The sequence below is a fragment of the Streptomyces sp. NPDC054842 genome (assembly GCF_053611025.1).
The window spans coordinates 57,672-113,844 of sequence record NZ_JBSGZN010000026.1 but is presented as its reverse complement, the minus strand read 5'-3'; the positions used below and the strand labels follow the sequence as shown (position 1 = coordinate 113,844).

Here is a 56,173-nt window from a genome sequence, read left to right as displayed (position 1 = left end):
GGAGCCGTGGTGGTGCAGGTGCTCCAGTTTGGTCACCCCGTCCTGCCAGGTGGGGGTCACCCCGTCGGAGACCCACCAGAACACGTAGCCCGGGTGTCCCGTCCTCTCGAACCAGTCGTATCGCCTGTTCAGCGCCTCACGGTGCAGACCGGTGTAGATGGCGTCGAAGGCGGGGCGCACGTCGGTCCAGAGCGAGAGGGTGGCGGCCAGAGCGGTGGTGTCGACCGTACGGCCCTTGTCGTACCACGTCGGTACGGTGAACTCCCCCCACGCACCCCAGTCCGCGTCGAAGTGCGAGCCCCGGTCACCGCCCGCCGCCTCGGCGTGCGCGAGGAATCCGGGGTGCTGACGGATCGTCTGGTAGACGGCCTCACCGACGTCGTAGAACTCGCGCGTCAGAGGCGCGGGATCGGCGAGCGGTGCTTTCAGCACGCCGAAGGTGTACAGCACGAGCTGGGGCATGCGTCTCTCCCTGGTCGGGGGTGCCTGGTGCGGGCCCGGTACGGCGGCTCACTTACGGGGGCGAGGGTTCGCGGCGCGTGACCGGCTCATCCCGTCGAGCGTGGCTGTGCCTGAGGAACTCCTGCGCGACCGAGGGCGATCGCCGAAGGCCAGGTGAAGGTAACCGCCTCCGCGAGCCCTGTCGAAGTTGCCATTTTCCAGTCCAAGTGCCCTCCTGCACCGGTCATTTCGAGGGGTGGGGAGGTGAACGGCGGGCACGCTGAGGCATACCGATGACCACCTCGGCCGATCCGTTCGCCCGCCGAGCCGGTCCGGTCCACCCCTCCCGTTCGACAGCCCCGAGTGTCGCCGAACACCTGGGGTCGAAGAAGAGGGTCTACGGCCACATGACGGGGCAGCGGCCGGGCGTGCGTGCTTGCGTACGTGCACAGGTGGTGCCCCACTCCTCCCATGGACGCTCCCGACGAAGACCGCCGGGCACGGCGCGCACTTCACACCGGAGGTGAGCCGTTCACCCACCGGGTGCTTCGACCAGTCGGTCCCACCGGGTCTCACTCCCTGCCGTGCGGCGCCCGTCGCGCCGAGAATGGCAGGTGAACGGGTCCCGCCCACCATCCGCTTGGGGCGGGGCCCGCTCGCTCTCCGTAACCGAGGCGCACCCACGCCCGGGGCCTGCGTCTCCCGGCGCGAACCCGTCGTCGGTGTCGGTCCCTGCAGGCGTGCCGTTGGGGCGCTCGTCAAAGCGGCGGACAGAAGAGGGGCATGGGATCGGTGAGCCGGGGCAGACGCACCTCAGATGCTCAGGCAGATCACCGAAGGGGTGTCACTGTGTCGATGCCGGATCCGCGCCATGTGAGGACACTGCTCGCCCGTTACGCGAGCGCGCGCATCGCCCTCGCGGAGAAGAGCACGCCGACGTGGCAGCGGGAACTGGAAGACGTGACACGTGCCCTGTGCGCGCTGACCGGCGCGCGTTCCGTCGCCGACGCGATCTCCACCGCCGACGACATCCTCGACCGGCACGCGCGAAAGCAGCGGGCCTCCCGGCTCTCGACGGCCGGGGACGACGCCGCGCTGGCCGCCTGACACCTTCACTTGGCAAGACGCGCTGCTGGCCGCCTGGCCTGCCCCTCCGGGGCGCCGGCCGCCGGGCAGTCTCCCCTCGGCGAGCCGGCACTGATCCGCCGCCAGAGTCGACGTCCCGTTCCGTGTCAGGTTCCCGAGGCTCCGGCAACTGCCCACCTGACAGCGGGACTCGGCCCGGCCGTCGCCGGACCTGACGACGCCCCGTGACGGGGGCCGGCGCCTCATCGGGGCAGACACTGGTTCGGTTGGTGGGCCGGCGGTGGCCGAGGAAGGTCGCGGCTACGCCGACGAAGGCGGAGGAAGTGTCGGCGGACCGGCCACTGAGGCGTGGGCGAAGCCGGGCAGCGCGTCGTCACCGGCTTTCTTCGCCGCGGCCCGGGTCGTTCGGGTGGGACACGAGCGGGGTGACCGTGAGGCTCATCCAAGGGCGCAGCGGCAGGGTGCCCAGAACCTTCTCGTGCAGCTCCTCCTCGTCGTCGGCCCGCCAGATCCCGATGCTGCGCAGTTCACCGACCGGGCGCCATAGCCTTCCGAGGTGGCCGGTCGAGGCGAGCTCGCGGGCGCGGACGGCCTCGGCGGCGCGCCGCCGGTCGACCTCCTCCTGGGTCGTGCCGTCGGGCACGGTGGTGGTGATCTCGACCAGGAACTCCTGCATGATGCTGCTCCGCTCCGTGAGACGTCCGGGCAGGCCCCGGGCGCCGTGAGTGACGGCCTTCGGTCATGCCACCGGCTGGTCGGCCGACGTGTAGACCGGGCCCGGGAAGGTGCCGCGCCCCTCAGCTGCCGACGCGTCCCGCCTGTCGGGTGTCGTCAGACCGCTTCCACTCCCTCATGGTGCGCCCGCCGCCCGCCGCCCGCCGTCCAGCGGACGCCGCGGTCGGCTTCCTCGCTGCCTCCAGACCTGGTACGTCGCCGAGGCGTCGCACCTGAGGTCTACTGGACTTGGTCGCTGGTGGCGTCGCAGCGATGTGGCGCCGAGGTGCAGGCCGTGGTCGACGCGCTGCACGACGGCGTGAAGGACTCGCCCCTCCGCGGCGCCGAATGCCTGGCGGCCTGTCGCACCCGTACCGGTGCGAGGGGGCGTGTCGGTGCCCCGTACCCGCGTCAGTGACGTGTGGGTGCCCCGTACCGGCGTCATGTGTGCGTCGCTGCGAGGCGGTGCCTCGCACCCGGGAGGAGTTCGGTTGCGTGCAGCAGTTCGTGGGTCTTTGACTCTTCTTCCACCGCGCCGTACAGTCACTTAGTAGACCGGTCGCCTACGAGCGCTTCGGGGACGGCGAGGGTGAGGCCGGGCGACGGTTCCGAGACGACAGGAGAGCCCTGATGCACAGCACGACGGACACGGAAGAGATCCTGCGCGGCGTCATCGACCAGTGGAAGGCCGGCGTCGACCAGCACGAACCGCGGCAGGTCGCGTCCCTGTTCACCGAGGACGCGATCTTCCAGGGGCTGCACCCCTACGGTGTCGGACGCCAGGCGATCGCGGACTACTACGGGTCCCAGCCCCTGGGCCTCAAGGCCGACTACCGCGTCCTCGAAACCAGGCGCCTCGCCGACGGCCTCGTCCTCGGCTATCTCGGCGTCGACTTCTCGTTCACCGACCGGCCCACGATCGACGTCAGTCTGAGCATCCTGCTGCGGCGCACGGACGACGGCTGGTCCATCGCCCACTACCAGGTCTCGCGCCTCGGATAGTTCCCTTCGGCCCGGGGTCGGCAGCGACTCGCGGGTCCGGTCGAGTGCGCCGCCGGTGTCAGTGAGCGGCGGCGTCGGCGTTCTTCTTGCGGGCGCGGTAAGCGGCGGCCTTGTATTTGTTGCCGCAGGACTCCATGCCGCACCACTGGCGTCGCATGCCCCGCGAACGGTCGATGTAGACCCGGGTGCACTCGGGGTTGCCGCACTCCTTGAGCAGGGGCACGTCGGGCCCGTTCAGGAGCTCGATGGCGAGCCGGGCGATCGTGGACAGCGCCTCGTCGGGCGTGGCCGCCGTCCAGCGCCCGGAGGGGGTGAGCTGGGGCACCGCGGGAGGCTTGCGCGCGGCGCCGTTGACGACGGCCAGCGCCCCGTTGGCGTACTCCTCGCCGAGGCGGCGGTCGGTGACCAGTCGGTAGACGGCCTCGCGTACCGCCTTCGCCTGCTCGACGTCGGCCTCCTGGCTGGGGGAGACCGCGTCGACGATCCCGGACTCCAGGTACCAGGCGTCCAGTCTGTCCGGCGCCGCGAACATCTCGAAGCGCGTCGAACGCCGCGCCCGGAGGGTCGCGGCGAAGTCGAGGGCCGGGTTGCCGCACACGAAGACGTGGTCCAGATTCACATCACTATTTTGGCAGGTGACTGCTGGAACCGCCAAGTGCCTCGGGCGGTCCGAAGGGAATCGCGCGGCCACGAGTCGGCGTTCGTGGCGGTGAACCGGTCCGGGCGCGGCACATCTGTGCCGTGCCCTTCGGTGTGCTCGCGTCCCCCCTGTCCGTGACGGGGCTCCGCGTGCCGGCGCGAGTGACCCTGCGTCCGCGCGTCGAGCGTTCCGCCTGCGGGAGGGGCGACGGGTGATCGGTGAAGCTCGTTGTCACAGGCCCAGGTCGGCTGCCAGGCAGGAGAAGGAGTTCCAGGATCCTTCCGGGTTGTAGGTGTTCCTCGCCGCGTCGTGGGGCGTGGCCGCTTTCTCCTCGACCGTGTCCTCGTACCGGACACGCTCGGGCAACTGGCCGAACCGTGCGTGTCGCGCGGCCGCGGCGCTGTCCGTGGTGGTCTGACTCTCCATGATCACCCTCCGCTGGATCGGTGGCGGGCCGCACCCTCCGGCTCTGTGGACGTCAGACTGACACCCAGAGACGTCACCCGTCAAGGGGGTGACATAATTGACAGTCGTGGGACCTTCGGGCAGCTCGCCGCAGTGACTGACGAACCGCACGGCGACTCAGTTACCGCCATGGAAGGTGATCGCGGGTGACTGAGTGTCGAAGCGGCGCGGACGGCGCAGTGAGCGCGCGCCGGCGTGGTGGTCGACTGCTCGGGCGCGTGTCCAGCCGTCGGCGCTCGCAATGCGCTGAAGACACCGGCCATGACTTACGACTCCCGGTCAGCTGGCCGGTGGAGTCGGTGTGGAAGGGTGCTGGCGCCGCAGCGCGCCCGAGGGCTGAATCAGCTCAACTCGTCTCGCCCGTACGCCGTTTCGCGCGCAGGGCTTCCAGGAGCCGGAGCCAGATCTCGCTGGCCGTCGGGTAACTCGGGACGACGTGCCAGAGAGTGGAGACCGGGATCCGCCCCACGATCGCCGTCGTCGCCGAGTGCACGAGTTCCGCGATCCCGGCGCCCACGAAGGTGGCTCCGACCACCACGTCGTCGGCGCGGTCGACGACCAGTTTGGCGCGCCCGCGGTAGTCCGGGCGCATCACGTACGTGCCGGCGAGCGCGGCGAGGTCGTACTCGACGACTTCCACGTCGACACCGGCGTCCCGCGCCTGCTGCTCGGTCATCCCGGCACTGCCCACCTCGGGCTGGGTGAACACCACTTGGGGCAGCCCGACATGGCCGGCCGCGGCGGACGGCAGTTCGGCGGAGCCCTGTGCGCGCGCCGCGATCACCTCTCCCGCGATACGCGCCTGGTACTTGCCCATGTGCGTGAGCAGTGCCCGGCCGCACACGTCTCCGATGGCGTAGAGCCACTGCCCTTCGGCCTGCCGCACGCACTGGTGGTCGTCGACGTCGAGGAATCCGCCGGGACTCGGTCCGACGGTGTCGAGACCGATGTCCTCGGTGTTGGGGACGCGGCCCGCGGCCACGACGATCTCGTCGGCGACGAGGGCGGTGCCGTCGTCCAGCGTCACGCGGATCTGCCCGCCGTGCACGCGTCCGTGCCCGGTGTCGTCGGGAGCGGTCCGCTCCACGCGGGCGAGGGTGCGCCCCGCGTACAGCCGTACGCCGCTGTCACGCAGGTCCTCACCGACCAGCTCACCCGCGAAGGGCTCCAGCCGAGCCAGGAGGCGATCACCTCGGTGGACCACCGACACCTCGTCGGCGCCGAGACCGCGCAACCACGTGGCCGCCTCGCAGGCCACCACGCCGCCGCCCATGACGACCACCCGGCGCGGCACCTCACGCATCGTCGTCACATCGCGTGACGTCCAGGGCAGAGCCGCGCGCAGCCCGGGGATGTCCGGTACGGCGGGACGGGAACCGGTGTCGAGGACCACGGCGTGGCGGGCCGTCAGCGTCCTGGTCGAGCCGTCCGGGCGGCTGACGACGACCGTGCGCTCACCCGCCAGCCGTCCGTAGCCGCGAACGACGTCGATGCCCGTGGAGAGGGCCCAGGAGACCTGCGAGCCGTCGTCCAGGCCGTTGATCACGGTGTCACGCCGGGCGAGCACCTCGGCGGCGTCCAACTGGGCCGAAACGCCCGGCAGATGGGCCGCGGAGTCCACGACCTCGACCGGCCGCAGCAGTGCCTTGCTGGGCATGCAGGCCCAGTAGGAACACTCGCCGCCGAGCAGTTCGTCCTCCACGAGCACCGAGGACAGGCCCGAGAACTGGCCGGCGTACTGAGCGGCGTTCTCGCCGGCGGCGGCACCGCCCAGGACGATCACGTCCCATTCCGAACGGTCCGGATCCACGGTCGCGGCCATGCCTGCTTCTCCCTCGTCGCCGGGGCCCCGGCCCGCCCGTCACTGCGGCGCGACACCGAAGTGGCGGACCGGAGTCACACCGCCGGAGCCATCTTGCGTACCGTCCTCGTGCCACGTCGGGCGGACGAAGGCCCGAGCGGCGCCGTCCGGGCGAGCGCTGCCTTCCGGGACGGCACTACCGTCCGGGAAGGCGCTCCGTGATCTCCTGCACCGTCCAGCCGTTGCCGTCCGGGTCGGTGAACGAGACGAAGGACGCGTAGCTGCGCCGTTCCGGATCGGGTCCCGGCACCTGGTTCTCGCCGTTCGCCCGGTGGAAGACTCCCGCGGCGTCGTGGAAGACCTCGCTCACCTCGACTCCGCTGCGGGCCAGTTCCTGGCGCGCGGCCTCGATGTCCGAGACGACGAGGTGCAGGCCCTGCGCGGATCCGGGTGCGGCCGAACTGACCTTGTCGCCGAAGATCACCGAGCACAACGAGCCCGGGGGAGTCAGCTGTACCACGCGAAAGCCGTCCCCGGCGTCGAAGTCGGCGTCGAGCCGCCAGCCCAGTGCCTTGTAGAAGTCCTTCGAGCGGTCGACGTCGGCGACCGGGATGACCACGACTTCGAGTCTCATGTCCACGGTGAAGTCCTCCTGCCGTGTCGGCAGTTGTGGGCGCACCCCGTGCCGGTCGCCGCAACTCCCTTACCGACGTGCGGAAAGGAGTGTGCCGGCGGGACGGTAGGTGGTGGTCGTCCCGGCGTTGCGGCGGCGGTGTGGAGTGCGCTGCGGTGGGGCGCACGGAAAGCCGTACGGTCCTGCCCGGCGCCTGTCCGGGAGAGCTGCCGTACGGCAGCCGCCCGTGGCGCCGATGCCGCGCCGAGTGGTTGAAGGCGACGCGGCCTGAAGACCACTCCACGATACTGCGCACCCCCGGCGGCGCCACTTTTACGGACAAGCCGGACGGATCCGGGGATCCCGCACCTCGGTACGGCCGTCAAAGGCACTTACCGGACGCTCAGTTGCCGACGGTCAGAACGGCAGGTCGATCCAGGTGCCGTTGTCCGCCGTGCGCAGACACCCGGCGAGTCCCGCGTCCTCGAACGCGCGCCGGATGTCGCCGCGGTCCTCGCTGAAGTGCGCCCAGCTGTCGCAGTGGGCGGGAATCACGACGGGCGCCCCGAGCACGGACGCGGCGGCGCTCGCCCTCTCCGCGGTCAGGGTCAGCGGACGCCCGCGCATCTTGCCCGGCACCCGGGCCGCGCCCATGAACAGCACGGCGACGTCGATCGGCGCCATACGCCTGGCGATCCTGGAGACGAGTCCCACGGAGGCGTTGTCACCGCTCACATACACGGTCGGCAGACCGGCGCCGCGCAGGACGAATCCGGTCACCTCGCAGTTCACGTGCCCGTCCTGGTCGCGCTCTCCGTCGTCCGGTCCGTGCTGGGCGGGGACGGCGCAGACTTCGAGCGTTCCACCGTCGGGCCGGCTGATCGCGGCCATGTCCCAGGTCGCCAGCCCTTGCGCGGGGGAGCCCAGACGTGCGGCGGCGCTGGGGCCGGTGAGCACGAGTGGGGAGCCCAGCGCGAAGGCCCGGCCACGGGTGTCCAGGTTGTCGGGATGCAGGTCGTGGCTGATCAGGACGGCGTCGAGGGCACCCACGTCCGTCTCGGTCGCGGCGGGCCCCGCGGTCTTCGTCAGATACCCGTGGTCGCCGGCGTCGTCGAACGTGGGATCGCAGACCAGCCGAAGACCGCCGATGTCGATGACGGTGGTCGGTCCGCCGAGGACCGCGACGGCGCAGGGACGGCGTTCGGAACCGACTGCGTGAGCCATGACCGCACCTCACTGGTGAGTTGCCTCTCTCAGGACTCACTGTAACTGGCATGCCTGGGGGGCGTAGTTCGAGTGCGCGGGTGGGGCGGTCGCCCGGGATGCCAGCGAGGCTCGGGACGCCGGGCTGGAGGCGGGGAGGCCGGGTCAAACGCGGAGCGCTCTGGACCGCCGGCCGGACCGGCCGGGAACGCGAGGACGTGCCCGTGCCGAGCCTTCGCCCCGACTTCAGACTTCCTGGGAGGAGCGCGCCGCCTGTCGGCCGGCGCCCGTGACCCGCTGCTGCCTGGAGGACCAGTTGGCGGGCTTCGCCGGGGTGAGGGCGATCTCCGCGGTGATCACTTTTCCGGTGCCGTCCTGACCCGGTTCGACGGTCAGGCCGCGGCTGACGGCCTCGACGATCTCCAGGCCGTGGCCGCCGAGGCGCTGGGGGTTCCGCTCCAGTACCTGTGGTGTGCAGGGAGAGGTGTCCCGGACGCTGATCCGCGCCAGGGTGCCGTCCGGCGCGAGGTCGATGCGCAGGCTGCCGTCACCGGCGGTGTGACGCAAGACGTTGGTCACCAGTTCGCTGACCACTAGCTGGACGTTCTGCATGTCGAGGGGGGTGGGGGAACTCAGGCCGGATCGCCGGGTCCGCTCGAGGAACGCGCTCGCCGCGTGGCGCGCTCGCGCGCTCGTCATGGCGCCGCCGGCCCAGGAGATCTCCCAGTTCGGCGTCACGTTCGAGTCGGGCCCGGGCTCATCCGACGCCTGCTTCCTAAGCGGGATGGCCATGGGTAACACGCCCTGTCGATCTGTACTGCTTTGTCACTGTCGTGCCGTCGGCACGACAGCCCACATACCCCAGGTCTCCCACTTTAAAGGCCGGGACGGCCGCGCGACCGGCCCTCGACGTCACCGCGGACGACCGGCCGCCCGCCGCGCGAGGCCCGCCGTCAGCCCGCGTTTCCAGTGCCTGTGCAGGTGGGGGCGGCCGGCCGTGCCGGCGGCGCGTTCCGGGTCCCTCGCCTGCCCGACCGCCATTGTGTGCGCGGTCACGCCGGACGGCCACGCTCCGCCCGGACCGCGCCCGGGCCGGCGGCAGACGTACGCGGCTTGCGACCCCGTCGCGTCCCGAGGGCGAGCAGCCCCAGCGTCAGGCCGAGCCGGCTCGCGGAAGCCGTCACGTGGACGGCGAGGACCGTACGACGTGCGGAGCGGGTGAGTGTCACCCCGACACCGTGCAGGTCGGAGCGGGGGAGCGCGTCCGACCGGGGGAGCAACCGGCCGTACCGGCGTGGGCGTGCGTGGTACCGGTACGCGGCGGCCGACTCGGACGGGGCCCGCGCGCGAGCGGGTCGGCTCCCTGAAGTTTCCCGTGGTCCTCGGAACACGCGTCGGACCAGGCGGCACAAGGCGTGTACGGACGGTGACGCACTCGTTCGGCGTAGCCGCGCGGGCCGTGCGGGGCGGCCGCTCCTAGCGTCGGGGCGTCGGCCGCCGAAGGCCAGAAGGAGGCGTTACATGAGTCGCCGTGGAGTTGTGGGTGGCATAGTCGCCGCGATCGCATCGATCGCTCCCTTGTCCGGCGTCGCGCACGCTCAGGACCTCGACTGCCGCAATTTCGTCTACCAGGAGGACGCGCAGGCCGTCTTCGACGCGAATCCCGCGGACCCGAACCGTCTGGACGAGGACCAGGGTCCGGACGACGGCATCGCCTGCGAGGTCCTGCCGCACCGCCCTGTCGCCTCGTCGACGAGAAGCCCCCGCCCGACGCCCGTCACCCCGACGCCCGTCACCCCGACCCGCGGTGTCACCCCGACCCGTGGCGTTCAGGGTGGTACCGGTGGTGCTGTCGATACGGGGCCCTCCGTGTGGGACGTGAGCGTCGGTGCCGGATTCACCGCGGCCGGCGTGCTGGCGGCGGTCGTGGTGCTGCGGCGGATGCGCCGCGGCTGACGGTCCTGTGACGGACGCCGGGGTCGAGCTCCGGGACGGGCGAGGTCCGGCCTCTTCACCTGGGCGAACGGGTGAGAGTGACGGCCGCCCGGGGTGGCCGGGGCTCGCGGGCAGCGCGCCGACGCGGAGTCCCGGACGGCAGCGGATCGGCTTATGGAATGTTTATGTTCGCTGTTTGGGTGCAGTCGGAGGATGAATGCACTTCCGATTGTCTGAGGAGGAGTCGTGGGCATCATCGCCTGGATTCTGATCGGCCTTCTGGCCGGTGCCATAGCCAAGCTGCTGCTGCCCGGCAAAGACCCGGGCGGAATCATCGTCACCATGCTGATCGGTATCGCGGGCGGCCTCCTGGGAGGCTGGCTGGGCAAGGTCCTGTTCGACGTCGACTCCGTTGACGGCTTCTTCGAGCTGTCGACCTGGGTGGCGGCGATCGTCGGTTCCCTGATCCTGCTCGTGCTGTACCGACTCGTCACGGGCAATCGGCGTTCGCACCGCCACGCCTGACGTACCCGCGTAGGCCGGCCCCACCCTCCAAAGGGTGGGGCCGGCCTACGTCTGCCCCGCGCCCTCGGGCGAAGTCGGTCGGGTACCCGGACTCACCACGCATGACCGCGGGGAGGTGTGCAGACCGGCCTCCGGTCGGCCGGCTTGTGTCCGGCCGGGGTCAGGCCCTCTGGATGATCGGGGCGCCAAACTGCCCAAGTCACTTCCGCGTGATGTCAGTTAAGACAACCGGCGCAGTTGGGGCGTAGGTGTGGTCAAGCCGACGCGGTGGCGCAGTCACCGCGGCCACCGGAACGACTGCCGGCGCGGCTCCAGCGTGCCGGCCTTCGGACAGTCGCGTTCGGGGCGGCACACCCGCGGTCGCTCACCTCGCCGTGGGCACCGGCCGCCGCAGCAGATAGACGGCGGCGGTCGTCACGAGGACGGCCATACAGGCGATGAACACCAGCCCCGCCCCCTCCAGCCCGATCGGTTCCGTCAGCAGCCCCACACCGATGACGGGTACCGAGATGCCCGCGTAGGCCACCACGAACAACGTCGAGATCACGGCGGCACGGTGTTCGGGAGGGGACGCGCCCGCCACCGCGGACAGCGCCCCGCGGAAGGCGAGTCCCTGGCCGACACCGCCCACGAGCGCGCTCAGGACCACCAGGACGAGCAGGTCCCATCGCAGCGCGCCCGCGAGGAGGGCCAGCCCGGCGAAGAGCACCGCACAGCCCAGTGGCAGGGACCGGCTCACCCCGACCCGGCCGACGGCCAACTGCCCGACGGTCGAGGCGAAGAAGGCCAGTGCGACGACCAGCCCGCTCACGGCGTGGTTGCGCACGTCCAGCGACTGGGCGAGGAACGCGGGACTGACCGACGTGAACACCCCGAAGAGCGCGAAACCCACGAACGAGGCGATGGCGGCGGGTCCGAACACCGACCTGACCTCGGGCGGGAGGCCGGGCCGTTGCGGCCGTACGCTCTTCAGCGGTCGCCGCTCGCGGACGGTCTCCGGGAGCCACAGCAGGACGGCGGCCGAGCAGGCCACCAGGGCGAGGTGCACGGCGAACGGCAGGTACAGCGGCCAGTCGGCGTACTCGGCGAGCACTCCGGCGAGCAGCGGACCGCAGCCGAGTCCGCCCATGTTGGCGGCCGTCGCGACCAGTGTGGCCCGTGCCGTGGCACCCGGCGGCGCCAGGTCCATCACGTACGCCGTCGCCGCCCCGGTGAACAGACCGGCGGACAGGCCCGACAGCAGCCGTCCCGCGTACAGCCAGCCCAGCCCTTCGGCGGACAGGAAGCAGACGGCGCTCGCGGCCGCGAATCCCAGGCCCCACAGCAGGACGGGCCGTCTGCCGACGGTGTCCGAGGCGTTGCCCGCCGCCAGCAGCACGGCGATGACTCCGAACGCGTACACGGCGTACACGACGGTGACCGTCAGCTCGGAGAAGTCGAACTTCTCCTGATAGAGGCCGTACAGGGGAGTCGGCAGCGTGGTGCCGGCCATGCACACGGCGAACACCGCCCCGCCGAGCAGACACGGGAGCCAGCCCCGGCGATCACTGTCCATGCCGCCGACGGTAACCCCGCCCGCGCCCGGGGAGGGGACCGGCATGCCGTCTGCGGGGCACCGCGCTGGTAGCCGCGCGCGTGATCGTGTCTCGCCAGGCGCGAGCTCGTCCGCCTCGCCCCGCGTCTCACTCCCCCTGGGTCTGCCTTCCCCTCGACGGTGTGCTCCGGATGATCCGCTTCCGCGCTGTTGCGCCTCAACTGGCGCTGTCCGGCGGCGCCTGCGGCCAGTCCCGGGGTTCGCGGCAACTTGTGCGTCTCCTCTATCTGCCTCACCGCAACGGGTGTATGACAGGACAACACAATGACAGCAACACGCAGACATCTGCATGATCTATTGTCATGCCCTCAACATTGAGGAGTTTTGATGCGCCCCCATCACCTGGCGCTACCTGCGGCCTTCGTCCTCTGCGGCGCGCTGGCCACCCTCGGGGCCGCTCCGCCGGCCGACGCCGATTCGCTTCCCGCGGTCACGCCCTCGGCGGAGACGCCGACGCTGTTCGACGACGAACAGGGCGGCAACGCCAACGCCGACGATCCGGCGATCTGGCGGAACGCGGCCCATCCGGAGCGGAGCCTCGTCGTGGCCACCGCCAAGGAAGGAGGCTTACGCGTGTACGGGCTCGACGCACACCAGGTGCAGTCGATCCCCGCGCCCCCGCCCGCCTCGCCCGACGACGCCCCCGGCCGCTTCAACAACGTCGACCTCGTCTCCCGGTTTCCGCTCCCCGTCGGCCGGTCGGACCTGGCGGTCGTCAGCGACCGCGGCAACGACAGGCTCCGGATCTACCGCATCGCCCCCTCCGGTACCGGCGCTCCCCTCACCGACGTGACCGACCCGTCAGCTCCGCCCGTCTTCTCCTCGAACCAGGACGAGATCAACGACCAGCGCACCGCTTACGGCCTCGCCACCTGGACGGACCAGGCAACGGGACGCTCGTACGCCCTGGTCAGCCGCCGCAACGAAACCCGCCTCGCGCTCCTGGAGCTGCGTCCCACCTCCGCCGGAACGGTCGGCTACCGCAAGGTCCGCACCCTCGACCTGCCGTCCGCCTTCCCCCTCCCCGACGGCACCCTCTGGTCCCCGTGCGGTGAACCGGGCGAGGCCCCGCAGGTCGAGGGGATGGTCGTGGACCCGGCGAACGGACTGCTCTACGCCGGACAGGAGGACGTCGGCATCTGGAGGCTGCGCGCCGACCTCACCGGACCGCCCGTCCTGGTCGACAAGGTCCGGGAGTTCGGTGTCCCGGGCACCTACGACGACGGCACCGAGGAATGCACTCCTGGTGCCGACCCGGGCTACGGCGGCACCCGGCTCTCCGCCGACGTCGAGGGCCTCACCCTGCTCCAGGAAGCGGACGGCGACGGCTACCTCATGGCGTCGAGCCAGGGCGACAACACCTTCGTGCTCTACGACCGGGAGACCGACGAGGACAACGAGTACGAAGGCGGCTTCCGGATCGTGCCCGCGAGCGGCGCACTCGACGGATCCGAGCAGTGCGACGGCGCCGCCGTCCTCAACGCCCCGCTGGGCACCCGCTATCCGCACGGCCTGCTGGTCGTCCAGGACGGCCAGGACACTCCCGCCGTCACCGACGGCGAGGGCGGGGAGCGAGAAGCCACCGGGTTCAAGTTCGTGGACCTCGGTTCAGTCCTGGACCGCGTCGATCCGTGAGATGTCGTCAGCTCCGCCAGGTCCGAGACCGCGCATGGACCGACCTGACGCAGTTGTAGCCGACTGATGCAACGTCAGCCGGACCGGCACGACCTGAGCCGGTCCGGAACAGCCTGAGTCGGCTCCCGCCGCGCTGAGTCGGCGCCCACCCTGCCGAGTTGCACTCGTTGAGCTTCGTCTGCGTCGACCGGTCTGAAAGCGCCGGGCGTCGACTCGTATGCGAACGCGTCCGTACCGTCGATCACTTGGGGCCTGCGAGCCCGCCTCGACGTCTGCCGGGCGAGCGTACGTCCCGGGTGAACCGGCCGCAGGTCCCGACCGCCGGCCTTCCTTACCTCGTCCCAAATACCCTACGTCAGAATGGAGTTCCGCATGTCCAGCAACCCACCGCCTTCATCCTCGCCGAAGACACGACGGCATGTTCTGGCGCTCGCGGGCCGGTCCGCAGCCGGCATCGCCTTCGTCGGCAGCATCCCGGAGATCTTCGCGGGCACCGCAGCCGCCGCCACGCGGAGCTCGTCGGGCTACGGCCCCTTGGTCCCCGACCCCGACGGCCTGTTGGACCTCCCCCGGGGTTTCCGCTATCGCGTCCTGTCCCGTGAGGGCGACCCCCTGCTCTCGGGCGAGGGAACCGTACCCGGCAACCACGACGGCATGACCGCCCTGCCCGCCGGCAAAGGCGGCGTCCACCTCGTACGCAACCACGAGAACCGCCCGACCAACACCCGCGTCCCGGTGCCGGCGGTCGCGGGCCTGACCTACGATCCCGCCGCCACGGGCGGCTGCACCGGGCTGAGACTCGACCGGCACAACCGGGTGCTGGACGAGCGGGTCGCCATAGCCGGGACGGCCGTCAACTGCGCGGGCGGGCCGACGCCTTGGGGCACCTGGCTGACCTGTGAGGAGACCGAGGACAAGGCGGGCGCCAACGGCTACACGAAGGACCACGGTTTCATCTTCGAGGTCGATCCGGCCGACCCGCACCGCTCCGGCGCCGTTCCGCTGACCGCGATGGGGCGTTTCGCGCACGAGGCGATCGCGGTCGACCCGCAGAGCGGTGTCGTCTACGAGACGGAGGACTCCTCCGCACCGTTCGGCCTGTTCTACCGCTTCCTGCCGGACAAGCCGCTCGGCGGTGTCGGCTCGCTGCGCGCGGGCGGCCGACTGGAGGCGATGCGGGTCCCCAACCTGCCCGACCTGTCGGCGATCCAGACCCCCGGGACCTCCTTCGACCGTGTCGAGTGGCTACCGGTCCCCGACCCCCTCGCCCGGCAGACGGCGATCCGGCGCCAGGACTTCGGACCGAAGGCGGTCACCCACGCGCAGAAGCTGGAAGGCTGCTACTGGGGCCGCCGAGCGGTGTACTTCGTGTCGAGCTTCGCCACCAGCGCGGCAGGCTCCGCCTCCGACCACTACGGGCAGGTGTGGAAGTACGAGCCGCACCGCCGCCGTCTCACCCTGGTCGTCGTCTTCGGCCCGGACACCGACCTGCGGCTGCCGGGGGAGTCGCCCGACAACATCTGCCTGACGCCGAGCGGCGGACTGATGGTCTGCGAGGACGGGAACGGCGCCCAGCACGTCTTCGGACTCACCCGGCACGGCGAGGTGTACCCGATGGCGCGCAACCGCATCGACATCGGCACGCAGCAGGAACCGGAGTACGGCGAACTCGCGGGCGTCACCTTCTCGCCGGACCACCGCACGATGTACGTCAACGTCTACACCCCGGGAACGACGTTCGCGGTCACCGGACCCTGGTGCTGAACCGAGGGCCCGGGCGGCTCATCTCCAACCGCGCCCCCGGGCCCTCCTGGCCACCGTCGGACGGTCCGCAGCCCAAGGGGGACGAGTGATCGCGCACCCGCGATCCAAACGCGGACGAAGGCGGCTGGTGCGCGAATTCCGGGCATGTCGCTCACTGCCGTAATCGGAGGGCATCACCTCGTTTCCTACGACGACGGGATGGATACCCGGGGCGCCGACAACACGTTTCCACCCCGGTTCTCACCTTTGCCGGTGACGTGGCGCCCACCGCGCCACGGCGTTGACGGCGGACTGGGCCTGGACCGAGGAGGAGGGCTCATGACCGATACGGGACGTGTGCAACAGGCGGCGCAGACGTCGAAGGAGGAGGTGTCCCAGACCGCCGGGCAGGTGACGCAGGCCGCCGGCGAGGTCACGTCGACGGCCGTGGACCAGGCCAGGAACGTGGCGGACGAGGCGCGCCGGCAGGTCGGCTCGGCGCTGGGGGACCTCCAGCACCGGGTCCGCACGGAGGCCGACGGCCAGGTGCAGCGGCTGTCCGGAACGCTGCGGCAGTGGGCGCAGGACCTGACCGGGCTGGCCGACAACGCGCCGGGTGACTCTCCGGCCCGTGCCCTGGTCGACCAGGCGGCGGGCGGCGGCCACCGGGCCGCCGACTATCTGGACAAGAGCGGCGTCGACGGCGCGCTCCAGGACCTTCAGCAGTTCGCCAGGCGTCGCCCCGGCGCGTTCCTGGGCGGGGCCGTCGCCGCCGGGCTGCTCGTCGGCCGGCTCGCGAAGGCCGGGAAGAAGGCGAACCAGTCCGGCTCCGGCGGCGGCGTGCGGGCGGGGCAGGGCAACACCTTCCCGCAGTCCATCGAGCCGCCGCCCCAGACGCAACTGCCCCCGTCCCCGGCGGTGCCGCCCGCACCGGTCGTACCGCCCACCACTCCGCCGATCCCGCCGCACCCGGGGGTGTGACATGGCGTCGACTTACCCGCCGCCCGGAGCACAGGGACAGGGTCGGTCCGACAGCGGTGAGCAGTCCGTGGGCGCGCTGCTCTCCACGGTCACGTCCGACGTGCAGCAGTTGTTCCGCCAGGAGGTGGAGCTGGCCAAGGTCGAGGTCCGCGAGGAGGCCACGAAGGCGGGCAAGGCCGCCGGCATGTACGGCGGCGCGGGTTTCGCCGGCTACATGGTCGCCCTGTTCCTGTCGCTGGCGGCGGTCTTCGGCCTCGCCAACGTGATGGACGCCGCGTGGGCCGCGCTCATCGTCACCGCCGTGTGGGCCGTCATCGGAGCCGTCCTCTACTCGAAGGGCCGCTCTCAAATGAAGACGGTGTCACCCAAGCCCGAACAGACCGTCGAGACGTTGAAGGAGGACGCGGAATGGGCACGTCACCCGACCAAGTGAGGGCCGAGATCGAAGCGACGCGGGAAAGGCTCTCGCAGGACGTGGACCGGCTGGCGGACCGCACCAGCCCCTCGCGGGTCGTCCGCCGTCGCACCGAGCGCGTCCGCGGGTCCGTCACCGGGCTGCGCGAGCGGGTCATGGGCAGCGCCTCCTCGACCGCGGGCCAGGCGACCGACCGCACGCGCCAGGCGACCCAGTCCCTGCAGGAGTCGGCCGGACAGGCCACCGACAGCGCCAAGCAGGCGGTGGGCCAGGCCGGCGAAGCCGTCCAGAACATGCCGGAGCAGGCGATGCGCCAAACCCAGGGCAATCCTCTCGCGGCCGGTCTCATCGCCTTCGGAGCGGGCCTGCTCGCGGCTTCCCTGCTGCCCACGTCGCAGGCCGAGGAGCAGGCGGCCGCGCAGCTCGCCGACCGCGCCGACGGCGTCATCGAACCGGCCAAGCAGGCCGCGGTCGAATCGGCCCAGCAGCTCAAGCAGGACGCGACCGAGGTCGCGCAGGACGCCGCCCAGAACGTCAAGGAGACGACGGTGGACGCGGCGCGCACCACGCAGGAGGAGGCACGCGGCAAGGCCGGGCACGTCACGGAACAGGCCCGTGCCTCGGGCCAGAACATCGCCGAGGAGGCCCGGCGGCCGTCCGGCGGAGGGCTGTGACCGGCTGAGCCCGCAGGCCGCGGACTCCGCCGGAGAGACGAGTGGGGCCGCGACCCGCCACGACAGGATGTCCCCGGACGGCACCCGTCCGGGGACATCCTGTCGGCGCGAACGAGCCCGTGCACCGGGCGGCAGCGGGCCACGGCACCGGACGGACGTCGAAGGGGATCACCGGATCACGAGTCCCGGCTCGTGACGGCGTGAAGACGGGAGTGAACCATCGTGAGCACCATCAAGGACCAGAGCGTTCTTCAACTCGGCGGCCACGGCAGCGTCCTTGTCCGGCAACGCCGTGAACACATCCGGATGGACGAGCTGATGAACGGGTACTGGACCACCGGCGACACCGGCCGGCGCGAACAGATCCTGCAGCAACTGGTGCAACTGGTCTTCAGCCACGCCTTCGCCGAGGAGAGCGTGCTGTGGCCCGCCGTGCGACGCTCGGTCCCCGGCGGCGAGGAACTCACCGCCCGGGTCGAGGAGGAACACCAGGAGATCAACGACCTCGTGGCCGACATAGAGCGTCTGTCGCCGGGCGATCCCGAGCGCGAGGACAAGGTGCGGCAGGCCTTCGACCTGATACGGCAGGACATCAGGGACGAGGAGGACCTGCTGCTGCCGCGCCTCAAGGACGCCATGGAAGACGCCCGGCTGCGGGGACTGGGCACCGCCTGGGAGGCGGTACGGCGGACCGCCCCGACCCACCCGCACCCCGTCATCCCCAGGCGCCCGCCCGGGAACGCGCTCCTGGGCGTACCCCTCAGTCTCTACGACCGCACCCGCGACGCCTTCGGCCGCAACGGCTCGGCGCCGAACAAGGCGCTCGTCGTCCTGGGAGGCGCGCTGGCCGCCGCCACCGCCGTCGTCGTCGCGCGCAAACGGCACTGAAGCAGCGGCCGTCGCGAACGGGTGCCGGGTGCTCCCCGCGCAGACAGTCCGGGGGAGCCCCGCCCGTATACGTGCCCAGTCTCACCGCGCCCTGCCGCCGCCACCGTCAACCCGTCCGTCGAGAACGTGCCTTGACGACGGGGGAGTGGAGCCGCCGGAGCCGGTTGCCCCGGTGGCGAACGAGTCGGTCCACCGGGTCGGCCCTATCGACCGTCGCAGCACGAAGCCTGACGGGCCATCAGTCCCTGCGTGCGTCTCAGCGCAGTCGGCGTGCGCGCAGCACCACATCGTCGGTGTGGTGCGCGCCGGCGCCGCCGTCGGGTGCCACACGGGGCCGCTGCTCGTCGACCTCGATCTGCCAGTCGTCGTCGAGCAGGGCGGCGATCATCGAGGGCCAGACGTAGTCGGCGGGATCGAAGTCTCCGTCGTGCTCGTGCCGCGTCTCCATGCCGGCGTGATGCACGACCAGCAGGACGCCGCCGGGTGCGACCGCCGAGAGCAGTGCTCGCTCGGCAGCGGCGTCGGGAGTGCGGAGCAGTGCCGGGTACTGCGCGGAGACCAGGTCGAACGAGGCCGGCGGGAGCGCCGCCTCCGTCAGCGCGGCGTGCACCCACCGAACGGGGACATCGGCGTCGCGCGCGTGCCTGGCCGCCCGGTCCAGCGCCACGCCGGAGACCTCGATGGCGGTCACCTCCCAGCCCTCGCGTGCGAGCCAGACGGCGTCGGCGCCCTCTCCGCAGCCGACGTCGAGTGCCCGGCCGGGAGTGAGCCCGGCGACCTCGGCCTCCAGTGCCCCGTTGGGCCGGCCGCTCCACAGCCGCTCACGCTCGGCGTAGCGGTTGTCCCACTCCTCCCGCACCGCGGGGTCCCCGGCGTAGGTGTCGGAAGACGTCGGCGGTTCGGCCATGGTCGTTTCTCCTACGATGTCGTCGCTCACGGCTCCACGGTCGGCCAACGTGCAGCGTCCACGCCAATCCGATTGCCGGACCGGCAAAACCGGACGCGAACCTGACCATGGCTGTCCCTGACAGAACAACGTTCATCATCATGAATGTAACTCGGGTGTGGCGACGTCCCGTCAAGCCGACCGATGTGGGTAACGCCCGGTCGGAGGTGGCCTGTCATGAGATGGGTGGCACAGCGATGGAAATCGGTTGAGCGATCACTGTTCACATTCTTGTCAACCCGGCGACGGCCGCCCTATCCTCGCGGAGAGAAAGCGCTTTCCCGATGTGGGTCGACCGCACCGGAGAAGGCGGCCGCGGCACCGGCCGTCGCAGCCCGCAAGCCGTAACCGATCCGGCGTGGGGCGGCGTGAAGGCCGGCCGCACGAGATGCCGACGCGCCAGGAGTCAGGGATGAGCTCCGGGGTGCGGACGCGTCGCCCCGCCCGCCGTCGTGGCCACGGTGACGGGCAGCCGTAGTCAGGTCTCCACGGGGACACCTGGACGTCTGGTGGTGCCTCTTTCGGTATCGCGCAAGCCGAGCCGCGAGATGTACCCCAAGGCTCCGGTGTCCCCTCCCCACCCAAGCCGCACATCAGGTCAGAGCTGTTTCACCCGCACCACCGTCCTCTCGCCCCCCGGCGAGGACGACACCCGCACCGGACAGGCAGGCCCGGCTCCATGCGCATGCCTGACATGCGCATGGCAAGGAGGTCTTGCCGGCCTGCCCGCCGGGCTCGGACGTGCGCGGCACCCCCGGCACGCGATGACGAAAGACGAGGCAAGGATGAGAAAGCCAGTCGCACTGCGACTCTCCGCGGCACTCGGCACGCTGGCTCTGGCGGCGACGACAGGCGTCGTCCTGTCGATGCCCACCGCATCGGCGGCCGCGGCCGGAGCGACCGGGTTCGCCACCCAGAACGGCGGGACGACCGGCGGCGCCGGCGGAGCGACGGTCAAGGCCACCACCGGCACCCAGATCCACCAGGCCCTGTGCAGCAGGGCCGCCAGCAGCACCCCGCTCGTCATCCAGGTCGAGGGGACCATCACCGTCGGCAACACCGCCAAGGTGTCCGGGACCAGCTGCAACACCGCCGCAGGCGTGATCGAGCTGAAGGACATCAGCAACGTCACGCTCGTCGGAGTGGGCGGAGGTGCCGTGTTCGACCAGATCGGCATCCACATCCGCCAGTCCAGCAACATCATCATCCAGAACGTGACCGTGCAGAACGTGAAGAAGTCGGGCTCACCCACGTCCAACGGCGGTGACGCCATCGGCATGGAGACCGACGTGCACAACGTGTGGGTCGATCACGCCACGTTGGTCGCCTCGGGAGGTGAAGCGGAGGGCTTCGACGGCCTGTTCGACATGAAGGACAGCACCAAGTACGTCACCCTGTCCTACAGCATCCTGCGCAACTCCGGCCGTGGCGGGCTCGTCGGCTCCGGCGACAGCGACCTCAACAACGGGCCGGTCACCTTCCATCACAACCGGTACGAGAACATCGACTCCCGTACGCCCCTGCTGCGCGGCGCCACGGCCCACATCTACAACAACTACTACGTCAGCCTGAACTCGTCGGGCATCAACCCCCGGGCCGGCGGCAAGGCCAAGGTCGACAGCAACTACTTCAAGAACTCCAAGGACGTCCTGGGCACCTTCTACACGGACCTGCCCGGCTACTGGCAGGTCAGCGGCAACATCTTCGACAACGTGACCTGGTCGGCCCCCGGCGAGGACAACAACCCGGCCGGCCCGAACCCGACGTCGAACACGACCGTGAGCATCCCTTACGCCTACGCCCTGGACGGCGCGTCCTGCGTACCGTCCATCGTGACCGCGACGGCGGGCGCCAACACCGGCCTGAAGGTGTCGGACGGCAACTGCACGCCCACGACGCCCACGCCCACCCCGCCCTCGTCGCCCACACCGACTCCCACCCCGACACCGACCCCGACACCGACCCCGACGCCCACGCCGACGCCCACGCCGATCGGGACCAACCTGAGCCTCAGCGCCGACTCCGACGGGTCCAGCAAGGCGACCGGCACCAGCTACGGCTACGTCCGCGACGGGAACATGAGCACCTACTGGTCGCCGGCCGGCTCGACCGGCTCCATCTCGATCAAGTGGGGCTCCGCGACGGCCATCTCGAAGATCAACATCAAGGAGGCCTCCGGTGCCACCGGCAACATCGGCTCCTGGCGCGTGCTGAACGCGGACACCGGCTCCGTGTTGGCGTCGGGCAGCGGAGCGGGTGTCATCTCCTTCGCGTCCACGTCGCTGAAGAAGGTCACCTTCGAGATCACCGGTTCGAGCGGCACGCCGAAGGTCGCCGAGTTCGAGACCTACGCCTGACCGTGACGGCATGACCCGGCCGGCCGCACGAGTGGCCGGCCGGACACCTGCTCGGCATGCATCCGGGCGCTGCGGCACCGGGCGGGGCGATGCTCCGGCGTCCTGACTCCCAAGTGCCGCGGCTCCCGAAATGCGGGCGTCCAGGCGGCAGGTGGCTCGAACGCAGGGCAGCGTGGATCTCTCGGCGCCCGTGTTCCATGGGCCACTGTGCCGTCCGCGGCTGGATCGCGATCCGGTTCAGCGGTGCAGGGAGCGGTTGAGTTCCACCACTTCTTCCAGTGTGGGCGCGGACGTCAGCGAGGTGAGGCGCTTCATCTGGCGGTCACGGTTGTGCGGAGCCGCGTCGCGGTCGGCGGCGGCGAGGGCCGGGCCCAGGTCATCCAGCGTCAGCTCGGTGCAGTACGCGGGCGTCATCGGCTGCTGGCGCCAGGAGTCGGCCAGCACCCCGGCGTCGTAGGGGTCGAAGCCGCTCTCGTCGACCAGGCGCATGCCGACCTGCCGTGCCTCGTCGGAGTCCGCGGCGACCGGAATCGCGATACGGCCGGGGGTTCCGGACGGCACTCCCTTGGTCTCCAAGGTGCCTGCCAGGACCGCGTTCCAGGCCTTCACCACGGGGCGCCCCAACTGCTCGGCCACCCACAGGCTTTCCACCTGGCCGTTGTCCACCGCCTCGACGGGGCCGTTGAGTTGGGGGAAGTAGTTCGAGGTGTCGATGACGACGGTCTCGGCCGGTACGGAGCCGAACAGTCCCGCGACGTCCGGGATGCGCGCGAAGGGGACGGACAGGATGACGACGTCCTTGCCCAGCACGGCGTCGCGCGCGGTCACCGCGTGCGCCCCGAACTCCAGGACGGCGCCGCCGATGGTCTCCGGGCCACGGGAGTTCGCCACCTGGACGTCGTGTCCGCCGGCGCTGAGCACGCGCGTCAGAGTCGTCCCGATGGTCCCGGTGCCGATGACGCCGATCTTCATGGTGTGTCCTTCGTGGAGGGTGCGTCGCTTCCGGGTGGGAGGCGACGAGGTGTGACGGTGGGTAGAGCAGGGGCGTGCGGCGGCGGCGCCATGGAGACTCCTGGGGCGGGGTGCCGTACGCGGTGGGAGCCGCTTGCCTAGGTCGCGTCGTCGGGGCGGCGGTATCCGCTCTCGACCAGATCGCGCAGTCGGCCGAGCGAAGCCTCGTCGGCGGCGCCGGTGCCCATCAGCCACGCGATGGAGCAGGCCGAGAGGAACAGGTCGTACCCCGTCACCGACGGCCGTGCGGACCCCGCCTGCTGTGCGGCCCGCAGGTACTCGTCGGTCGTGGTGATGAGGTGGTCGCAGGGAAGGGTGAGGGGGTTGTCCGGTTTCTGTGCCTTGGCCGCGGCCATCAGCGGCTCCGGCAACCCGCTGAAGGCGCTGAAGTACTCCTCCATGGCCCGCAGCCACTGCCGGAGCGCCTCGGCGGTGTCGCCCATCTCGGCGATCTCCGCGCGACGGGCGACCAGTTCCTCGGTGCGGGTCTGCAGTACGGCCGCCAGCAGCGCCTCCCGGGTGGGGAAGTGCCGGTACAGCGTGGCGGGCCCGACCCCCGCGTCCTTGGCCACCGCCTCCAGGGAGGTGCCCACCCCGTGCCGGAGGAAATGCCGCTGCGCCGCGTCGAGCAGGGCGGCACGGTTGCGCAGCACGTCGGCACGGGGTTTGCGCCCCCGCTGGCCTTCGGGGCTCATGCGTGCTCCTGTCCGGTGTGATCCTGCGGATGAGGTGACTCGTGTGCGAAAACGGAAGCCGCCTCCGTATCGACTCGGCCCAGAGTAAAACGGAGGCGGCCTCCGGTCAATTCGGGACGCCCGCCCGGTTGCCTGTGGTGAGGAGGCGGCGGGGGATCGTGGGAGGTCGGTGCGTCACGCCGCTTCCCCGCTCTTCGGACTCGTAGCCGTCCTCTGAGTACGTCCGGCGGAAGAGGCGGCGGCGGTCCTCGAGAGGCGCCGGCGCTCGCAGCGGTGGCAGCGGTGGCAACGGTCGCGGCCGGTGCCGCGGGGCTCATCACTCAGGCCGTTTCGACCTCAATGGCCGCTCGCCCTCAGCGGCCGGCCCAGGGCCAGTCGGGTCACGCGTCGCCAGTCCGCCTCCGAGGCGCTCCGTGGCGTACCGGGGCGATGGCGTGGCACGCGGACCCTGAGTGCTCCGGGAGCGCTGCGGCACACGACCGGTGCGGGCAGCACGGTGTGTTCGCCGTCGATGCCGACCGGGAGGGTGCCGGTGTCCGACTCGACGACGACTTCCTCGGCGGTCAGGCGGATGAGTCCCTCGGTGCCGCGGGCGCGCGGACCGCGTACCAGGCTCGCCGCCTGAGCGGCGTTGTCGACCCGTACGCACACCACGCCGAGCTGTCCCGAGTCCAGCCGGTGCCTGCGTCCGGGATGCGCCGCGTCGACGGCACGCCCGTAGGGGTTGTTGCTCACGAGCAGTGCCTGGAGCCCCTCCGCGTGTGTCTGTCCGGCTCGCATCCGCAGCCGGGGCGCGTCTGCGCCGGTGAGGAGGCCGGGCAGGGAGCGCAGGATCGTCTGCGCCTTCGTGCCGCGGTACGCGGGGTCGGCCACCACGGACGCGTACGTCCCGAAGGAGGCGTTGTTGACGAAGACGCGGTCGGCGGCGTACCCGAGATCGACCCGGACCTCCACGGCGTCGGTCAGAGCCTGCAAAGCCTGAACCGGGTCGTCGCGGTCGAGTCCGAGGTCGAGTGCGAAATGGTTCCGGGTACCCACGGGCACCACCATGAACGGCAGATCGTGCTGGGCGGCGACCTCGGCCACCAGGGCCTGGGTTCCGTCCCCGCCCGCCGCCGCCAGCAGGTCGGCGCCGTCGGCGACGGCCCGCCGTGCCAGCTCGGCCACGTCCTGGACACCGTCCAGCACGGTCACGCGGCAGCCCGCCTCCCGGGCCTTCTCCACGAGGTGGAAGCGGCCCACCTTGCCGCCCCCCGAGCGGGGGTTCATGAGGATCCAGGGATGCCGGGCCGGCTCGGCGGCCACCTGTCCGGACGCGCCGGGCCCGGGTGCCAGAGCGGTGCGCGCCGTCACGGTGGCCAGCACCCACAGGGCCAGTGACAGGCAGGCGGGCCACAGCATGCCGGCCGCCGCGTACAGAGCGAGCACGGCCGCGGGCGCGGCCAGCGACAGGGCGACGCCGAGAACCCGGGCCACGCCGGTATGGGCGAGGACCCACCACGCACCGGCGACGGCGAGTGCCAGCCCGGCGAGGCCGACCACCAGCCACAGCACGCTGCGCAGACCGCCGATGACGAGAGGCACGACGACGGCGGCCAGCAGGACGAGCAGCGCGAGGCGCGCCCATCCGGGGCCGCCTTCCCGCGAAGTCCCCGCTGGGAGTGGGCTGTTCATGGGTACCGTGCCGTTCGTTCCACGTACGCGCCCTTCCCGTCGGCGCTCGCCTGTCGACCGCCGTGCCGTCAGGCCGAGTCGAGGTCGTCCCCGCGCACCGTGCACAGGGCCCAGATGACGAATCCGGAGATAGCGATCATCACGACCGACCAGACCGGGTAGTACGGCACGGAGAGGAAGTTGGCGATGATGACGAATCCGGCGATGACCACGCCGGCGACGCGCGCCCACATCGTGGCCCGCACCAGCCCGAGGCTGACGACGACCGCCACCGCGCCCAGTACGAGGTGGATCCAGCCCCAGGCGGTCAGGTCGAACTCGAAGACGTAGTTGCGTGTGCTGAGGAAGATGTCGTCCTCGGCGATGGCCATGACGCCCCGAAGGATGTCGAGCACGCCGACGATCATGAGCATGACGCCCGCGAAGACCGTGAGACTGCCTGCCCACGCCTGCTTCCTCGGGTCCGCCTGCCGTGTGTGTGTCGTGCTCATGCGCTGCCTCGATTCGTGTCGTCGGGCACCTGCTCAGCGTGTGGGGCCGGCGGCTGTGGCGCCGCCCGGGTGCTGGGACGCACCGTGCCCCGTCAGGACCAGTTCCTTCGCCCTGCGGAACTCCTCGTCCGTGATGGCGCCGCGGTCGCGGATGTCGGCCAGCCGGGCGAGTTCGTCGACGCTGCCTGTCCCGGGCGTGGTGCCCGCGGCCTGCCGGATGTAGGCGTCGAAGTCGGCCTGCTGCGCCCGCGCCTGGGCCATCTCGCGACGGCCCATGTTCTTGCCGCGGGCGATGACGTAGATGAAGACGCCCAGGAAGGGCAGCACGATGGTGAGGAACAGCCAGCCGGTCTTCGCCCACCCGCTCATCACGTCGTCGCGGAAGATGTCGACGACCACGCGGAAGAGCAGGATGAACCACATGATCCACAGGAAGAACACCAGCATGCTCCAGAAGACGTTCAGCAAGGGATAGTCGTACGCCAGGTACGTCTGTGCGCTGCTCATCTCGTCCTCCGTCCCCGGCGCTCGGCCCGGCCGCCGCTGCGTGGTGCTCTCAGCGTGACCCCGGCGGTGGCCGGTCCGCCTCACCCGGCGCGGGTGATCCCGGGGGCGCTCGACGACTCACGTCGGGTGGGGAGCCGGTGGGTGTGCGGCGCCGGGACACCGCCGAGGTCCGGTACCAGTTCGAGGAGGCCACGTACTCGCCCAGCGCCAGGCCCGAGACCGCCACGAGGAACACGGCGATCAGCCAGGACAGGAACGTGAAGACCGGCCCCAGCGGGCCGAACTCGCGCAGGCTGCGTGCCATGGCCGTGGGCAGGAAGAGCGCGGCGGTCCAGCTCAGCACCACGGTACCCGTGCCCGCCAGCACCGCTCCCGGCAGCAGGCGGCGCCAGCCGATCCGGCCGCCCAGCAGCAGGTGCTGGGACCACCACCACAGGAGCGTCGCCGACAGCAGTGACAGCCCCCATCCGATGACCCGGCCGCCGCCGAACCCGCCGCGCAGCGGCGCCTGGACCAGGAGCACCGCCAGCCAGACCACCAGCCACACCAGCCAGCGCCAGACCGCTGAGCGGATCGGTGCCCGCGGCAGGTGCCAGCACCGCTCGCACACCGCCTGGAGCGCCCGGCTGAAGGCCGTGGCCGACGCCAGCGTGATCACCACACCCACGGCCCCCACCGCGTCCCGCGTCGTACCCGTGGCGGCGAACGCGCGACGCACCTCGTCGAGGGTGTCACCGCGCACTCCGAGAACCGCCCGGACGGAATCGGCCAGCAGGTCCTGCACTCCCGCGGGGGCGAACGCGGCGACGGTCATCAGCAGGGGCAGCGCCGTGATGAAGGCCTGCGCCGCCAGCCGCACGGCGCCCTCCACGACGTTGAGCGCCGACAGGCGGGTCAGCAGCCGTGCCGCGGGACCGGACCGCAGGCTCTCCGCGACCCGCTCCACCGCCACCCGTCCACGGGGTGCCGGAGTGATGCCGGATTTCCTGCGCATGGCTTAGGCGGCCGCCCGACGGCCCTCGGCGCCCACGACGACGCCCCGGCGGTGAGCGGCGGTCCTCTGTCCGGCGAACCCGGACCCCGGCGGCGCCACGCGGGGCACCGCAGGGCCGGTGTCCGCGGCCTGGACCCGGCCTGCGACGACGGGCGCGGGTGCGAGCGGGGCCCGCAGCGGGTGGAGCGGCCCGTCGGCCCGGCGGTGCCGGGCGCCCGCGCGTCCGCGCAGCCGCTCGTACTCCGCACGTCCCGCCGTCAAGGTGCCAGGCGCGTGCCGCCGGGGTCCGGGGCTCGGCGGGTCCGGGTTCATGGGTGACTCCCCTCGTCCTGCGCCGAACGGGTCGCGCCCCAGCCCTCCCCATTGGCCGCGGTGGGCCGGAGCGCGTGTCGGACCCTCGTATCGGAGCGCCGTCAGCCCCTCGGCTTCGGGGGCGTACGTCAGCCTCTCGCATCCGGGGCGTGCGCGCCCGGTACGCCGGCCCTGCGGAGCGCGGCCCGCCACGCCAGGGCGACCGCCGCTTCGGCCAGGCCGAGCAGGACGAGCCACAGGCCCAGCAGCCGGGTCAGGGCACGGGCCGATTCGGTCGGCAGGGCCAGGACCACGATGCCCGCGACGATGGCGAGCGCGGCGACGCCCATGACGACGCCCCGGTGGGGGAGGTCCTTGGCGGCGATGGCCGTGTAGAGGGTCAGGACGCCGGACGCCAGCCACACGACACCGACGATCAGCGACAGGGCGGCGATGGTCTGCAGCGGGTTCCGCAGGCACAGCACTCCGGCGAGGAGGAACAGCACCGCCAGCAGGAGCCCCGGCAGCCGTTCCCCGGCTTCGTCACGGCCGAAGACGGCGACGAAGCGGAACACCCCGGCGGCCAGCAGGTACAGGCCGATGAGGACGGCGAGCACGTGCAGGGTCTCGTCCGGCCAGACCAGGACCAGGACACCCGGCACCAGGGTCACGATCGCCGAGCCCAGTATCCAGGTCCACGAGCGCCCCAGCTGGGCCAATACGTCCGCGGGCGTTCCGGCCGGGCGTGGGGACGCCCCGTCGGCGAAGGGTTCCGGTCCGGTGGGCGGCGCCGGATCACGCGGCATGGTCATGGCTCCTCCTCGCGCGATCGAGCAGGTCGCTCCCGGACCGCCGGCTGGACGGTGCGCGGGGACCTGACCGCCCCAGCGTCCCTCTCGCCGTCCGGTCCGGGATCACCCGCGGCGGGTGATCCCGGAGGCGGTGTCGCGGTGTGAGCTGGGAGCCGGACGTGTTCGCCGGGTCCGCGGTGGACGAACGGCGCGCGCCGGACGGAACGGAAGGGCCAGGGCATGAGCCGATACGAGGCGGACCGGAAGAAGGCCCCACCGGCACCGCTCCGGAGGACCAGGGGTCGCCGCCCGTACCCGCGTCGGCTCCGGGCGGGTCGGTGCGGGTGCCCGGGAGGTGCTCGTCACGACGGGGCCGTGGACGGCCTGCGGGCCGCCGGCCGAAGGCGGGGCCACGCGCATGCGGACGGGCGCTGTCCGGACGGAGCGGCCTCGCCGGTGCCGGGGACCGGACCGGCTGCCGTCCCCGACGCCAGGACCCCGAACCGAGAGGCCGCGACATGACCGTGCCGAACCACTTCACCGCGTCCCTGTCCGCGACCGAGCGAGCGGCTCACGGCAGGAGCGCGCGCTCACGCGCCTCACGGTCGAGTCACGGCTGGTTCGAGGCCGACCAGGGGCGACCCGACCCCGTCGACCTGCTGGAACGCCAGTCCGCGGACCGCGTACCGGAGCTGGTGCCGATCCGCTACGGCCGCATGCTGGAGTCGCCGTTCCGCTTCTACCGGGGAGCGGCGGGAATCATGGCGGCCGACCTGGCGACCCTGCCCAGCTCCGGACTGTGGGTGCAGCTCTGCGGGGACGCGCACCTGCTGAACTTCCGGCTCCTCGCCTCTCCGGAACGCCATCTGGTCTTCGACATCAACGACTTCGACGAGACCCTGCCCGGCCCTTTCGAATGGGACGTCAAGCGGCTGGCGGCGAGCTTCGCCATAGCGGGCCGGGCCAACGGCTTCTCGCTCAAGAAGCAGAACGCGGTGGTGCGCGCCTGCGTCGGGGCCTACCGGGAGCGGATGCGCGAGTTCGCCGGTATGCGCACGCTGGACATCTGGTACGCGCAGGACGACACCGAGCGGCTGCGGCGGTTGCTGTCCTCCTCGATGGACAAGGAGACCCGGCGTCGTACCACCCGGGCGACGGAGCGGGCGCGCACACGGACCAATCTCCAGGCGTTCGAGAAGCTGACCCGGGTCACGGCCGAGGGCCGGCGCATCACCCCGGACCCACCGCTGATCACCCCGCTCGACCAGTTGCGGGACGACCGTGCCGAGGCCGGGCGGGCCGAGGAACTGCGCAAGCTGGTGGGCGCCTACGCGCGGAGCCTCCCGTCCGAACGCCGGTACCTGTTGCGCCACTACCGGCTCGTGGACATGGCCCGGAAGGTCGTGGGCGTCGGGAGTGTCGGCACCCGCTGCTGGGTCCTGCTGCTGCTCGGCAGGGACGACGAGGATCCCCTGCTGCTCCAGGCCAAGGAGGCCCAGGAGTCGGTGCTGGCGGCCCACACGGGCGGTGACGGCTTCGACAACCAGGGCCGCCGGGTGGTGACCGGCCAGCGGCTGATCCAGACGACGAGCGACATCTTCCTGGGGTGGACGCACGTCCACGGCCTGGACGGACGGGACCGGGACTTCTACGTGCGCCAACTGCGCGACTGGAAGGGCATCGCACAGCCGGAGACCATGGGGCCGGACCTGCTCTCCCTCTTCGCGCGGCTGTGCGGGGCCTCGCTGGCCCGGGCCCACGCCCGCTCCGGCGATCCCGTCGCCATCGCCGCGTACCTGGGCGGCAGCGACCGGTTCGACAGGGCGCTCACCGTCTTCGCCCAGTCCTACGCCGACCAGAACGAGCGCGATTTCGAGGCATTGGGAGCCGCGTGCCGTTCCGGACGGATCACGCCGGAGCGGCTCTGAACGGTCGGGGGCCTGGCGCAGTCCGCACGGTCGGGGGCTGGTGCAGCTCGCTCGATCACTGGGCTGGCGGAGTCTGAACGACCGCTGGCCTGGTGGTCTCTGAACGACGACTGGACTGGTGGCGTCTTAACGATCATCGGTCCGGCGAGGTCGGGCTCACCCTCGCGGGCACTTCGACGTCTCCCGCGGGCACTTCGACGTCTCCCGCGGGCACTTCGACGTCTCCCGCGGGCGCTTCGGCGTCTCCAGCGGGCACCTCGACGGTCTCTCGCGAGCACAACAGCGACCCTCGACCTTTGCGCGCACTTCGACGTCCCTCGTGTCAGCAGCCCGCCGCGCCGTCCGATCACTCCGGCAACTGCCGCATCTCCAGGACGCGCAGTCCCAGCGACTGGCAGCGGGCCAGCAGCCCGAACAGGTGCGCGTCGTCGACGACGGGACCGAACAGGAGCGTCTGGCCGTCCATGACCACGTGACCGAGTTCCGGGAACGCCTCGGCCAGCGTCTCCGACAGGTCTCCCTCGACACGGATCTCGTAGCGCATGGCTGCTCTCCCCTGGACGGCGCGGGGCAGGCGGACGGCTCCCTCCCCTGCGATCGTGCTCCGTCGCGCTGGATCGGCCCTCACCCGGTACAGGTGACCGCCGTGAAGTGTGACGGACGGTTCAGTGCGTCAGAACGAGCTTGAAGGCGATGATCAGCAGACCCAGGATCAGGTTGACCAGGGCGGTGATCGCGATGAGGCGCCGCGGAGCACCGGCCCGGCGGGCCGCGGCGACGGACCATCCCACCTGCCCGGCCACCGCGACGGACAGGGCCAGCCAGACGGCGCCCTGCACGTCCAGCCCCAGGAGCGGGCTCACGGCCACCGCGGCGGCGGGCGGAACGGCCGCCTTGACGATCGGCCACTCCTCGCGGCAGACGTGCAGCACGGTCCTACGGTCCAGGCCCTGCTGCGCCAGCCGCGCTCCGAACAGCTGCGCGTGGACGTGCGCGATCCAGAACACCACGCCGGTGAGCAGGAGCAGCAGCATCAACTGCACGCGGGGGAGGGAGCCGAGGGTGCCGGCGCCGATCACCACGGAGGCCGCCAGCATGGAGCCGTAGACGCCACCCGTGTAGTCGGCGTGTGCCGGGCGCTCGGACGGTGCCGTCGGATCCGCGGCGGGGGTCGGGGTCCGGGACATCGGTGCCTCCATCCGTTCAGTGCGTGGATCCGGCGGCGTCTGCCGGAGCACCACTTCTCGACCGTGGCGGACGGGGCTCGCGGCCCGTCGGCAGCTGCGGCGTGACCAGGAAACTGGCGAGGGTGATCCCGCCCGTGGCGAGGATCGCCGCCTTCAGCCCGTCGAGCTGCGCGGAGGCGTAGGACTCCGCGACGGCGTCGACCTCCGACGGCGGCAGTCCCGCGTCCTCGGCCGCTGTGCGTACCTCCTCGGTCGGGATGAAGGAGACTCCGGCCTCCAGGGCTACGCCGACGGTCTCGCGGGCCTGCGCGGAGAGCCGGGGGTCGTCCTCGACCTGGCTGGTGACGGCGTGGCCCAGCGCGCCGATGAGGATCGACCCGATGAGCGCGGTACCCAGTGCAGAGCCCAGGTTCTGCGCGGTGAACTGGAGCCCTCCGACCTCGCTGCGTTCGTCCTCGCCTGCGCTGGACTGGACGATGTTGCCGAGCTGGGAGGCGAGCAGGCCGACGCCCACGCCGAGCAGCGCCATGGCGCCGGCGAACTGGGCGTCGTCGATGAGCGGGTCGATGGTGGCCAGCAGCCACACGATGGCCCCCGTGAGAGTGAGCAGGGCCAGCCGGACCACCCGTCGAGGTCCCATCCTCCTCCCCAGTGCGGAACCGCACAGGGAGGTCAGCAGCATGGTGGCGGACACCGGGAGCAGCCGCAGTCCCGTCTGGAAGGCGTCGAACCCCTGCACCACCTGGAGGTACAGCGGGATGGCGAAGAACAGCCCCAGCAGGATGAGGTTCTGGCTCAGCAGCGTCATGAGGCCGGACCGCAGGACGGGTCTGCCCAGCAGGGAGAGGTGGACGAGGGGATCGGTACCCCGCTCCTCCCGATGCCGCTCCCAGTGCCGGAAGAGGGCCAGGACGGCCGCCCCGGCGGCGACGACGAACAGCGTCGGGGCGAAGCCGAGGACGGTGAAGGGCGGATTGCGCGGCTGCACCCATCCCCAGGTGCTGCTCTGCAGCACGCCGAGCACACAAAGCCCCAGTCCGGCCGCCGAGAGCACCGCGCCGATCCCGTCCAGCTTCGGTCGGGGGCCGGTCTGGTGGGTGCGCGGGATCCAACCACGGCACAACAGGAGGGCGGCCACGACCACGACCTCGCCGACGAAGACCAGCCGCCATGTCAGGTACGTCGTCACCCAGCCGCCCAGCAGGGGGCCGACCGCGATTCCGGCGCCGGCGAGCCCGCCGACGACCGCGTAGGCGACGGCCCGGTCCCGTCCCGGGTACGACTCCGCGATGAGGGCGGCCATGGCGGGCAGCACCATGGCGGCGCCGAGTCCTTCGATGACGGACCACCCGAGGGTGAGGACCCACAGGGTGGGTGCCGCGGCGGTCAGGGCCGATCCGACGGCGTAGACGGCGAGACCGAGGAGGAACATGCGGCGGCGTCCCAGGATGTCCCCGAACCTGCCGCCGATGATCATGAAGGCGGCCATCATCAGTGCGTAGAGCGTGATGACGGCCTGGATGGCGGTGACCTCGGTGTCGAAGTCCTCGACAAGCTGGCTGATCGAGACGTTCATGACGGACGTGTCCAGGACCATCAGGAACTGGGCCGTGCCCAGGACGATCAGAGCGCGCCAGTGCTTCAAGGTGTCCACCTCGCCTCACCGAGTCGGCCATGCGGTCGGGGGTCGCGCCGGGCGGCGGCCGCGCGTGTGCTGCCGCCCCTCCCATCGCAACCGAGCGGCCCGTCCCGCGCATCACCCGCCACGGGGGAGGGGCGGGCGGGATCGGGCCGGGCCGGCGCGATTGCCCCTCGACGCGGTTCGGAGTCCCCGGATGCGGGTCTCGGTCCCATGTCGTCGGCGGAGTGGTTCACCGCGGTCGCCCGGGGGCGGCGCCTCGCCCTCACGGCGGCTGCGCGGGACGAGCGGGCCGGAGCGGCCATGGGGAGGCTGTCGCCGGCCGGCGGTTCACAGCAGCCCCAGCTCACGGGCGCGGCGCACCGCCTCGTTGCGCCGGTTCACGGCCAGTTTCCGGTAGACGCTCTTGAGGTGCGTCTTCACCGTGTTCACCGACACGTAGAGGTCGGCGGCGATCTCCTCGGTGGACATCATCCGGGCCAGCCGCCGCAGGACGTCGCGCTCGCGTCCGCTCAGTTCGCCCGCCACGAGTGCCGGGGGCCCCTCGTTGTCGGCGGCCGGCGGGTTCCGTCGCGGCGGAGCGGGGGTGAGCCAGTCCGCGGCGAGTTCGTGGAGGGGTGCGGTGGCCAGCAGGGGCCGTATCCAGGGACCGGCGTCGAGGAACGGACGCCGCAGCCGCTCACGCCGGGCGTCGAGGAGGGCCCGCGCGACGAGCCGGTGGGCGGTGGCGGCGTCGCCCGCCTCCTGCGCCGCCCGCGCCTTGACCAGCGCCGCCCGAACCGTCACCGCCGGACCGGTACGGCCCGTGGTGGGGACGGTGTCGAGCTGGGCCAGCGCCGCCTCGGAACGGCCGGCGGCGAGCAACATCCGAGCCGCCTCGACCGTATACGCCGGCTGATAACCGGACACGTCGCCGAGAACCTCGGCGGCGCTCTCCGGGCGCCCCTCCGCCAGGTGCGCGGCGGAGACGACCAGCGCCGCGCAGCCGGCTGCCCAGGGTGAGGCCACGGTGGTGGGGATGCCCGGGTCCACCGCCTCCACGGCGGCCCGCGCCTGGCCCCGGGCCAGCAGGAGCCGAGCCGTGACGACGGCCCGTCCCGCAGCCGTCACCGGGTCGTGCGCCGTGAGGGGGAGCCGGGCCGCCTCGTCGAGGAGCGCCTGGGCCCGGTCCAGCTCGTCGCGCTCGACGGCCACGGCGGCCAGCACCAGCAGCCCGACGGCGGAACCGGCGTCCGAGGGCTCCCGGCGGGACGGCCCGGACCGCCGCGGTTCGCAGGCTCCCGCCGTGGCCTTGCGCTCCGCCCGGCCGGTCCAGCCGTTCAGGTGGTCGATCAGTGCGAGGTGCCCCGCCGACTCCTCGCGCGGGAGCACGGTGGACGCCCCGCCCGGCGTGCCGGCCACCGCGGCCAGGACGGAGTGCGCGTCCTCGTACCGACCCGCCCACAGGCGTGCCGAACCCAGGTGGGTCCGCAGGAGTGCCAGGAGTTCGGGGTGCCCGTCCAGCAGCTGCCCCGGTACCTCCCGCTGGAGCGTGGCGACCGTCCCGGCGGCCGCCTCGGCCTCGTCGGGCGTACCGGTCAGCCGGGCGGCGAGCGTCTGCAGCAGCGCACAGCTCAACCGGGCGGGCGCCGCGTCGGGCCCGGCGGCGGCCAGCCGCTCCTGGGCGTGGCGCAGGTGGTGCAGCCCGCGCTCGACGTCGTACCGGGACAGGTCGCGGGCCGCCCGCACCAGATCGGTGGCGGCGCCGGCGGCCCCGGGGTCCAGCCCGGAGAAGATCTGGTCGAGTTCGCCCGAGCGCAGACCGGTGAAGAACTGCCCGATCGCCAGGTCGTCCACGACGGTCCCGGCGGTGAACTCCCAGTCGCCCGAGGCCGCGCCGTGGGCGAGGGTCTCCGTGAGCGTCCCGCTGCGGCGCAGCCACCGCGCGGCCCGCCGGTGGAGCTCCGGTTCCAGGCCGGGCAGGCGCACGCGCAGATGGGCGCGGAGAATCTCCCCGAACAGCGGGTGCAGCCGGTACCACGAGTGCCCGAGACGTTCGACGAACGCGTTCTCGCGGTGCAGCCCGACGAGCACGGGCTCGGCATCGGACCGCAGGGTCAGGGCGTTCGCCAGCTCGGGACAGAAGCGGTCCAGGACGCTGACGCGCAGCAGCAGGTCCTGGGTCTCGGCCGGCTGCCGCTTGAGCACCTCGGCGAGCAGGAAGTCCGCGACCGTGCTGCGGTCCGCCTCGAACTCCTTCAGGTACCTCTCCGGGTCCTCGCTCTCCCGTGCGGCCAGGGCGCACAGGCGCAGACCGGCCGCCCAGCCGCGGGTGCGGTCCACCAGGGCGCTCGCGGCCGGCACCGGCAGAGTCAGTCCGTGCGACTCCAGCAGCGCGACCGCCTCCTCGGGCGTGAAGGCCAGTTCGGCGGCGCGTATCTCCGTCAGTTCGCCCGCCGCCCGGTAGCGGTGCAAGGGCAGCAGGGGTTCGGTCCGGGTCACCAGGACCAGGCGCAGGCCCTGCCCCGAGTGGTGCAGGACGAACTCCAGCTGCTCCGCGATCTCCGGGTTCGTCACGCGGTCGTACTCGTCGATCGTCAGGACCACGGGTCCGGCACGTCCGCTCAGCTCGGCGGCGAGGTTCGACAGCAGTCTGCGGTCCACCCGGTCCGCCTCGGCCGGAACGCCCACCGCTGCGGACACCGGCGCTCCGCAGGCGCGCAGGGCGTGCAGCACGTACGCCCAGAACACCCCGGGACCCCGGTCCTCCGCCTCCGCGGACAGCCAGGCGACCGGCTGCCGCAGCCCGGCCGCCCAGTCGGCGGCCAGCAGCGTCTTGCCCGCTCCGGCCGAGCCGTTGACCAGCGTCAACGGCGTCCGCAGGGCTTCGTCGAGGTGGTGGACGAGTCGTCGGCGCCGCAGAAACGTGGCCGGTACGGTCGGCAGGGTGACCCGGGTACGGAGGAAGGGGTCTCCCGGAGGATCGAGCCACGGGGCGCCCGGATCAGCCGCTCCCGAGGTGTGCTCGGAGGTCTCCGCCACGGGCGCTCACCGCCACTGTCCGTCGGAGTCGGGTCAAGGGGCCTTGCCTGCGAACCCAGCATCCCAGCCCTCCCGCACATGCGCCCGATGGGCGCGTTCCGGACCGGGGTGGTACGCGGCGTCCTCGGGACTCGTACGCGCCTGGGGAGCGTCTTCGTGATCCGGACGGCCGTCGACGCGGACCCGAAGAACGACCCCGCCCGGTCGTGCACCCGTCATGAGGACTGGCGCGCTCCGTCCGTGCGTCGGCGACCTGCCGGGTCACCGTCCTGCCGGGCGCCGGTGAACATGTCGACGAGGCTGTGCGGCGCGTCCTCATCGAGGTACATGGGAAGGAGGGCGGCGGCCTCGACGGCCGCTTCGGCGCTGCGGGGGAACAGCGCTTCCTCGTACGCGGTGAGCGCCGCCTCGGTGTCGTCGGGGTGGGCGGCCATGGCCGCGGCGAGTTCCGCGCCGTCGAGCATGGCGAGGTTGGCGCCCTCCCCGGAAGGCAGCATGAGGTGGGCGGCGTCACCGAGCAGGGTGACACCCGGGACACGGTCCCAGCGGTGGTCGCCCGGCAGGGAGTGCAGGATCCGCGCGACGGGCGGGGTCTCGCCGTCCGTGATGAGCGCGGTGAGTGCGGGCGCCCATCCGGGGAACTCCTCGGCGACTTGGGCCGCGGCCTTGGCGGGATCGGCGAAGTCGATGCCGTCGATCCACCCCCGGGGCTTGGTGAGCTGGACGTAGGTGTGCAGGACTCCGCCCGGCTCCCGGTGGGCGCAGATCGCCTTGCCCGGCGCGAGCGCGAACATGGAGCCGCCCCCGACCGCCCTCGCGCTGGCGGGGTGGCGTTCGTCGCTGTCGTGCAGGTAGGTCTCGACGAACACCGTGCCGGCGTACTCGGGGCGCGCCGCGGACAGCAGGGGGCGGACCCGCGACCACGCGCCGTCCGCGCCGACCAGGAGGCGGCTCGTCACCGTCGAGCCGTCGCCGAAGGTGAGTTCGTGCCGGCCGTCGCCCAGGGACCGGGCCGCGGTGACCTTGCGTCCCCACACCACCGTGCCGGCGGGCAGCGAGTCGAGCAGCAGCTGCCGCAGTCGGCCGCGCAGCACCTCCGGCCGCCCGCCCGAGCCGTCGTCGGGCTGGTCGAACAGCACCGTCGCGTGCCGGTCGAGCACGCGGATCGCCTGGCCGCCCTCGTGGACCAGGTCGAGGAAGCGGTCGTACAGACCGGCGGCCTTGAGGGCCGGCTGTCCGTTGTGGTCGTGGATGTCGAGCATGCCGCCCTGGACGCGCGCGGCCGGTGACGCCTCCGCTTCGTAGACCGTCGCCAGGATGCCGTGGACGTGCAGGACGCGGGCGAGGGTGAGCCCTCCGAGCCCCGCTCCGACGATCGTGACGTGCGTGGTCATGGTGCTTCCTCCGTGATCGCGGCCCCCCGGGCGAGTGCCGACGGGGAACGCTGGAACGGTGTTCCAGCACGTGCATCCTGGAACACCGTTCCGCGGCCTGTCAAGCTGGAACAACGTTCCAGATAGTCTAGGATGGCGGCATGGCAACCAGGTCGCGCCGTCCGGACCGACGGCAGGAACCGCTCTCCCGCGAGCGCATCGTCACCACCGCCGTGGAACTCCTCGACACGGTGGGGGAGGCCGGTCTCACCTTCCGCGCACTGGCCGAACGGCTCGCGACCGGCCCCGGGGCGATCTACTGGCACGTCACGGGCAAGAGCGAACTCCTCGGTGCCGCCACCGACGCCGTCATCGGCCCCACGGCCGTCGGCGACACCGACGCGGCTCCGCAGGAGGCGGTCCGCACCCTCGCGCTCGGTCTGTTCGACGCGATCGACGCCCATCCCTGGGTCGGCACGCAGCTCGCCCGCTCACCGTCGCAGCCGCCCATGCTCCAGGTCTTCGAGAGCATCGGACGCCAGGTCCAGGCGCTCGGGGTGCCGGACACGGCGCAGTTCACCGCGGCGTCCGCACTGCTCCACTACATCCTCGGGGTGGCGGGCCAGAACGCCGCCAACGCACGGTCGGTCCGGCCGGGCACGGACCGCGCCGAGTTCCTCGACGCCACGGCGACCGCCTGGGAGGCGCTCGACCCCGACCAGTACACGTTCACCCGGAGCGTCGCCGACCGCCTGCGCCGGCACGACGACCGGGCGGAGTTCGCGGCAGGCATCGACCTCATCCTCGCGGGGATCACCGCGCGCCCGTAGGCATGTAGCCACCAGGGTCACCGCGCGCCGGTGCCCGCAGCCTGTCCGCGCTCACCTCTCAGGTCCGGGCCGCAGCTCCCTCGGGCTCGGGACGGAAGGGGCGGACCAGGTCGTGACCCGGCTGGACGACGACGTAACTGTGCTCCGGGACCTCGTTCCAGGCGCCCGGCAGGTCACCCAGCGGTTCCGACACGACGAGGCGGGTCTCCTCCGACACCTCCTGGAGGAACTCGACGTCCGGGTGGAGGGAGCGCAGGGTGTCCACCCTGGTGCTCAGGTACAGCGACCGTGACCGGCCTTCGCTGGAGTAGCGGAACGCCCACAGCCGCTCGCCGTTCGCCACCGCGACGGTCATCTGGAGCGGGAACTCGACGCCGTGCGCGTGTCCCGTGCGCTCGACCAGGGCCGCCATGCGGGCCACGGCCCCGGGCGGATCCTCGGTGAGGCCGAAGGTGAGGGCGAGGTAGAACATCAGCTCCGAGTCGGTGGACCCCTCGATCTCGGGGTACAGCGACGGATCGACGGCCACGGCGAGATCGCGCCGCAGGGCACGGAACCCGCTGATCATCCCGTTGTGCATCCACATCCAGCGGTCGTGGCGGAAGGGGTGACAGTTGGACTGCTGCACGGCCGTCCCGGTCGCCGCGCGTATGTGGGCGAAGAACAGGCCCGAGCGCACGTGATGGGCCACCTCCCGCAGATTGCGGTTGTTCCACGCCGGGCCCACGTCCCGCACGATGGCCGGTGTCGCCTCCGTGTCCAGGGTGTACCAGCCGAGGCCGAACCCGTCGCCGTTGGTCGTCTCCACCCCCATGCGCGAGTGCAGGCTCTGGTCGATCAGCGAGTGCGTCGGCTTGAACAGCACCTGACTGAGAAGGACGGGAGTGCCCGAGTAGGCGATCCAGCGGCACATCTTGGATCCCTCCGCTGCTGTGATCAACGGCCCCTCCGTCATTCCCGGGGCCGCTGAGCGGTGTGACCGCACCGCACCTGGGACGCCGCCCGACGGAAGAGGCCGAGGGCGACTTCTCCGTCCCGGCGGGCGCTGGTCGAGGTGTCCCGCCGCGCGGATCCGACGCACCCGGATACCGGACGGCGGACGAGAAGTGTCGTCGTACGAGTAGCCCTCAGTATCGCCCGGCACTGCGCCCGCGGCACGCCGGGAGGCCCCTCGGTCTCGGTGCGGAGACAAGGAGAGTGGGGGGCCGGCGGACTGGGGGACTGGGGGACTGTACGGGATCGGGGTGGTGGGGTAAGGCGCGCGGACGAGGCCGGATCGGACAGGGGTTGTCGGGAGCGCCGGATGTCGGGGGAAGCGGGGCGGTATCGCGGCACCTCCGCCCGGGCGAGGCCGTCAAGATCCTGGCGTCTAGGGTGCGGGCATGACATCGCGCACCTACCTCTCCGAACTGTTCTCGCTGGACGGCCGGGTCGCCGTCGTGACCGGCGGAAGTTCCGGTATCGGCAGAGCCGTCGCGGGAGCCCTCGCCAGGGCCGGGGCGAGCGTCGTGGCCGTGGCGCGCAAGGAACGGGAACTGGCGGCGACAGTTGACGAGTTGACGGCCGAGGGATGTCGGGCGGCCTGGGTGAGCGCCGATCTGGGCACCCGCGAAAGCGTGCGCACGGCGGCGGAACGGGCGGCCGAGGTGTTCGGAGAGCCCGACATCCTCGTCAACAGCGCCGGGGTCAACCTGCGGCCGCCGATGGACGAGCTGACCGACGAGGTGTGGGACACCACCATGGCGGTGAACCTGGAGGCCCCCTACCTGCTCGGCCAGCGGTTCGGGCCCGGCATGGCGGAGCGGGGGTTCGGCCGGATCATCCACATCACCTCGCAGCAGGCGCACCGGGCGTTCGTCCAGAGCGGCGCCTACGGCGTCTCCAAGGGGGCGCTGGAATCCCTGGCCCGGTCCCAGGCGGAGGCCTGGTCGCGGCACGGTGTCACCTGCAACACGCTCGTGCCCGGCTTCGTGATGACGCCGCTCAACGAACGCCTGTCGTCCGACCCGGAGAAGGTGGCGGCGCTCGCGGAGCGCACGATGGTCGGGCGCAACGGCCTGGCCCAGGACTTCGCCGGTGCCGCGGTGTTCCTGGCCGGTCAGGCGTCCGGCTACGTCACCGGTCAGGCGATCTTCGTCGACGGCGGCCTCTCCGTGCACTGAGCCGGCGCCTACGCCGACGCCGACCGACGCCGATACCGTCCGGCGCCGACGCTGATGCCGGTGCCGACCGGTATCGGCCGATGCCGATACCGCCCGACCTCGACGCGGAACGGGGGGTGCCGCGGGGGCCCTCGTCCCGCCTCGTGCGATGCTCGCCGCATGAGTGCGCAACACGCCGTGACGGTCGTCCGCCGGCCGGGCAAGGATCTCTCCGGCCACGACGGGCTGTCCGAGCTGCTGGCCGCCTACCACCTGCGCACGCAGGCCGAGAAGGGCGAGGCGGTCGGCGGTGTGGACGAGCTGCCGGACCGCTACCGCGCCGAACTGGTCGATTCGCGGGCCGAGTTCGCGGACGACGTCGTGTTGCTGGCGCTCAGCGGCGGTACCGCCGTGGGCTGCCTGGTCGTGACGGCACCCGTCGACGGGCACTGCGAGATCAAGAGGCTCTGGACGGACCCGGCGTACCGGGGCAGGGGAGTGGCCTCCGAGCTGGTCGGCGCCGCACTCACGTCCGCCGCGGAACTCGGCGTCGGCCTGGTGCGGCTGTCGGTGTGGCAATGGCGTACCGGGGCGGTCGCCCTGTACGAACGGCTCGGGTTCACGGTCACCGAATCCTGGGACGGCCGCGACGGACTCGTCTGCATGGTGCGCGCCGTCAGGGACAGGGACTCGTAGGCGTCGCACGCGGGCGCCGCTGAGGTGACCGTGCGGCTCGGCGCGCGCCGGGCGTGCATGTTGTCCATCGCCGTATGGCGGTGCGGCGGCCGCGTCGGACGGCATGCGGATGATGGTGCGCGCACCACGCGCGGTTGGGCTCGTACCGGCAGGCCGTGCCGGCGCCTGCCGGTACGAGCGTGGTCTCAACCGGTGCTGGTCAAGCGGAAGTTGAGGCGCTCCCGCACGACTGGGTAACCGGCCTTGGCGAAGTTCGCGGCCATCGGGAAGTTGCCCTGGTCCGTCGCGGCGGAGACGAACTGCGCGCCCTGCTCGACCAGGAAGTGCGTGCACTCGGCGACGAGGTCATAGGCGTACCCGTGGCCCCGCTGCTCCGGCAGCACGCCGATGAACCCGACGCACGGCCCGCCGGGATTGCGCGCCGGGATGTGGATGCCCACCGGATCCCCCTGGGAGTCGTGGGCGATCTGCCACCACTCCCGCGGCGACGGGCACCAGTGGAAGAAGTCGAGTTCCTCCTGCGCGGCCTTGTCGAGGCCGCCTTCCTCGATGGCAACTAGGGCGTGGGCGTCCAGCGTCACCGAGTGGATGCGGCGCAGGGCGTCGAAGAAGACCCCGTCGTCCGGCTCCGAGCGGAACTCCAGCCGGCCGGGGCGCTCGGGCAGTCCGCACTCCGGTGTCCAGCGGTACAGGAACCGTTCCACCAGGAGTTCGTACCCCGCCGCTCGTGCGGCGGTGAGCCGTGTCTCGGCGGCGGCACGCAGGACGGGGTCCTCACGCCAGCCGTCGGGCAGGTTCATCTCCAGCTCGACCTGCCAGGGGGCGCTGCGCAGGAGTTCGGCTCCGGCCTCCTCCTCGCCCTCGGCCACGTCGAACCAGTTGACGACGAGCGGTGCGGTGTCGTCGGGGCCGCCCCACCAGGCGGCACGGGCGACGACCTTTCCGTCGCGCAGGGCCACCCGCTTCCAGTCGGCGCGGTAGCGGGTCAGCCGGTGCGCCTCCCGCGTGTTCAGCGGGTCGGGCAGGGTGTCGAAGAGATGTGCGTCGCGCTCGTCGAGCGCGTGGATGACCGTGTCGGTCATGAGTCCTCCGGGAAGAATGCCGCGTGAAGCGCTCCCGGTCGGATCAGACGAAGCACGCCGGGGCAACGGAGAGGGAGCGCTGGGGTGTTGTGAACTGCATCGCACTCGCCTCCTTCCGGCCGTCTCAGGGCGTGTGCCCACCCTAGTCGCGGGAGGACCCCGGTGCCACCGCTTTTTTCCATGACGGTCGAGTCCCCGGCCGCATGCCTTCGCTGGCCCACGACGGCGGACCGTCGCTCCGCCGTCGTCGGCGGCGCCTCGTTGGCCACCGTTACAGTCACCGGCGGCTCCGGCGGCTCCGGCGGCTCCGGCGGCTCCGGCGGCTCCCGCGGCTCCGGGGCGCCACCTCACCTCATCGCGCCTCCAGCAGGTCCTCCGGTGGCCGGAACCCCGCCCGCCCGTAGAGCGGCGCGCTGCGCTCCGACGGCCAGACCACCAGGACGTTGAGATCCGCCGTCCGTGCGTGCCGGCGCAGGGCGTCGAGCAGTGCGGCGCCGTACCCGCGGTTGCGGGACCCGGGGATCACATAGAAGTTCGTCACATAACCGAGGGGGCTGTTGTCCTCATAGGGATCGGGCACTCTTTCCACGAGGTTGAGGAAGACGTGGCCGCGGATCGCGCCGTCCTCCTCGGCCACCCAGGCCAACCACCGTCCGTCGTGCAGCCGTTTCCTGATCCACCGCTCGGCCCGTGTCACGGAGTGCAGTGGTTCGGGCGCGTCGCCTCCGTGGTCCTGCCGGTGTTCCTCCTGCTTGAACGCCCAGCGCAGCCGGGCCAGTTCGGAGGCGTCGGTCGCTTCGGCGCGGCGTACCAGGAAGTCTGTCGTCATGGGGCAAGTCTCACGTGCCCGCGCCTCGACCGCTCCTGCGTTTTGTCCACCCTGTGTCGTCCCGGCGTCGGCTGACGCGGTCCCCGCTTCAGTAGGGCAGACCTTCCGAGGCCGCGTGCAGGGCGGCCATGAGGCAGGCGGTGATCTCACTGCCGGAAGCGTCGGGATCATCCCCGTACCGCCGTGCGAAGTCCTCCGCGGCGGCGCGCAGTGCCCCGTTGAGGGTCGCCGCGTGCACCTTCACTCTCAGGTCGTCGACGCCCGCGCCGGACCGGCGGGCGAGCACCGTCGCCAGTACGGGCAGGGCGTCATCGTGCGCCTGGAGCCAGACGGCGCGCAGTGCCGGATCGGTGGAGGTCATCCGGATCAGGTCGAGGATGACGGGGCTGGCGGAAGGCGCCTCACCCCTTCCGCAGAGGCCCGTGAAGAAGTCCAGCAGGCTCATGTCCGGTGGCCAGCGGCGGAGTTGGTCCATCGCGAGGTCCAGACCCGCCGTGAGCAGCGGCAGGACGCAGCTCTCCTTGGTGGGGAAGTGCCGCCACAGTGTGCGGGCGGAGATGCCGACCGCCTGCGCGATCTGCTCGCCTGTCGTGGCGGTGACGCCCTGTGCGGTGAACAGGCGGACGGCTTCCCGGGCGATGTCCAGGCGGAGGGCGGACCTGCGCCGTTGAGCGAGCGACGGCCTGTCGTCCGGTTCCGTCAGCGGCCCGTGACCCGCGGATGGCGTCCTGCGCACGCTCGCTCCCGCCCTCGGCCGCTGGTCGCCGCAGCATAGCGAAGTCGCCGGGAGATGACGCATGCAGACGTCTTGTCACTGAGTGACACGCGAACTTACTCTGCCGTAAGTAACCAGCGGGTAACCGCCGTGGTCTCGCTGATGTGTTGGCATGTGCCTGTCAATGCATCGGTGTGTCCCGGCTCAGGCGAGCCCCGCTCCCACCTCGCCGGCACGGCGCAGCCGGCCCTGACCCCCGGCACGACCGGGGCGGCCACCCGTCCATGCCCGTCCCGGCCCTCGCCGAGCGGGTGAGGGACGCCCCCACCGCCCCCGACATCGACACGTTCATCCGAACGCCGAGCGAGGAGCCGACCGTGAGCCGCAAGAGAACCCGATCCCTGTCCGACCTCACCACGAGCCCGGTCCCGCGGGCCGCCTCCCCGACGGAGCGCACCGGCCGCCGTATCGGTCCTGCCGGGCCGCGCCTGCTGACCGGTGTCGTCACCGGCACCGTCTGCGCCTGCCTGCTGGCCGCACCGGCGTCCGCAGCGGGTACGGAACCCGTCGTCTCGCGCGGGGTCACGATCCCCGCCTTCTACAACCCGCCCGCCGAACTGCCCGCCGCCAACGGCGCGTTGATACGCACCGAAGCTATGCCGCTCGGGCTGAGCATCCCCGGACTCGACGGCCGCCCGATGCCCGGTACCGCGACACGCCTGATGTACAAGTCCACCGACTCGGCCGGACAGCCCGTCGCCGTCACCGGCGCGTACATCGAACCCTCGGCCGCCTGGACCAAGCCCGGGCCGCGCCCCCTGGTCGCGGTCGCCTCCGGCACCATGGGCCAAGGCGACCAGTGCGCGCCCTCCTTCGCACTCCAGCACCCGCTGACCCTCAACGGCGACACCGTGTCCGTCGGCTACGAAGCCCTGGCCGTCTACCGCATCCTCGCGACCGGCGCGGCCGTGGTCGTCACCGACTACGTCGGCCTCGGCGCCACCGACCGCGTCCACACCTACGTGAACCGCCTCGACCAGGGGCACGCCCTGCTGGACGCCGCCCGCGCGGCCCGCGGTGTGCCGGGTGCCTCGGTCACCGCGGCCTCCCCGACGGGCCTGTACGGCTACAGCCAGGGCGGCGGCGCCAGTGCCGCGGCCGCCGAACTGCAGTCCACCTACGCCCCCGACGTCCGCCTCGCCGGAACCTACGCGGGCGCGCCGCCGGCGGACCTCACCTCCGTCATGAAGGGCATCGACGGCAGCGCGCTGGCCGGTGCGCTCGCCTGGTCCATCAACGGCTTCGCGCAGGCCGACCCGGACCTGCGGGCGGTCGTCGAGGCGAACATCAGCACCACCGGCAAGGCCGCGCTGAAGGACGCGTCGACCATGTGCGTGGGCGACGCGCTGTTCGGCTACGGCTTCACCAAGAGCAACAAATGGACCAACGACGGCAGGTCCATAGGAGACGTCATCGCCGCCGAGCCGCGTGCGAAGGCCGCGCTGGACAAGCAGCGCATCGGCGGGCTCCGGCCCACCGGCCCGGTGCGTGTGGCCACCGGCGTCCAGGACGACATCGTTCCCCACGACCAGGCGCGGCAACTCGCCGTGGACTGGTGCCGCAAGGGCGGCAACGTCACCTACGAGCCCATCCGGCTGCCCAACCTCGGCGACAAGATCCTCACCAACCACCTCGTCCCCCTGCTCACCGACCAGGGCGACGCGATCTCCTGGCTGACCGACCGGCTCTCGGGCAAGGCCGCGGGTTCCAACTGCTGGACCATGCCGCTGCAGCCCTGACCGGCCGGGCGCGGCCCGCGGGGCCGACGTGTGCCCTCGCACGGACCGCCACGAGAAGCCGGTCCGGTACGTCGAGGCGGCCCGACGGACGGTGACACCCTCGCGGACGACTTCGGCCCCGCTCACACGCGTGAGCGGGGCCGGAGGTCACGAGCCGGGCGGCCTCAACGGCCCACCGGCGTCAGGGCAGGGTCCACTTCTGGTTGGGTCCGGTGTGGCAGGCCCACAGGTGGACCGGCGTTCCGTCGTTCCACGTACTGCCCGAGGCGTCCAGGCACTTGCCCGACTGCGGGTTGCGGACCGTGCCGTCCGACTGCGGCGCCCACTTCTGCGCCCCGGTCCCGTTGCACGTCCACAGCTGGACGCGCGTGCCGTCGGCGCTTCCGCCTCCGGACACGTCCAGGCACTTGCCCAGCGCCTTCAGCGTTCCGTCGCCCGGCACCGACCAGGTCTGTGCCGCCGAACCGTTGCACGACCACAGCTGCGTCCGGGTGCCGTCGGCCGTTCCCGCGTTCTCCACCTGGAGGCACTTGCCGCCGACCCCCTTCACCGGCCCCGAACGCGGGCCGGGCTGGGTGCCGCCCTGCTTGATGCGGACGTTGCGGAAGGCGACCTCGTCGCCGTCGCCGTGGTTCTGGATGCCGATGTGGCCCTGCTTCAGGCTCCGTGCCGGGTCGGTGTTCGTGAAATCGTTGATCTTGCTGCCGTTGAGGAAGATCTCCAGCCGCTCTCCGGTGACCCGCAGTTCGTACGTGTTCCACTGCCCCGGCGGGTTGAGCGCGGCGTCACGCGCCGCGATGTCGGCCGACTTGAAACCGTAGACGGCTCCCGTGGTGCGGTCGACGGTGTCGGTGGCGTCGATCTGGATCTCGTAGCCGTTGTCGACCGCCGCCCACGGGTCGGAGGAGGCCGGGAATCCCAGCAGGACACCGGAGTTGTCGTCGCCGCTCGCCCTCCAGTCCAGCTTGAGCGAGTAGTCCCCGGTGAACTCCTTGGCCGAGTACCAGAGCATGCCCATCCCGCCGTGCGAGGTGAGGGTGCCGTCGGCGAGGGCGAACCCGCCCGGCCCCGCCTGCTGCCAGCCGGTGGTGCCGGACCCGTCGAACAGGGACGTGTAGCCGGTCTCCGGGCGGCAGTCCGCGCGCGTCATGCCCGCGGCCCAGCGGATGCCGCCGAGCAGGTGCCGGCGGAAGGCGGCCTCGGCGTAGGACCCCTCGGTGTGGCCGCCGCCGGTGTAGAAGGCCCGGCCGCCTCGGTAGTCCTTGCACCAGGCGATGGGGTGGTCCCCGCCCATGGAGCCGCCCGAGTAGCTCGACTCGTCGAGCGAGGCCAGCACATGGGCCGTGGCGCGGGGGTTGGTGCGGTAGTCGTACCACTCGTCCGTGCGCTGCCAGGTGCTGCCCAGATGGGCGGTGGCGTCGTGCGCCCGGTCCTCGACGTCGACGGTGGCGGACTGCACGGCCGGATGCGACCGGAAGAGGGCGCCGGCCAGCCCCTCGTAGAAGGGCCAGTCGTACTCCGTGTCGGCGGCGGCGTGGATGCCCACGTATCCGCCGCCGCCCTGGACGTAGCCCTCGAAGGCGGTCTGCTGGGCGGCGCCCAGGACGTCACCCGTCGTCGACAGGAAGACGACCGCTTTGTACTGGGCCAGGTTGGCCGTGGTGAAGGCCTGCGGGTCCTCGGTGGCGTCCACGGTGAAGTTGTTCGCCGTGCCGAGTTCCCGCAGGGCCGCGACACCCTCATCGATCGAGTCGTGGCGGAAACCCGCGGTCCTGGAGAAGACGAGGATCTTGTACGCCGGGTCTGCGGCCTCCCGGGTGACCGCTTGGGTGTGTGCGCTCGTGCCGGCGGCGGGCAGGACGGCCGCGGGCGTGGCGGGCAGCGCCGCGGCCTGCGGAGCGGAGCAGAGAGCGGCGCCGGCGAACAGAGCGAGAACCGCGGTGAGATGGGTGCGCATCTGCGTCACCTCCCTTCTAGGGCAGGGTCCATTTCTGGTTGGGTCCGGTGTGGCAGGTCCACAGGTGGACCGGCGTTCCGTCGTTCCAGGTGTCGCCGGAGGCGTCGAGGCACTTGGCGGACTGCGGGTTGCGGACCGTGCCGTCCGACTGCGGCGTCCACTTCTGCGCGCCCGTCCCGTTGCACGTCCACAGCTGGACGCGTGTGCCGTCCGCGCTTCCGCCTCCGGACACGTCCAGGCACTTGCCCAGCGCCTTCAGCGTTCCGTCGCCCGGCACCGACCACTTCTGCGCGGCCGAGCCGTCGCACGACCACAGCTGCACCTGCGTACCGTCCGCCGTGCCGGCGTCCTTCACGTGCAGGCACTTGCCGCCGACCCCCTTCACCGGGCCCGACCGGGCACCGCCCGTGGTGGTGAAGGAGAACTCGTCCACGTCGAAGAGCGAGCCGCTGCCGCCCTTGAAGACGAGGTAGAGCGTGGTGGAGCCGGTCGGCTGGCCGCTCAGGTTCGCCGTCACATCCCGGAAGGTCTCCCAGCCGCCGGTGACCGGCACGGTCGCCGTGCCGAGCAGCGTGCCCGTGGTGGACCCGGCGCGCACCTCGATGGTGCCGCCGGCGCCGGCGGAGGAGACGCGGGCGGTGAAGGCGGTGGTGTTGCCGAGGGTGTACGGCTTGAAGGAGATCCAGTCGCCGCTGTCGATGTAGCCGACCGTCTTGCCCCCGTTGGCGGGAGCGTGGCTGACGACCTGGACGCCTGAGGAGCCACCGTAGTGCTCGGCCTGCCGGTGGCTGGGCTGCGTGATGTGCTGGTCGTGCGTGGTGAGAGCCGGCTGGCCGTTCGCGCCCTTGTCCGTGTACTCGGCGTCGACGACACCGAAGATGTTGGCGTTGGGGTCGTGCTCGCCGTCGGCCAGGGTCTGCAGGGTGCCGGTGCAGCCGGTCGTGGAGGTCTGCGGGTGGCCGTGGCTGTCGTGGCCGATGATGAACGTGACCTTGACCTTGGCGCAGTCGACGGTGCCGTCCTCGGGATCGGTCACCGTGACCTTGAAGGGGATCGCCGCGCCGGCGTCGTGGATGGCGCCGTCGCCGGGCAGGTCGATGCGCACGGTGGGCGCGGTGTTCCCGACGGTGATCTGCACGGAGGCGGTCGCGCTCTTGCCCGTCGCGTCGGTGACCTTGAGGGTGGCCGTGTACTGCCCGTTGGCGGTGTAGGTGTGGGACGGGTCGGCCGTGTTGGAGGAGGTGCCGTCGCCGAAGTTCCATGCGTAGGAGAGGGCGTCACCGTCCGCGTCGGACGTGCCCGCGGAGGAGAAGGTCACGGACAGCGGTGCCTTGCCCGAGGTGACGTTCGCCTTGGCCTGGGCGACCGGGGCGTGGCCGCCCGTGACGTGCTCGATGCGGTAGAGGGCGGAGTTGGCGTCGCCGTTGAAGTAGCCCGTGCCGTAGTCGAGGACGTAGAGGGCGCCGTCCGGCCCGAAGGCCATGTCCATCACCTGGGTGCCGCTCCAGGGGAAGGAGTTGACGGACTGCACGGTGCCGTCGCCGGCGGCCTCGATGCGCTTGATCCAGCGGCGGCCGAACTCGCCCGCGAAGAAGTCGCCGTCGTACTCCTGGGGGAACTTCACGTCGGAGGCCGAGTTCGCGTCGTAGCGGTAGACGGGTCCGCCCATGGGTGATTCGGATCCGCTGCCGAACTCCGGTACGGAGTCGCCGTCGTAGGGGATCCAGGCGGGCTGGGCGGCGGGCAGGTCGGTCAGGCCGGTGTTGCGCGGCGAGGTGTTCTTCGGGGCGGCGCAGTTGAACGCCGATCCCGCCGAGCCGGAGGCGAAGTCGTGGTCGATGTACGCGTCGTTCTTGCCCGTGCAGTACGGCCAGCCGAAGTTGCCCGCCTTGGTGACGCGGTTGAACTCGACCTGCCCGGCGGGGCCTCGGGACGCGCTGGCGGTGCCCGCGTCGGGACCGTAGTCGCCGACGTAGACGGTGCCCGTGGCCTTGTCGACGCTCATGCGGAACGGGTTGCGGAAGCCCATCGCGTAGATCTCGGGACGCGTCTTCGCGGTGCCGGGCGCGAAGAGGTTGCCGGACGGGATCGTGTACGAACCGTCCGCGGCCACCTTGATGCGCAGGACCTTGCCGCGCAGGTCGTTGGTGTTGCCCGCGGAGCGCTGGGCGTCGTAGGCCGGGTTGCGCGAGGCGCGCTCGTCGATGGGGGTGTAGCCGTCCGAGGCGAAGGGGTTGGTGTCGTCGCCGGTGGACAGGTACAGGTTGCCCGCCGCGTCGAAGTCGATGTCACCGCCGACGTGGCAGCACAGGCCGCGGGACGCCGGCACGTCGAGGATCTTCTTCTCGCTCGCCGTGTCCAGGGTGCCGTCCGTGCGCAGGACGAAGCGCGAGAGCCGGTTGACTCCGTCGAACGGGGTGAAGTCGGAAGCGGTCCCGTCCGCCGGGGCGTCGCCCGTGGGCGTGCTCAACTTGGGCGCGTAGTACAGGTAGATGAAGCGGTTGGACGTGAACCCGGGGTCGACCGCGACTCCTTGGAGGCCCTCCTCGTCGTGGCTGTACACCTGCAGCGTGCCCGCCACACTGGTGGTCCCTGCGGCGTCGGTCAGCCGGAGTGTGCCGTCGCGGGAGGTGTGCAGCACCGACCGGTTCGGCAGCACCGCCAGGGTCATCGGCTCGCCGGTCTCGGCCACGCCCTTGGCAAGCGTGACCTGTTGGAACTCGTCGGCGGCCGCGGACACGGCCCGGCCGCCGGGGTCCGCCGTGTCGGCGGCGGCCGGGCTCATGGGCAGGGCCAGGCCGAGGGCACAGGCCGCGGCCGTCAGGAGGAAACGGACACGTCTGTGTCCGCGCGTTCTCGTGCGCACAGAGTTCTCCCGGGGGTGGGGGTGGCGGCAGGCCGCAGGGACTGCCGTGAGGGAGTACAGGCGCGCGCCGTCGCGCCGTCGAGCCCCGGCCGAAGTAATTTATGACCGGTTCATTTCAGGGAAGTTAGCGGGGTTGGTCCTCACCCGTAACCCCTTTCCATCAAGATCTTCATTCTTTTTCCGCTCAGGGGACAAAGTGCGATCTCGCTTGCGGGGCAAGGGAGTTGACGGCAGTCGTCCGTCGCTGGGAGGCGGGACGTGGGAAGAGAGCCGTCGGCAGAGGACGGCAGGTCCACGGCGACGGCAGCTACGCCGGAGTGGACGGAACGCGCCATCAGGGCCGGGCCGACAGCGACAGCCGGGCCTAAGCCGAGGTGGTCAGCGGGCCTCTTCGACGTGGGCCGCCAGGTGCGCCAGCGAGGACGCCATCGCGGCCTCGTGCACCGCCTGCTCGATCCCGGGCGGGACGTCCGTGGCGGTCACAGCGGCCTCGGTCCCGGTACCCGCGGCGTCGAGCCGCCATGTCATCGTCATGGTGCCCGCGTACGACGGATCGTCCGCCTCGAACACCGCCCGCTGCACCACCCGCTCCGGTGGCACGAGCTCGGCGAACTCGACCTCGACCACATCCGTCGCCCCCGAGGACTTGCCGGGGCTGTCGGTGGCGTCGAGATAGGTCAGGACCATGCGGAAGCCGCCGCCGGGCCGGGGATCCCACCGCTCGATGCGCCCGCTCATGCCGTCCGGCGGCAACCAGACCTCGAGGGACTCCTTGCGGACGAGCGCGGCGTAGACGGCCGCCGGTGGGGCGGCGATCAGCCGGGCGGCTCGGTCTCTCCGGTCCATGCGCCGAGTCTACGGTCGCGGGCCCGGCCACGCCGGACGCGGGAGGCCCTGCCGTCCCGCATCCGGCGGCACGGGGCCGGGCACCCAGCGCCTCTCGTTCGCCTAGGCCGGCAGTTGCTCCCGGTACGGCTCCAGCGCGGGCGCCGTCTTCGTCGCGATGAACTCCGTGATCCGGTACTCGCACACCCCGGCCGCGACGAAGGGGTCCGCCGCCGCGATCCGCTCGGCGCGGGCGCGGTCGATGCCCGCCGCGATCACGATGCCGCCGGTCCGCGGGTCCTTGCGACCGGAGGCGATCACCACGCCCTCCTCGTACAGGGTGCTCAGCCAGGCCACGTGCGCCCCGAGGTGCTCCTCGACGCGCTCGATGGGTGCCGTGTAGGTCAGTTCCATGACGAACATGATCCGCAGGTTAGCCGGACCCGGCCGCCGGGTGCCCGGCGGGTGGGGGACCGGTCGCCCTCCCGAGCGCGTGCCCGTACGTCGCCGCGCCGGCAGTGGGAGGGTGCGGACCGGTCCCGGCCGTGGTCAGGGCCTGTGGCGACCGAAGGTGAGGTAGGCGAAGCTCTCGCCCTCGCGTGGAGCCCGGGTCCAGGACCGGGTGGTGAAGGTGGGGAGCTTCCCGCGGGTCAGTGCGAAGCGGGGGAGCGAGAGGCCGAGTTCGTCCTGCACGGCCTGCAACAAGCGCAGCTCGCGGGCCGGTTCGGAGTCCTCCGGGCGGAACAGCCGCGCCGGGTCCAGGGCTTCGGGTATCGCGCCGGAGCGCAGGACCTCCGCGCCCCGCACGGTGAACGCGTAGAGCTCCTCGCCCCGCTCGGCCACCGACAGGTGGAACGCGGCGGGGTGGTCGTCGGAGGACCCGAACGCCGGATCGCGCCAGAGCACCACCGCCAGGCCCGACGAGGAGGCGGCTCGCGCGGGGGACTCGGACATCGTGCCCAGCCGGTGATGGGACTGGCCGTCGAAGGCGAAGGCCCACCCCCCGGCGGTGCGGCCGGCGCTGACCACGGCCCTGTCCTCCCACAGTTCCACGCCCTCCCGCTCGTGGGGCCTGGGTGCCCTCCAGGACGCCGTACGCGGATTCACGGGCGCGCTCAGCCGGGCGCCGTCCTCGCCGATCAGCGCGGGCAGGAGGGTGGGGTCGGTGTCCTGGACCCAGACACAGCGGTAGCCGTCCAGCCTCTGCCCGTTCGGTACCGGCTCCGTCAGCCACGTCAGGCCCGGGGGGTCGAGGTCGGGCACCGGCTCGGGGGCGGGGCCCGTCTGCCCGGACCGCGGTGTCGCGAGTATCTCCCGTCCGCGCTCCGGGGTGACCAGCGGGCCCAGAACCGGATCGGCGAGCAGCCCGATCGGAGCGATCAGCGCAGGTCCGGGCGTCTCCCACCGCGGAAGCGCCTCGCGCAGCACCCGCCACGCGGCGTCGCCCCCTCCCCACCGGGCCGATTCCCGGGCCTCGGCCACGGCCCGGCCCCAGGGACCGGGAGGCGCGTAGCGGTGCGTGCCGTCCCGCACCGCGTCCAGCACGGCTTCGGCGACCGCCCGGTCCACTCCCCGGGCGGCCATCATCCTGAGCCAGTGCTCGCGCTCGTCCGGCTGCCGTGCCTCGCGCGCCGTACTCATGGCCGCCACCGGCAGGGTCTCGGGGAGGTAGCGCGGGTCGGCCACCAGAGCGCCGTAGTCCGAGGCACCGTGCGGAGCCAGCAACAGCTGGAGCTGGTGCAGCAGGACGGCACTCCGCGGCCGTCCGAAGGACCGCGCCTCCTCGAACAGCGGCAGGGCATCCTCGTACCGCCCGCGCAAGGCCAGCAGGCGGGCTTCCTCGGTGCGGGCGTCCTGTGCGCGGGTGGTCGCGTTCACGAAGTCGGGTCTCTCCACGCGGTCGGCGTGGAAATGGCGGTACATGGCCTCCATGTACGCCCTGAACGACGGGTAACGGTCCGGGTATTCACCGCTCCACCCCTTGAAGACGAAGAGCGCCCATTCGCCGTCCTGGTCGCGGTCGCCCGGGTCGAGCAGGGCGTGCGACATGTCGGACTCCGTCTCCAGCCGCAGCGCCCTGCGCCACATTCCCGCGAGGAGGACGTCCTCCTCGCGCGAGGAGGCGTCCAGTTGCTGCTCGTACAGCGGGCTCATGCCGTGCGGGTCCCGGAACCAGTCGATGTCGGCGGCGCCACCGAGCTGGTGGACGGCGGCCATCTGGTCCACCCGCCACCCGTCACTGGCGGCGAGGAACGCGCGGTAGGAGGGCGGCAGTCGGGTCCCCAGGCGCTCCTCGGCCGCGGCGATCGCCGCCTCGTCCGCGCCGGGCCCGCCCAGCGGGGCGGCGGGCTCGTCAGCCGCGTCATCGTCCGCGCGCGGAACCCACTCCTCCTGCCAGCGCCCGAGGAATTGATGCCAGTTGAATGCCTCGACAGTCATGCGCGGATCATGGCACCACCCACTGACAACGCAGTCCCGGCCCCGTCACCGGCGTGATGCCCCAGGGCACTTGTGCCTCGGGGTTGCAACTCCGGAGCCGAGCCGCGAGACGCGCCCGGCGACTTCGAAGACGACGGGCTGCCCGACGTCGTGATTCCGGCGTCTCCGCCCACTGCGGGCAGACCTCAGGTGGTGCTCGGTGCCGGCTGGGGCTCGGCAGGGGCGCACTTCGTGCGGCGGGGGAGCAGCAGCGGGGTCGCCAGGAGGAGGAGCCCGGCCAGTCCGATGGCGGTGCGCGGGCCGAGGAGGGTCCCCAGCAGGCCCCAGAGCGCTGTCAGCAGCGCGGTCGAGGCCTTGGTCGTCACCGCCCAGGCGGACAGGGTGCGGGCGACCCGGTCGGCCGGTGTGCGTTCGAGGCGACAGGTGGCCTGGACCGGGTTGAACACCCCGCAGCAGAAGATGAGCCCGAGTTCCACGCCCACCACCAGCAGCAGCCCTCCCGTCCCCGGCCCCACCCAGGCGAGCCCGACGGGCCACAGGGCGCGCAGCGCGCCCGTCACGACCAGGACCCGGTGTCCGCCGAACCGGGCGACGAGCGGCCCGGCGAGCCGCGAACCGAGCAGCCCGGCGATCGACGGCGCGGCGAAGGCGAGGCCGTACTGCCACGGCGCGAATCCGAGCGGTCCGAGCATCAGCACGGCCAGCAGCGGCTGCGCGGCCATGACCAGCCCGTTGAACAGCGCGGTGTTGAAGAACAGCGGCCGCAGCGTCGCGTCGGCGAGGATGTGGCGCCAGCCGTCGAGCAGGTCCCGGGCCCGCACCCGCGTCGCCTTCCGGTCCGCCGGCCGGGGCTCGTGCCCGCCCATGGCGCGGATGCCGAGAGCGGAGAGCAGATAGCTGACCGCGTCGGCCACCACCGTCGCCACCGGGCCGAGCAGCCCGATCGCGAGGCCCCCGAGCGGCGGCCCCACGATCGTGGTCGTCCAGGACGTGGACTCGAACCGCGCGTTGGCGACGAGCAGGTCCTCGGCCGGCAGCAGGGTCTTCAGGTACGCGCCGGAGGCGGCACGGAAGGTGATGTCGGCCGCCGCGACGACGACCGAGACGAGGAGGAGCTGGAGGAAGCTGAGCACGCCGAAGGCGAACGCGACGGGGATGGTCAGCAGCGCCGCGCACCGCACGAGGTCCATGGTGATCAGCACCGGCCGCTTCCGGCGGAACTCCACCCACGGGCCGAGCGGCACCGCGACGACCGCGCCCACCGCGGCCCCCACGGAGGACAGCGCGGCGACCTCGGCAGGCCCGGCGTCCAGCACGCGGACCGCGATCAGCGGGAACGCGCCGAAGGCCAGCCAGGTGCCGAGCGCGCTGGTCCCGTACGCGGCCCAGAGCCACCCGAACCGCCGGCCCAGGCGCACCCCCGTCGACCGCCCCGGCCCGTGCCAGCCCTTCATTCCCGATGCTCCTCGCCCTCACCTGCACAACCGGTCCGCGTACGACTGCATCAAAGCGAGCACCGTACCCAGCGCACAAACAACCGCGGAGCCCTCAGCCACAACCAACCGTTGTGGCCCTAGGCTGGCGGCATGGACCTCGACATCGTCCGGACCTTCGTCGCCGCAGCCGAGGCGGGACAGTTCCAGGAGGCCGCCGCCGAGCTGGCCGTCACCCAGCAGGCCGTCTCGAAGCGCATCGCGTCGCTGGAGCGCGATCTCGGCGTGCTGCTGTTCACCCGTACCGCGCGCGGCGCCGAGCTCACCATCGACGGCCAGGCGTTCCTGCCCCACGCGCGCGAGCTGCTGCGCGTCGCCGAGCGCGCGTCCGCCTCCGTGCGCGCCGGCCGTCGTCCCCTGCGGGTGGACGTGATCGCCTCGCGGGGCGCGGCGACCGGGCTGATGCGCGGCTTCCACCGCGCGTACCCCGAGATCGACCTCGACGTCGTGATGCTGTTCGAGATCGAGACAGCGGTCGCCGCCATCCGCTCCGGTGCGATCGACGCGTCCTTCCGCGCCGTCGCCGCGCCCGGCCGGCCCTTCCCCGACGACATCGCGGCGGTCCGGGTGCTGGACGAGCCGATCCAGCTCCTCACGGGCCCCGCCCACGCGCTGGCGGGCGCCAGGTCGGTGACCGTCGCCCAGCTGGCCGGGCACCGGATCTGGATGCCCGGGATCGTCCCCGGCACGGAATGGGCCGCCTACTACGACGACCTCGTCGCCGGGTTCGGCCTCACCATCGAGGCCACCGGCCCCAACTTCGGGTCGGACGCGCTCCTCGACACCATCGCCGACACCCCGTCGCTGGCCACCTTCATGGGCGGCGACACCCGCCTCGTCTGGCCCGCGGGCCACGGACTGCGCCGTATCCCGATCACCGACCCGACGCCCGTGTACCCGCACGCGCTCCTCTGGCATCGCGACAGCCCGCACCCGGCCCTGGCCACGCTCCGCGCCCACCTCGCCGCGACGGCGCCCGGCCACGACGCCGCGGGGACCTGGGCACCGGACTGGGTGATCCCCCGCTGACCGACCGGCGAACACGGCCGGTCCGACGGAGCGGTTACACCTGCTCCTCGTAGACCCTGACCCGGTCGGGTTCGAGCCGACCGATCGCTGCCGCTAGGAAGCCACCAGATCCCACATCACCCCGTGCGGCAGTGACGGGTTGGCTGCCGCCGCCTCCACCACGAGCCAGTCGGGGTCGGTGAGCAACTCCTGGATGGCTGATGCCGGGAGAG

At 71.9% G+C, this 56,173-nt stretch carries 50 protein-coding genes (2 of these 50 only partly in view); 17 read left to right on the top strand and 33 right to left on the bottom strand.

Annotated elements, in window-relative coordinates; genetic code table 11:
• On the bottom strand, positions 1–462 hold the 5' portion of the coding sequence (locus ACWGIS_RS21430; RefSeq protein ID WP_453364025.1) for a DUF3291 domain-containing protein. Its footprint begins 96 nt before the window's first position; 462 of the gene's 558 nt are visible here — the first part of the coding sequence; it begins with the start codon at positions 460–462; the stop codon falls past the left edge of the window.
• An 834-nt stretch (positions 463–1,296) separates the two neighbouring features.
• On the opposite strand from ACWGIS_RS21430, the gene ACWGIS_RS21425 reads away from it, so the two are divergent.
• On the top strand, positions 1,297–1,548 hold the full coding sequence (locus tag ACWGIS_RS21425) for a DUF5133 domain-containing protein (protein ID WP_453364037.1): 252 nt from the start codon (positions 1,297–1,299) through the stop codon (positions 1,546–1,548).
• 352 nt (positions 1,549–1,900) lie between these two features.
• Here the strand turns inward: ACWGIS_RS21425 and ACWGIS_RS21420 are convergent, their stop codons facing one another.
• Positions 1,901–2,203 (bottom strand): muconolactone Delta-isomerase family protein, encoded by a 303-nt coding sequence (locus ACWGIS_RS21420; protein ID WP_453364024.1) that lies wholly within the window; start codon positions 2,201–2,203, stop codon positions 1,901–1,903.
• A 668-nt stretch (positions 2,204–2,871) separates the two neighbouring features.
• On the opposite strand from ACWGIS_RS21420, the gene ACWGIS_RS21415 reads away from it, so the two are divergent.
• Positions 2,872–3,243, top strand: coding sequence for an SgcJ/EcaC family oxidoreductase (locus tag ACWGIS_RS21415; RefSeq protein ID WP_453364023.1), 372 nt, complete (start codon positions 2,872–2,874; stop codon positions 3,241–3,243).
• Between the two features lie 58 nt (positions 3,244–3,301).
• On the opposite strand, the gene ACWGIS_RS21410 is transcribed toward ACWGIS_RS21415, so the two are convergent.
• The 6 genes from ACWGIS_RS21410 to ACWGIS_RS21385 form a co-directional block, all read right to left on the bottom strand.
• Positions 3,302–3,862 carry a CGNR zinc finger domain-containing protein gene (locus ACWGIS_RS21410; RefSeq protein ID WP_453364022.1) on the bottom strand — a complete coding sequence of 187 codons (561 nt, stop codon included), beginning with the start codon at positions 3,860–3,862 and terminating at the stop codon, positions 3,302–3,304.
• Positions 3,863–4,114: 252 nt separating this feature from the next.
• Positions 4,115–4,309: a hypothetical protein gene (locus ACWGIS_RS21405; protein ID WP_453364021.1), complete on the bottom strand. Its 195-nt coding sequence runs from the start codon at positions 4,307–4,309 to the stop codon at positions 4,115–4,117.
• A 385-nt stretch (positions 4,310–4,694) separates the two neighbouring features.
• On the bottom strand, positions 4,695–6,170 hold the full coding sequence (locus ACWGIS_RS21400; protein ID WP_453364020.1) for a dihydrolipoyl dehydrogenase family protein: 1,476 nt from the start codon (positions 6,168–6,170) through the stop codon (positions 4,695–4,697).
• A 175-nt stretch (positions 6,171–6,345) separates the two neighbouring features.
• Positions 6,346–6,789, bottom strand: a complete 444-nt coding sequence (locus ACWGIS_RS21395) for a VOC family protein (protein ID WP_453364019.1) — start codon at positions 6,787–6,789, stop codon at positions 6,346–6,348.
• A gap of 390 nt (positions 6,790–7,179) precedes the next feature.
• Entirely contained in the window at positions 7,180–7,986 is an 807-nt protein-coding gene (locus ACWGIS_RS21390; protein ID WP_453364018.1) for an MBL fold metallo-hydrolase, read from the bottom strand.
• 225 nt (positions 7,987–8,211) lie between these two features.
• Positions 8,212–8,757, bottom strand: a complete 546-nt coding sequence (locus tag ACWGIS_RS21385; RefSeq protein WP_453364017.1) for an ATP-binding protein — start codon at positions 8,755–8,757, stop codon at positions 8,212–8,214.
• A 729-nt stretch (positions 8,758–9,486) separates the two neighbouring features.
• On the opposite strand from ACWGIS_RS21385, the gene ACWGIS_RS21380 reads away from it, so the two are divergent.
• Together ACWGIS_RS21380 and ACWGIS_RS21375 are read left to right on the top strand one after the other, a co-directional pair.
• Complete coding sequence (locus tag ACWGIS_RS21380) at positions 9,487–9,921, top strand: excalibur calcium-binding protein (RefSeq protein ID WP_453364016.1); 435 nt, start codon at positions 9,487–9,489, stop codon at positions 9,919–9,921.
• 225 nt (positions 9,922–10,146) lie between these two features.
• The gene (locus tag ACWGIS_RS21375) at positions 10,147–10,425 is read left to right on the top strand and encodes a GlsB/YeaQ/YmgE family stress response membrane protein (RefSeq protein WP_121407947.1); all 279 of its coding nucleotides are present in this window, start codon (positions 10,147–10,149) and stop codon (positions 10,423–10,425) included.
• Positions 10,426–10,789: 364 nt separating this feature from the next.
• Here ACWGIS_RS21375 and ACWGIS_RS21370 read toward each other — a convergent pair whose 3' ends face one another.
• Positions 10,790–11,980, bottom strand: coding sequence for an MFS transporter (locus ACWGIS_RS21370; protein ID WP_453364015.1), 1,191 nt, complete (start codon positions 11,978–11,980; stop codon positions 10,790–10,792).
• Positions 11,981–12,346: 366 nt separating this feature from the next.
• On the opposite strand from ACWGIS_RS21370, the gene ACWGIS_RS21365 reads away from it, so the two are divergent.
• The 6 genes from ACWGIS_RS21365 (at position 12,347) to ACWGIS_RS21340 (ending at position 18,355) form a co-directional block, all read left to right on the top strand.
• Complete coding sequence (locus tag ACWGIS_RS21365; RefSeq protein ID WP_453364014.1) at positions 12,347–13,654, top strand: phytase; 1,308 nt, start codon at positions 12,347–12,349, stop codon at positions 13,652–13,654.
• Positions 13,655–14,026: 372 nt separating this feature from the next.
• Positions 14,027–15,418, top strand: coding sequence for an alkaline phosphatase PhoX (locus tag ACWGIS_RS21360; RefSeq protein WP_453364013.1), 1,392 nt, complete (start codon positions 14,027–14,029; stop codon positions 15,416–15,418).
• A gap of 318 nt (positions 15,419–15,736) precedes the next feature.
• On the top strand, positions 15,737–16,378 hold the full coding sequence (locus ACWGIS_RS21355) for a hypothetical protein (protein WP_453364012.1): 642 nt from the start codon (positions 15,737–15,739) through the stop codon (positions 16,376–16,378).
• A 1-nt stretch (position 16,379) separates the two neighbouring features.
• On the top strand, positions 16,380–16,811 hold the full coding sequence (locus ACWGIS_RS21350) for a phage holin family protein (RefSeq protein ID WP_453364011.1): 432 nt from the start codon (positions 16,380–16,382) through the stop codon (positions 16,809–16,811).
• Positions 16,787–17,467, top strand: coding sequence for a DUF3618 domain-containing protein (locus ACWGIS_RS21345; protein ID WP_453364010.1), 681 nt, complete (start codon positions 16,787–16,789; stop codon positions 17,465–17,467). The genes ACWGIS_RS21350 and ACWGIS_RS21345 overlap by 25 nt, the downstream gene beginning before the upstream one ends.
• Before the next feature lie 222 nt (positions 17,468–17,689).
• The gene (locus ACWGIS_RS21340) at positions 17,690–18,355 is read left to right on the top strand and encodes a hemerythrin domain-containing protein (protein WP_453364009.1); all 666 of its coding nucleotides are present in this window, start codon (positions 17,690–17,692) and stop codon (positions 18,353–18,355) included.
• A gap of 256 nt (positions 18,356–18,611) precedes the next feature.
• Here the strand turns inward: ACWGIS_RS21340 and ACWGIS_RS21335 are convergent, their stop codons facing one another.
• Positions 18,612–19,262, bottom strand: coding sequence for a class I SAM-dependent methyltransferase (locus ACWGIS_RS21335; RefSeq protein WP_453364036.1), 651 nt, complete (start codon positions 19,260–19,262; stop codon positions 18,612–18,614).
• An 824-nt stretch (positions 19,263–20,086) separates the two neighbouring features.
• Between ACWGIS_RS21335 and ACWGIS_RS21330 the strand changes: the two genes are divergently transcribed.
• Entirely contained in the window at positions 20,087–21,658 is a 1,572-nt protein-coding gene (locus ACWGIS_RS21330; RefSeq protein WP_453364008.1) for a pectate lyase family protein, read from the top strand.
• Between the two features lie 237 nt (positions 21,659–21,895).
• Here the strand turns inward: ACWGIS_RS21330 and ACWGIS_RS21325 are convergent, their stop codons facing one another.
• The 7 genes from ACWGIS_RS21325 to ACWGIS_RS21295 form a co-directional block, all read right to left on the bottom strand.
• Positions 21,896–22,630 carry an NADPH-dependent F420 reductase gene (locus ACWGIS_RS21325; RefSeq protein WP_453364007.1) on the bottom strand — a complete coding sequence of 245 codons (735 nt, stop codon included), beginning with the start codon at positions 22,628–22,630 and terminating at the stop codon, positions 21,896–21,898.
• A gap of 137 nt (positions 22,631–22,767) precedes the next feature.
• On the bottom strand, positions 22,768–23,364 hold the full coding sequence (locus ACWGIS_RS21320) for a TetR/AcrR family transcriptional regulator (protein ID WP_453364006.1): 597 nt from the start codon (positions 23,362–23,364) through the stop codon (positions 22,768–22,770).
• Positions 23,365–23,700: 336 nt separating this feature from the next.
• Entirely contained in the window at positions 23,701–25,038 is a 1,338-nt protein-coding gene (locus tag ACWGIS_RS21315) for a diacylglycerol/lipid kinase family protein (RefSeq protein WP_453364005.1), read from the bottom strand.
• A gap of 68 nt (positions 25,039–25,106) precedes the next feature.
• Positions 25,107–25,529, bottom strand: coding sequence for a DUF7144 family membrane protein (locus ACWGIS_RS21310; RefSeq protein ID WP_453364004.1), 423 nt, complete (start codon positions 25,527–25,529; stop codon positions 25,107–25,109).
• Between the two features lie 33 nt (positions 25,530–25,562).
• Positions 25,563–26,036, bottom strand: a complete 474-nt coding sequence (locus ACWGIS_RS21305; RefSeq protein ID WP_453364003.1) for an SHOCT domain-containing protein — start codon at positions 26,034–26,036, stop codon at positions 25,563–25,565.
• 49 nt (positions 26,037–26,085) lie between these two features.
• Positions 26,086–27,030, bottom strand: coding sequence for a ribonuclease BN (locus tag ACWGIS_RS21300; protein ID WP_453364002.1), 945 nt, complete (start codon positions 27,028–27,030; stop codon positions 26,086–26,088).
• 440 nt (positions 27,031–27,470) lie between these two features.
• The gene (locus tag ACWGIS_RS21295) at positions 27,471–28,133 is read right to left on the bottom strand and encodes an HdeD family acid-resistance protein (RefSeq protein WP_453364001.1); all 663 of its coding nucleotides are present in this window, start codon (positions 28,131–28,133) and stop codon (positions 27,471–27,473) included.
• Between the two features lie 497 nt (positions 28,134–28,630).
• On the opposite strand from ACWGIS_RS21295, the gene ACWGIS_RS21290 reads away from it, so the two are divergent.
• The gene (locus tag ACWGIS_RS21290; RefSeq protein ID WP_453364000.1) at positions 28,631–30,040 is read left to right on the top strand and encodes a DUF2252 domain-containing protein; all 1,410 of its coding nucleotides are present in this window, start codon (positions 28,631–28,633) and stop codon (positions 30,038–30,040) included.
• Positions 30,041–30,386: 346 nt separating this feature from the next.
• Here ACWGIS_RS21290 and ACWGIS_RS21285 read toward each other — a convergent pair whose 3' ends face one another.
• From ACWGIS_RS21285 to ACWGIS_RS21265, 5 genes are all read right to left on the bottom strand, one after another.
• Entirely contained in the window at positions 30,387–30,584 is a 198-nt protein-coding gene (locus tag ACWGIS_RS21285; protein WP_453363999.1) for a hypothetical protein, read from the bottom strand.
• A 121-nt stretch (positions 30,585–30,705) separates the two neighbouring features.
• Positions 30,706–31,227, bottom strand: coding sequence for a hypothetical protein (locus tag ACWGIS_RS21280; protein WP_453363998.1), 522 nt, complete (start codon positions 31,225–31,227; stop codon positions 30,706–30,708).
• Positions 31,228–31,243: 16 nt separating this feature from the next.
• The gene (locus ACWGIS_RS21275; protein WP_453363997.1) at positions 31,244–32,872 is read right to left on the bottom strand and encodes an MFS transporter; all 1,629 of its coding nucleotides are present in this window, start codon (positions 32,870–32,872) and stop codon (positions 31,244–31,246) included.
• A 324-nt stretch (positions 32,873–33,196) separates the two neighbouring features.
• Entirely contained in the window at positions 33,197–35,887 is a 2,691-nt protein-coding gene (locus ACWGIS_RS21270; RefSeq protein ID WP_453363996.1) for a LuxR C-terminal-related transcriptional regulator, read from the bottom strand.
• A gap of 215 nt (positions 35,888–36,102) precedes the next feature.
• Positions 36,103–37,281, bottom strand: a complete 1,179-nt coding sequence (locus tag ACWGIS_RS21265; protein WP_453363995.1) for an FAD-dependent oxidoreductase — start codon at positions 37,279–37,281, stop codon at positions 36,103–36,105.
• 140 nt (positions 37,282–37,421) lie between these two features.
• On the opposite strand from ACWGIS_RS21265, the gene ACWGIS_RS21260 reads away from it, so the two are divergent.
• Complete coding sequence (locus tag ACWGIS_RS21260) at positions 37,422–38,090, top strand: TetR/AcrR family transcriptional regulator (RefSeq protein ID WP_453363994.1); 669 nt, start codon at positions 37,422–37,424, stop codon at positions 38,088–38,090.
• A 58-nt stretch (positions 38,091–38,148) separates the two neighbouring features.
• On the opposite strand, the gene ACWGIS_RS21255 is transcribed toward ACWGIS_RS21260, so the two are convergent.
• A complete protein-coding gene (locus ACWGIS_RS21255) occupies positions 38,149–39,003 on the bottom strand; it encodes a class II glutamine amidotransferase (protein WP_453364035.1) in 855 nt (284 codons plus the stop codon).
• A 469-nt stretch (positions 39,004–39,472) separates the two neighbouring features.
• Here ACWGIS_RS21255 and ACWGIS_RS21250 point away from each other — a divergent pair, with 469 nt between their 5' ends.
• Positions 39,473–40,252 carry an SDR family NAD(P)-dependent oxidoreductase gene (locus tag ACWGIS_RS21250; RefSeq protein WP_453363993.1) on the top strand — a complete coding sequence of 260 codons (780 nt, stop codon included), beginning with the start codon at positions 39,473–39,475 and terminating at the stop codon, positions 40,250–40,252.
• Between the two features lie 159 nt (positions 40,253–40,411).
• Positions 40,412–40,927 (top strand): GNAT family N-acetyltransferase, encoded by a 516-nt coding sequence (locus ACWGIS_RS21245; protein ID WP_453363992.1) that lies wholly within the window; start codon positions 40,412–40,414, stop codon positions 40,925–40,927.
• A gap of 185 nt (positions 40,928–41,112) precedes the next feature.
• Here the strand turns inward: ACWGIS_RS21245 and ACWGIS_RS21240 are convergent, their stop codons facing one another.
• The 3 genes from ACWGIS_RS21240 to ACWGIS_RS21230 form a co-directional block, all read right to left on the bottom strand.
• A complete protein-coding gene (locus ACWGIS_RS21240) occupies positions 41,113–42,009 on the bottom strand; it encodes a GNAT family N-acetyltransferase (RefSeq protein WP_453363991.1) in 897 nt (298 codons plus the stop codon).
• Between the two features lie 352 nt (positions 42,010–42,361).
• The gene (locus ACWGIS_RS21235; protein ID WP_453363990.1) at positions 42,362–42,838 is read right to left on the bottom strand and encodes an N-acetyltransferase family protein; all 477 of its coding nucleotides are present in this window, start codon (positions 42,836–42,838) and stop codon (positions 42,362–42,364) included.
• 88 nt (positions 42,839–42,926) lie between these two features.
• Positions 42,927–43,574 (bottom strand): TetR family transcriptional regulator, encoded by a 648-nt coding sequence (locus ACWGIS_RS21230; RefSeq protein WP_453363989.1) that lies wholly within the window; start codon positions 43,572–43,574, stop codon positions 42,927–42,929.
• A gap of 356 nt (positions 43,575–43,930) precedes the next feature.
• Between ACWGIS_RS21230 and ACWGIS_RS21225 the strand changes: the two genes are divergently transcribed.
• Positions 43,931–45,352, top strand: a complete 1,422-nt coding sequence (locus ACWGIS_RS21225) for a lipase family protein (protein ID WP_453363988.1) — start codon at positions 43,931–43,933, stop codon at positions 45,350–45,352.
• A gap of 181 nt (positions 45,353–45,533) precedes the next feature.
• On the opposite strand, the gene ACWGIS_RS21220 is transcribed toward ACWGIS_RS21225, so the two are convergent.
• From ACWGIS_RS21220 to ACWGIS_RS21195, 6 genes are all read right to left on the bottom strand, one after another.
• Positions 45,534–47,309 carry a ThuA domain-containing protein gene (locus tag ACWGIS_RS21220; protein WP_453363987.1) on the bottom strand — a complete coding sequence of 592 codons (1,776 nt, stop codon included), beginning with the start codon at positions 47,307–47,309 and terminating at the stop codon, positions 45,534–45,536.
• A gap of 16 nt (positions 47,310–47,325) precedes the next feature.
• Positions 47,326–50,175: a PQQ-dependent sugar dehydrogenase gene (locus tag ACWGIS_RS21215; RefSeq protein WP_453363986.1), complete on the bottom strand. Its 2,850-nt coding sequence runs from the start codon at positions 50,173–50,175 to the stop codon at positions 47,326–47,328.
• Positions 50,176–50,553: 378 nt separating this feature from the next.
• A complete protein-coding gene (locus tag ACWGIS_RS21210) occupies positions 50,554–51,021 on the bottom strand; it encodes an SRPBCC domain-containing protein (protein ID WP_453363985.1) in 468 nt (155 codons plus the stop codon).
• Between the two features lie 102 nt (positions 51,022–51,123).
• Positions 51,124–51,423, bottom strand: a complete 300-nt coding sequence (locus ACWGIS_RS21205; RefSeq protein ID WP_453363984.1) for a YciI family protein — start codon at positions 51,421–51,423, stop codon at positions 51,124–51,126.
• 126 nt (positions 51,424–51,549) lie between these two features.
• A complete protein-coding gene (locus ACWGIS_RS21200) occupies positions 51,550–53,439 on the bottom strand; it encodes an SMI1/KNR4 family protein (protein ID WP_453363983.1) in 1,890 nt (629 codons plus the stop codon).
• Between the two features lie 185 nt (positions 53,440–53,624).
• The gene (locus ACWGIS_RS21195) at positions 53,625–54,893 is read right to left on the bottom strand and encodes an MFS transporter (RefSeq protein ID WP_453363982.1); all 1,269 of its coding nucleotides are present in this window, start codon (positions 54,891–54,893) and stop codon (positions 53,625–53,627) included.
• Positions 54,894–55,025: 132 nt separating this feature from the next.
• Between ACWGIS_RS21195 and ACWGIS_RS21190 the strand changes: the two genes are divergently transcribed.
• On the top strand, positions 55,026–55,961 hold the full coding sequence (locus ACWGIS_RS21190) for a LysR family transcriptional regulator (RefSeq protein WP_453363981.1): 936 nt from the start codon (positions 55,026–55,028) through the stop codon (positions 55,959–55,961).
• 93 nt (positions 55,962–56,054) lie between these two features.
• Here the strand turns inward: ACWGIS_RS21190 and ACWGIS_RS21185 are convergent, their stop codons facing one another.
• Positions 56,055–56,173 carry the 3' end of a hypothetical protein gene (locus tag ACWGIS_RS21185; RefSeq protein ID WP_453363980.1) on the bottom strand. 1,396 nt of this gene lie beyond the right edge of the window, so the window shows 119 of its 1,515 coding nt (coding positions 1,397–1,515); its start codon lies beyond the right edge, outside the window; it ends in the stop codon at positions 56,055–56,057.

Bases quoted from the DNA above. Each gene is read 5' to 3' on its own strand.
- ACWGIS_RS21305 (WP_453364003.1), bottom strand. From the start codon at position 26,036: ATGAGCAGCGCACAGACGTACCTGGCGTACGACTATCCCTTGCTGAAC.
- ACWGIS_RS21320 (WP_453364006.1), bottom strand. From the start codon at position 23,364: ATGAGCCCCGAAGGCCAGCGGGGGCGCAAACCCCGTGCCGACGTGCTG.
- ACWGIS_RS21370 (WP_453364015.1), bottom strand. From the start codon at position 11,980: ATGGACAGTGATCGCCGGGGCTGGCTCCCGTGTCTGCTCGGCGGGGCG.
- ACWGIS_RS21290 (WP_453364000.1), top strand. From the start codon at position 28,631: ATGACCGTGCCGAACCACTTCACCGCGTCCCTGTCCGCGACCGAGCGA.
- ACWGIS_RS21425 (WP_453364037.1), top strand. From the start codon at position 1,297: ATGCCGGATCCGCGCCATGTGAGGACACTGCTCGCCCGTTACGCGAGC.
- ACWGIS_RS21335 (WP_453364036.1), bottom strand. From the start codon at position 19,262: ATGGCCGAACCGCCGACGTCTTCCGACACCTACGCCGGGGACCCCGCG.
- ACWGIS_RS21330 (WP_453364008.1), top strand. From the start codon at position 20,087: ATGAGAAAGCCAGTCGCACTGCGACTCTCCGCGGCACTCGGCACGCTG.
- ACWGIS_RS21315 (WP_453364005.1), bottom strand. From the start codon at position 25,038: ATGAACAGCCCACTCCCAGCGGGGACTTCGCGGGAAGGCGGCCCCGGA.
- ACWGIS_RS21285 (WP_453363999.1), bottom strand. From the start codon at position 30,584: ATGCGCTACGAGATCCGTGTCGAGGGAGACCTGTCGGAGACGCTGGCC.
- ACWGIS_RS21420 (WP_453364024.1), bottom strand. From the start codon at position 2,203: ATGCAGGAGTTCCTGGTCGAGATCACCACCACCGTGCCCGACGGCACG.
- ACWGIS_RS21235 (WP_453363990.1), bottom strand. From the start codon at position 42,838: ATGACGACAGACTTCCTGGTACGCCGCGCCGAAGCGACCGACGCCTCC.
- ACWGIS_RS21355 (WP_453364012.1), top strand. From the start codon at position 15,737: ATGACCGATACGGGACGTGTGCAACAGGCGGCGCAGACGTCGAAGGAG.
- ACWGIS_RS21350 (WP_453364011.1), top strand. From the start codon at position 16,380: ATGGCGTCGACTTACCCGCCGCCCGGAGCACAGGGACAGGGTCGGTCC.
- ACWGIS_RS21280 (WP_453363998.1), bottom strand. From the start codon at position 31,227: ATGTCCCGGACCCCGACCCCCGCCGCGGATCCGACGGCACCGTCCGAG.
- ACWGIS_RS21220 (WP_453363987.1), bottom strand. From the start codon at position 47,309: ATGCGCACCCATCTCACCGCGGTTCTCGCTCTGTTCGCCGGCGCCGCT.
- ACWGIS_RS21205 (WP_453363984.1), bottom strand. From the start codon at position 51,423: ATGTTCGTCATGGAACTGACCTACACGGCACCCATCGAGCGCGTCGAG.
- ACWGIS_RS21250 (WP_453363993.1), top strand. From the start codon at position 39,473: ATGACATCGCGCACCTACCTCTCCGAACTGTTCTCGCTGGACGGCCGG.
- ACWGIS_RS21265 (WP_453363995.1), bottom strand. From the start codon at position 37,281: ATGACCACGCACGTCACGATCGTCGGAGCGGGGCTCGGAGGGCTCACC.
- ACWGIS_RS21195 (WP_453363982.1), bottom strand. From the start codon at position 54,893: ATGAAGGGCTGGCACGGGCCGGGGCGGTCGACGGGGGTGCGCCTGGGC.
- ACWGIS_RS21415 (WP_453364023.1), top strand. From the start codon at position 2,872: ATGCACAGCACGACGGACACGGAAGAGATCCTGCGCGGCGTCATCGAC.
- ACWGIS_RS21295 (WP_453364001.1), bottom strand. From the start codon at position 28,133: ATGACCATGCCGCGTGATCCGGCGCCGCCCACCGGACCGGAACCCTTC.
- ACWGIS_RS21390 (WP_453364018.1), bottom strand. From the start codon at position 7,986: ATGGCTCACGCAGTCGGTTCCGAACGCCGTCCCTGCGCCGTCGCGGTC.
- ACWGIS_RS21325 (WP_453364007.1), bottom strand. From the start codon at position 22,630: ATGAAGATCGGCGTCATCGGCACCGGGACCATCGGGACGACTCTGACG.
- ACWGIS_RS21400 (WP_453364020.1), bottom strand. From the start codon at position 6,170: ATGGCCGCGACCGTGGATCCGGACCGTTCGGAATGGGACGTGATCGTC.
- ACWGIS_RS21300 (WP_453364002.1), bottom strand. From the start codon at position 27,030: ATGCGCAGGAAATCCGGCATCACTCCGGCACCCCGTGGACGGGTGGCG.
- ACWGIS_RS21345 (WP_453364010.1), top strand. From the start codon at position 16,787: ATGGGCACGTCACCCGACCAAGTGAGGGCCGAGATCGAAGCGACGCGG.
- ACWGIS_RS21255 (WP_453364035.1), bottom strand. From the start codon at position 39,003: ATGTGCCGCTGGATCGCCTACTCGGGCACTCCCGTCCTTCTCAGTCAG.
- ACWGIS_RS21405 (WP_453364021.1), bottom strand. From the start codon at position 4,309: ATGGAGAGTCAGACCACCACGGACAGCGCCGCGGCCGCGCGACACGCA.
- ACWGIS_RS21385 (WP_453364017.1), bottom strand. From the start codon at position 8,757: ATGGCCATCCCGCTTAGGAAGCAGGCGTCGGATGAGCCCGGGCCCGAC.
- ACWGIS_RS21310 (WP_453364004.1), bottom strand. From the start codon at position 25,529: ATGAGCACGACACACACACGGCAGGCGGACCCGAGGAAGCAGGCGTGG.
- ACWGIS_RS21240 (WP_453363991.1), bottom strand. From the start codon at position 42,009: ATGACCGACACGGTCATCCACGCGCTCGACGAGCGCGACGCACATCTC.
- ACWGIS_RS21380 (WP_453364016.1), top strand. From the start codon at position 9,487: ATGAGTCGCCGTGGAGTTGTGGGTGGCATAGTCGCCGCGATCGCATCG.
- ACWGIS_RS21245 (WP_453363992.1), top strand. From the start codon at position 40,412: ATGAGTGCGCAACACGCCGTGACGGTCGTCCGCCGGCCGGGCAAGGAT.
- ACWGIS_RS21190 (WP_453363981.1), top strand. From the start codon at position 55,026: ATGGACCTCGACATCGTCCGGACCTTCGTCGCCGCAGCCGAGGCGGGA.
- ACWGIS_RS21360 (WP_453364013.1), top strand. From the start codon at position 14,027: ATGTCCAGCAACCCACCGCCTTCATCCTCGCCGAAGACACGACGGCAT.
- ACWGIS_RS21210 (WP_453363985.1), bottom strand. From the start codon at position 51,021: ATGGACCGGAGAGACCGAGCCGCCCGGCTGATCGCCGCCCCACCGGCG.
- ACWGIS_RS21365 (WP_453364014.1), top strand. From the start codon at position 12,347: ATGCGCCCCCATCACCTGGCGCTACCTGCGGCCTTCGTCCTCTGCGGC.
- ACWGIS_RS21200 (WP_453363983.1), bottom strand. From the start codon at position 53,439: ATGACTGTCGAGGCATTCAACTGGCATCAATTCCTCGGGCGCTGGCAG.
- ACWGIS_RS21260 (WP_453363994.1), top strand. From the start codon at position 37,422: ATGGCAACCAGGTCGCGCCGTCCGGACCGACGGCAGGAACCGCTCTCC.